This window comes from Paenibacillus sp. Y951, assembly GCF_056786395.1.
In genome coordinates this window covers 57,672-115,342 of record NZ_JBXCIY010000011.1, presented here as the reverse complement: position 1 = coordinate 115,342, position 57,671 = coordinate 57,672, and the positions used below count along the sequence as shown (strand labels likewise).

41 protein-coding genes (1 of these 41 only partly in view) are annotated in these 57,671 nt (G+C 39.0%); 9 read left to right on the top strand and 32 right to left on the bottom strand.

The window, feature by feature from the left end:
* Positions 1 to 71: 71 nt before the first annotated feature.
* A complete protein-coding gene (locus tag AC1TPB_RS16275) occupies positions 72 to 1,172 on the bottom strand; it encodes a sensor histidine kinase (protein ID WP_482077468.1) in 1,101 nt (366 codons plus the stop codon).
* Positions 1,165 to 1,857 (bottom strand): response regulator transcription factor, encoded by a 693-nt coding sequence (locus AC1TPB_RS16270; protein WP_482077467.1) that lies wholly within the window; start codon positions 1,855 to 1,857, stop codon positions 1,165 to 1,167. The genes AC1TPB_RS16275 and AC1TPB_RS16270 overlap by 8 nt, the downstream gene beginning before the upstream one ends.
* Positions 1,858 to 2,105: 248 nt before the next feature.
* On the opposite strand from AC1TPB_RS16270, the gene AC1TPB_RS16265 reads away from it, so the two are divergent.
* The gene (locus AC1TPB_RS16265) at positions 2,106 to 2,231 is read left to right on the top strand and encodes a hypothetical protein (RefSeq protein WP_482077466.1); all 126 of its coding nucleotides are present in this window, start codon (positions 2,106 to 2,108) and stop codon (positions 2,229 to 2,231) included.
* Between the two features lie 43 nt (positions 2,232 to 2,274).
* Here AC1TPB_RS16265 and AC1TPB_RS16260 read toward each other — a convergent pair whose 3' ends face one another.
* Entirely contained in the window at positions 2,275 to 3,267 is a 993-nt protein-coding gene (locus tag AC1TPB_RS16260) for an LLM class flavin-dependent oxidoreductase (RefSeq protein ID WP_482077465.1), read from the bottom strand.
* A 530-nt stretch (positions 3,268 to 3,797) separates the two neighbouring features.
* On the opposite strand from AC1TPB_RS16260, the gene AC1TPB_RS16255 reads away from it, so the two are divergent.
* On the top strand, positions 3,798 to 6,737 hold the full coding sequence (locus AC1TPB_RS16255) for a DEAD/DEAH box helicase (protein ID WP_482077464.1): 2,940 nt from the start codon (positions 3,798 to 3,800) through the stop codon (positions 6,735 to 6,737).
* A 145-nt stretch (positions 6,738 to 6,882) separates the two neighbouring features.
* Here AC1TPB_RS16255 and AC1TPB_RS16250 read toward each other — a convergent pair whose 3' ends face one another.
* The 14 genes from AC1TPB_RS16250 to AC1TPB_RS16185 form a co-directional block, all read right to left on the bottom strand.
* The gene (locus tag AC1TPB_RS16250) at positions 6,883 to 8,766 is read right to left on the bottom strand and encodes a UvrD-helicase domain-containing protein (RefSeq protein ID WP_482077463.1); all 1,884 of its coding nucleotides are present in this window, start codon (positions 8,764 to 8,766) and stop codon (positions 6,883 to 6,885) included.
* Positions 8,766 to 11,078: an AAA family ATPase gene (locus AC1TPB_RS16245; protein WP_482077462.1), complete on the bottom strand. Its 2,313-nt coding sequence runs from the start codon at positions 11,076 to 11,078 to the stop codon at positions 8,766 to 8,768. Before AC1TPB_RS16245 ends, AC1TPB_RS16250 begins: the two co-directional genes overlap by 1 nt.
* 712 nt (positions 11,079 to 11,790) lie before the next feature.
* Positions 11,791 to 12,813 carry an HD domain-containing phosphohydrolase gene (locus tag AC1TPB_RS16240; protein WP_482077461.1) on the bottom strand — a complete coding sequence of 341 codons (1,023 nt, stop codon included), beginning with the start codon at positions 12,811 to 12,813 and terminating at the stop codon, positions 11,791 to 11,793.
* 109 nt (positions 12,814 to 12,922) lie between these two features.
* Positions 12,923 to 13,630, bottom strand: a complete 708-nt coding sequence (locus AC1TPB_RS16235; RefSeq protein ID WP_482077460.1) for an HAD family hydrolase — start codon at positions 13,628 to 13,630, stop codon at positions 12,923 to 12,925.
* A 193-nt stretch (positions 13,631 to 13,823) separates the two neighbouring features.
* Entirely contained in the window at positions 13,824 to 16,385 is a 2,562-nt protein-coding gene (locus tag AC1TPB_RS16230) for a beta-mannosidase (RefSeq protein WP_482077459.1), read from the bottom strand.
* Positions 16,386 to 16,529: 144 nt separating this feature from the next.
* Entirely contained in the window at positions 16,530 to 17,522 is a 993-nt protein-coding gene (locus tag AC1TPB_RS16225) for a carbohydrate ABC transporter permease (RefSeq protein WP_482077458.1), read from the bottom strand.
* A gap of 35 nt (positions 17,523 to 17,557) precedes the next feature.
* Positions 17,558 to 18,457: a carbohydrate ABC transporter permease gene (locus AC1TPB_RS16220; protein ID WP_482077457.1), complete on the bottom strand. Its 900-nt coding sequence runs from the start codon at positions 18,455 to 18,457 to the stop codon at positions 17,558 to 17,560.
* Positions 18,454 to 21,027, bottom strand: coding sequence for a DUF5696 domain-containing protein (locus tag AC1TPB_RS16215; RefSeq protein WP_482077456.1), 2,574 nt, complete (start codon positions 21,025 to 21,027; stop codon positions 18,454 to 18,456). The genes AC1TPB_RS16220 and AC1TPB_RS16215 overlap by 4 nt, the downstream gene beginning before the upstream one ends.
* 13 nt (positions 21,028 to 21,040) lie before the next feature.
* Positions 21,041 to 21,661, bottom strand: coding sequence for a Yip1 family protein (locus AC1TPB_RS16210; RefSeq protein WP_482077455.1), 621 nt, complete (start codon positions 21,659 to 21,661; stop codon positions 21,041 to 21,043).
* Complete coding sequence (locus AC1TPB_RS16205; protein WP_482077454.1) at positions 21,658 to 23,142, bottom strand: gluconolactonase; 1,485 nt, start codon at positions 23,140 to 23,142, stop codon at positions 21,658 to 21,660. The genes AC1TPB_RS16210 and AC1TPB_RS16205 overlap by 4 nt, the downstream gene beginning before the upstream one ends.
* A 10-nt stretch (positions 23,143 to 23,152) precedes the next feature.
* Positions 23,153 to 24,025, bottom strand: coding sequence for a carbohydrate ABC transporter permease (locus AC1TPB_RS16200; protein WP_482077453.1), 873 nt, complete (start codon positions 24,023 to 24,025; stop codon positions 23,153 to 23,155).
* Positions 24,022 to 24,927: a carbohydrate ABC transporter permease gene (locus tag AC1TPB_RS16195; RefSeq protein ID WP_482077452.1), complete on the bottom strand. Its 906-nt coding sequence runs from the start codon at positions 24,925 to 24,927 to the stop codon at positions 24,022 to 24,024. The genes AC1TPB_RS16200 and AC1TPB_RS16195 overlap by 4 nt, the downstream gene beginning before the upstream one ends.
* 15 nt (positions 24,928 to 24,942) lie before the next feature.
* Positions 24,943 to 27,870 carry an extracellular solute-binding protein gene (locus AC1TPB_RS16190; RefSeq protein ID WP_482077451.1) on the bottom strand — a complete coding sequence of 976 codons (2,928 nt, stop codon included), beginning with the start codon at positions 27,868 to 27,870 and terminating at the stop codon, positions 24,943 to 24,945.
* Positions 27,871 to 27,968: 98 nt separating this feature from the next.
* The gene (locus AC1TPB_RS16185; protein WP_482077450.1) at positions 27,969 to 29,324 is read right to left on the bottom strand and encodes an ABC transporter substrate-binding protein; all 1,356 of its coding nucleotides are present in this window, start codon (positions 29,322 to 29,324) and stop codon (positions 27,969 to 27,971) included.
* Positions 29,325 to 29,635: 311 nt separating this feature from the next.
* On the opposite strand from AC1TPB_RS16185, the gene AC1TPB_RS16180 reads away from it, so the two are divergent.
* The gene (locus AC1TPB_RS16180; protein ID WP_482077449.1) at positions 29,636 to 31,348 is read left to right on the top strand and encodes a sensor histidine kinase; all 1,713 of its coding nucleotides are present in this window, start codon (positions 29,636 to 29,638) and stop codon (positions 31,346 to 31,348) included.
* Positions 31,349 to 31,453: 105 nt separating this feature from the next.
* On the opposite strand, the gene AC1TPB_RS16175 is transcribed toward AC1TPB_RS16180, so the two are convergent.
* Positions 31,454 to 33,151, bottom strand: a complete 1,698-nt coding sequence (locus AC1TPB_RS16175) for an extracellular solute-binding protein (protein WP_482077448.1) — start codon at positions 33,149 to 33,151, stop codon at positions 31,454 to 31,456.
* A 20-nt stretch (positions 33,152 to 33,171) separates the two neighbouring features.
* Complete coding sequence (locus tag AC1TPB_RS16170) at positions 33,172 to 34,416, bottom strand: glycoside hydrolase family 5 protein (RefSeq protein WP_482077447.1); 1,245 nt, start codon at positions 34,414 to 34,416, stop codon at positions 33,172 to 33,174.
* Between the two features lie 325 nt (positions 34,417 to 34,741).
* On the opposite strand from AC1TPB_RS16170, the gene AC1TPB_RS16165 reads away from it, so the two are divergent.
* Positions 34,742 to 36,367, top strand: coding sequence for a response regulator (locus tag AC1TPB_RS16165; protein WP_482077446.1), 1,626 nt, complete (start codon positions 34,742 to 34,744; stop codon positions 36,365 to 36,367).
* A gap of 155 nt (positions 36,368 to 36,522) precedes the next feature.
* On the opposite strand, the gene AC1TPB_RS16160 is transcribed toward AC1TPB_RS16165, so the two are convergent.
* Positions 36,523 to 40,878, bottom strand: a complete 4,356-nt coding sequence (locus AC1TPB_RS16160) for a carbohydrate binding domain-containing protein (protein ID WP_482077445.1) — start codon at positions 40,876 to 40,878, stop codon at positions 36,523 to 36,525.
* Between the two features lie 380 nt (positions 40,879 to 41,258).
* On the opposite strand from AC1TPB_RS16160, the gene AC1TPB_RS16155 reads away from it, so the two are divergent.
* Entirely contained in the window at positions 41,259 to 41,714 is a 456-nt protein-coding gene (locus AC1TPB_RS16155) for a substrate-binding domain-containing protein (RefSeq protein WP_482077513.1), read from the top strand.
* A gap of 102 nt (positions 41,715 to 41,816) precedes the next feature.
* On the opposite strand, the gene htpG is transcribed toward AC1TPB_RS16155, so the two are convergent.
* The 12 genes from htpG to AC1TPB_RS16095 all read right to left on the bottom strand — a co-directional run bounded on the left by htpG (position 41,817) and on the right by AC1TPB_RS16095 (position 54,666).
* On the bottom strand, positions 41,817 to 43,697 hold the full coding sequence (htpG, locus tag AC1TPB_RS16150) for a molecular chaperone HtpG (RefSeq protein ID WP_482077444.1): 1,881 nt from the start codon (positions 43,695 to 43,697) through the stop codon (positions 41,817 to 41,819).
* Between the two features lie 121 nt (positions 43,698 to 43,818).
* Positions 43,819 to 45,000: a sn-glycerol-1-phosphate dehydrogenase gene (locus AC1TPB_RS16145; protein ID WP_482077443.1), complete on the bottom strand. Its 1,182-nt coding sequence runs from the start codon at positions 44,998 to 45,000 to the stop codon at positions 43,819 to 43,821.
* A 161-nt stretch (positions 45,001 to 45,161) separates the two neighbouring features.
* The gene (locus tag AC1TPB_RS16140; RefSeq protein WP_482077442.1) at positions 45,162 to 46,076 is read right to left on the bottom strand and encodes a hypothetical protein; all 915 of its coding nucleotides are present in this window, start codon (positions 46,074 to 46,076) and stop codon (positions 45,162 to 45,164) included.
* Positions 46,045 to 47,496, bottom strand: a complete 1,452-nt coding sequence (locus tag AC1TPB_RS16135) for a FecR family protein (protein WP_482077512.1) — start codon at positions 47,494 to 47,496, stop codon at positions 46,045 to 46,047. The genes AC1TPB_RS16140 and AC1TPB_RS16135 overlap by 32 nt, the downstream gene beginning before the upstream one ends.
* Positions 47,497 to 47,690: 194 nt before the next feature.
* Positions 47,691 to 49,274, bottom strand: coding sequence for a stalk domain-containing protein (locus AC1TPB_RS16130; protein ID WP_482077441.1), 1,584 nt, complete (start codon positions 49,272 to 49,274; stop codon positions 47,691 to 47,693).
* A 135-nt stretch (positions 49,275 to 49,409) separates the two neighbouring features.
* Complete coding sequence (locus AC1TPB_RS16125) at positions 49,410 to 51,233, bottom strand: CHASE2 domain-containing protein (RefSeq protein WP_482077440.1); 1,824 nt, start codon at positions 51,231 to 51,233, stop codon at positions 49,410 to 49,412.
* A 188-nt stretch (positions 51,234 to 51,421) separates the two neighbouring features.
* A complete protein-coding gene (locus AC1TPB_RS16120; protein ID WP_482062294.1) occupies positions 51,422 to 51,796 on the bottom strand; it encodes a RidA family protein in 375 nt (124 codons plus the stop codon).
* Positions 51,797 to 51,879: 83 nt separating this feature from the next.
* A complete protein-coding gene (locus AC1TPB_RS16115) occupies positions 51,880 to 52,185 on the bottom strand; it encodes a hypothetical protein (protein WP_482077439.1) in 306 nt (101 codons plus the stop codon).
* Between the two features lie 190 nt (positions 52,186 to 52,375).
* Positions 52,376 to 53,482, bottom strand: coding sequence for an RNA-guided endonuclease TnpB family protein (locus AC1TPB_RS16110; RefSeq protein ID WP_482077438.1), 1,107 nt, complete (start codon positions 53,480 to 53,482; stop codon positions 52,376 to 52,378).
* A gap of 11 nt (positions 53,483 to 53,493) precedes the next feature.
* Positions 53,494 to 53,892: an IS200/IS605 family transposase gene (gene tnpA / locus AC1TPB_RS16105; protein WP_482077437.1), complete on the bottom strand. Its 399-nt coding sequence runs from the start codon at positions 53,890 to 53,892 to the stop codon at positions 53,494 to 53,496.
* Between the two features lie 116 nt (positions 53,893 to 54,008).
* A complete protein-coding gene (locus tag AC1TPB_RS16100) occupies positions 54,009 to 54,182 on the bottom strand; it encodes a hypothetical protein (protein WP_482077436.1) in 174 nt (57 codons plus the stop codon).
* 25 nt (positions 54,183 to 54,207) lie between these two features.
* On the bottom strand, positions 54,208 to 54,666 hold the full coding sequence (locus AC1TPB_RS16095) for a GNAT family N-acetyltransferase (protein WP_482077435.1): 459 nt from the start codon (positions 54,664 to 54,666) through the stop codon (positions 54,208 to 54,210).
* Positions 54,667 to 54,882: 216 nt separating this feature from the next.
* Between AC1TPB_RS16095 and AC1TPB_RS16090 the strand changes: the two genes are divergently transcribed.
* The 4 genes from AC1TPB_RS16090 to AC1TPB_RS16075 form a co-directional block, all read left to right on the top strand.
* Positions 54,883 to 55,353 (top strand): ribonuclease domain-containing protein, encoded by a 471-nt coding sequence (locus AC1TPB_RS16090; RefSeq protein ID WP_482077434.1) that lies wholly within the window; start codon positions 54,883 to 54,885, stop codon positions 55,351 to 55,353.
* A complete protein-coding gene (locus AC1TPB_RS16085; RefSeq protein WP_482062497.1) occupies positions 55,353 to 55,634 on the top strand; it encodes a barstar family protein in 282 nt (93 codons plus the stop codon). Before AC1TPB_RS16090 ends, AC1TPB_RS16085 begins: the two co-directional genes overlap by 1 nt.
* Before the next feature lie 163 nt (positions 55,635 to 55,797).
* Entirely contained in the window at positions 55,798 to 56,850 is a 1,053-nt protein-coding gene (locus AC1TPB_RS16080; RefSeq protein WP_482077433.1) for an LLM class flavin-dependent oxidoreductase, read from the top strand.
* Between the two features lie 152 nt (positions 56,851 to 57,002).
* On the top strand, positions 57,003 to 57,671 hold the 5' portion of the coding sequence (locus AC1TPB_RS16075) for a GNAT family N-acetyltransferase (protein WP_482077432.1). The gene runs 93 nt beyond the window's last position; the window shows 669 of its 762 coding nt (coding positions 1–669); it begins with the start codon at positions 57,003 to 57,005; its stop codon lies off the right edge, out of view.

Genomic DNA, 57,671 nt, shown 5'->3' with positions numbered 1-57,671 from the left:
TCTCATTACATTGTTCATCTATCATAACGAAAGGATATTAATAAAAAAGATGGGGAAATCTTAAGTTTTTCTTAAGTTTCCAATCCTATGGGCAATATTACTGTAAATTGTGTAGCGGTAACCTCACTTTGCACGCTAATCGTACCGCCATGCTGTTCGATAATGTTTTTCGCAATATATAAACCTAGTCCAGTACTACCTTCTTGCTCTGTCCGAGCACGATCCCCGCTATAGAACATGTCAAATAGAAAAGGGAGCTCTTCCTGAGGAATATAACTACCGTAATTTTTCACGATAATTTCAATATGATCATCAAGTATATTCCCTTCAATATCGACGTATTTTCCTTCATGCCCATACCTTGCTGCATTAGTAAACAAATTTTCAAAAACACGCGCGAGTAGTTCCCCATCGCCATTTATTTGAACAACTGATGGTAAGCTTAATCTCGCCTCCAGTTGATGTGATTCGAAGATAGGATATAATTCCTCCGTCAACTGAACAAGCAATTGAATGAGATCAAGCGGCTTTTGCTTTAATGAAAGATGACCATAGTTCATTCTAGTAATTTCAAACAACTGTTCAATAAGTGTTTCTAATCGCTTGGACTTTGTATAAGCGATCATCGTATAATGCGTTGATGTTTCTTTCGCTAACTCTTCATGCTGTAAAATGTACTCCAAATACCCGATAACTGAAGTAAGTGGCGTTCGTAGATCATGAGCCAAATTGAGCACAAGCTGATCTTTACTACTTTCGGCAAAATCACCTCGCGTTACAGCTTCTTGAAGCTTCATTCCTGCACGATTAATGTCTTCAGCAATAATTTGAAATTCATCGCGTGACGCAATAACAACCTGCTCCGAAAATTCACCATTGGCTAGATGATGAATACCACGGGATATAGATCTGAAATAGCCCGAATACGGGATCGTCAGTAGATAGAACATTAAAATAGCTAACGGAATAAAAACAATAAGGAAAAAGTTCACATCGCCAACATTTAGTATCCATTTTCGCCACAATGCTATAGTGTCTTCAGCGTATACATAATTATGGTAGTAATATTGCATCCCCCGGTAAATTCCATATGTAATAATGGCCGACGTTGCAATACTGAGCATGAATAATAAGAGCATTTTAGTTCGAAAGCCTTTAATTGCTCTACCCATTAAACGTATACCCCACTCCCCATATTGTTTTTATCCATTGATCCTTGTCTTTTCCAAGCTTTTTGCGAAGCGTACGAATATGTACCATTACCGTATTGGCACCGTCCTGATACGACTCCCCCCAAACTTGAACGAATATATTTTCTATGCTAAACACCTTTTTGGGATGCTGCGCTAAAAGATACAAAATATCAAACTCTTTGGGAGTCAGCTCGATCACTTGATCATACAACGTAACTATTCTTGTAGAGGGATCGATTTGTAAGCCGCCTTGTATAAGCAACTCGGATTCCTTTTCCGTCAAGCTTTGGTTAAGCTGTGTATATCTTCTAAGCTGCGCATTCACTCTAGCTACTAATTCCATCGGATTAAATGGTTTGGTCATATAATCATCAGCACCCATAATAAGTCCAGTAATTTTGTCCATATCGGATGTTTTAGCACTTAGAAAAATAATCGGCATACTATACTTCTCTCTTATTTTCCGCGTTAGCTCCAGACCATCTAGTAGTGGCATCATTATATCTAATATAATGAGATCAATGGGTCGTGACATAATGATATCTAAAGCTGCCTGTCCATCATATGCGAGTATTGTATTATGTCCCTCATGCTCAATATGCATCGCTACTAATTGAGCAATTTCTTGATCATCCTCGGCAATAAGTATCGTAGACACGCTCATTCCCCTCTTTCAAAGCTTGTTACTAACTGTAAATAACTCACACAGCAGCGCAAGTAAATAATTCATCTTGTGAGTAGCACAACGTATAAGAAATGTACGTAAGCACGATAACAATCAAGGAGTTTCATCTTTGTTGTCAACTAAGGCACGTTAGCACACACTTCGTTATCAAAGTCCATTTTTTGGACTACCTATTCCAATGAAGGTTCAAAAAATGGGCTTTCAGAACCGAGAAGATGGAGCGTTACTTGAGAAAGGCGGAAGCGCAAATGTACGTAATTGGTACATGCGAACCTACAATGTTTCTGCAAGAAACATACATCGGAAGCATATGCCGTACTTTCCAAGTTCGCTTCATCTTCGATGTCGAGTAAGCTACGTTAGCATACACTTCGTTATCAAAGTCCTTTTTTTGAGCTACCTCATCAAGGAGGCTACAATTTCAAACGAACGAAGTCTAGCCTCATGATCGTGAATATATGCGGTCACCATCACTTCATTAACTCCAGTAGCTGCAATTAACTGCTCTAGCTTCTGCTTAACCGTTTCCTTGCTTCCAATAATAGATGAGCCGACTTGCTGGTCTACAAACATTTTCTCTTGTGCACTCCAAATGGCATCCATATTACGAACTGGCGGAGCTAATGGAGCAGACTTACTTCTCACGAAGCCAAGGAACAACTGATACATCGAAGTAGCTAAGTATTGTGCTTCTTCATCCGTTTCCGCAGCAATCACATTGACAGCTACCATACTATATGGCTTCGGATAACGAGTCGAGGGCTCAAATTGTGATTGGTATAATTTTAATGCAGGTACGATATATGTTGGGGAAAAATGTCCAGCAAACGCGAACGGCAAGCTTTGCTGAGCTGCCAGCGTCGCACTAAAATCACTTGATCCTAATAGCCAAATTGGAACATCACTACCTTCCCCAGGAATAGCTCGTATCGCTGGACGGCTGGTACCATATGTTGGATCAATATACTTTCTCAATTCATCTAGCTGATCAGGAAAATTTTGTCCATTGGTTCCACGCTCACCACGAAGTGCCTTTGCCGTTAGCGGATCCGTTCCTGGCGCTCTGCCTAATCCAAGATCTATACGTCCTGGAAATAAAGCTTCCAATGTACCAAATTGCTCAGCAATCGCTAATGATGCATGATTGGGCAGCATGACGCCTCCTGATCCTACTCTAATCGATGTTGTTTGGGATGCAACATGACCAATAACTACTGCTGTAGCTGAACTTGCAATGCTTGGAGAGTTATGATGCTCAGCAAGCCAATAACGAGAATACCCCCATTGCTCCGCATGCTGTGCCAAATCAACCGTACGCTTAAGCGCATCTCCAACAGTACCGCCTTGTATAATAGGTGAAACATCTAATATTGATAATTTATTAATCATTTGAGTAGCTCCTTTATTTTGTAATTAATGTGTACGTACCTATACCTTCTCATAATAATGATTCTCTCGTGACACTGCTCAACGGTTAAAGTAACTTTTTACTTTGTTTGATGCTGAACCCCACTCAGTCGGCGCATTAGAGCAACTTTTTGCTTTGTTTGATGCTGAAACCCACTCAGTCGGCACATTAGAGCAACTTTTTGCTTTGTTTGATCCCCAAGCTCACTCACTCGGCTCATTAAAGTAACTTTTTTCTCTGTTTTTAATAACCTCTCAGCAGTAGCGGAGAGAACTAATCGCTAGTGGTATGCGGTCGTTTTTGTCCTCGGATTTATACCGCTATTCCTATTACAATAAATCCAAGGACAGCGGCGATCAGAACATCAATTTGTTCTCGTAGCGATCCCCGCACAGTGATTAGTTCTCGTAGCGGACACCCTTTAATAGTAACAAGTTATATGATGTTAAGCAAAGCCTCGCATTAGTGGTATACTACACTTACAACTAATCGATTCGTGAGGATATTGTTTATGCGTAATGATAATCATTCTAAAGCGGAGCAGATGCTCCAATTGTTTCAATCTGACCATATAAGAGCCCCTCAGCGACTAACGCTGTTTCCTGTTCAGCTACGCTGTGTCATGATGGAACAAAATGATCAATATATGATGTTCCTTGAAATATTTGCTGGACTCAAAAAAAAATTTCATATTGCACAACCAAAAGCCTTTTTGGAAGCTATTGTTAATCGGCTTTATTTTCCTATTTCCAAAACTACCTATTATGATCCTGATCAGCATTATATTGCTCCAGCAATGAGGCAGCTTACTGTTGTACTACTGCAAATGCTAGAACTCGAACGAGCATCTACCCGTATGAAAAGCATTCCATTACCAGCAGCTTGGTATCATCGGATTGCAGGTCAGCTACTCGCTTACGAGCATGTTAATGTTGAATACTATTTACCTGCAGGCCCACTTGATGAGCAACTACAGCGGTTTGATTCGATCGAAATAGCGGAAGGCAAGCTTCCACTACCAATAACGATTACAGAGGATACGAAGCAATATTGGCTGCGTTGCAGTACCCTCCATCATTTAATAGTAATGCCAGCCTACGAGTTAGCGATTATGTACGGTCAATGGTTCAACATAAGCTATGAGCACGCTAAGCAGCTGCAAGGTATTCAAAAGCTACTTCTAGCTGATGATCATTATGAAATGATGATTGAACCGCATCTGCTATCATCTCTATTAGACGTTGTACTGCCAAAGCTTCATCGTATTGCACATATCGTCATTGCAGATGAAATTACAGCGAAGGTTATCCAGCAACCTCTGAAAGCACAGTTATTTCTCGATAGAGTTCGCGACCGTTTGCTAGTGGGACTGGAATTTCATTATGGCGGCCTCATTATTAATCCGTTATTACCTGAAGCCGCTCAAATGCAATCTGGATTTATTATGCTTAGAGAACGGGAGAAGGAACAAGCTATTCTTGATATTATCGCTCAAATACCAAGCCTGCAAACAGAAGGTGGCTGGATTATTGAAGGTGATGAAGATGAATATAGCTTTCTGCATGATGCACTCCCCAAACTTAAACTCTGTGCAACCATACTAGCGACAACCGCAGTCCGTGTGCGTTATGTTGCTGAAGATGTATATCCCGAGCTTACACTTAGCTGGGATGAAAAAAGTAACTGGCTCCAGTACTCCTTCTCTATGACAGGAATTAGTAATGATGAGCTTCGCGAAGTTATTCAATCTTTGAAGCTGAAACGTCGCTTCTATCGGCTTTCCCAAGGAACGTTATTATCACTTGAACATGAGAATTACGATCAACTTATTAAAGTAATGAACGAGCTTGGACTTGAACATCCTACCCTGTTTGATGATCAGATTCCGATTAGAAGAAGTATTGGCTATATTCAAAGCTTGCCCAGTGATAGTCCGATCAAGCTATCTCGCTCGCTGAAGAAATTCATTGATCATATTCAACACCCAGAGCTATATGAAGTTCCAATACCTCAAGCTCTAACAGCTACTTTACGTGATTATCAAATCGATGGCTATCAATGGATGAGAATGCTTGCTGATTATAATCTTGGGGGATTATTAGCTGATGAGATGGGATTAGGTAAAACCATACAAGTTATCGCATTTCTTACGTCAGTACTAGATGATATTCGTCAATCCGAGCAGAAGGTGCTAATCGTAACACCAGCTTCACTGCTCTATAACTGGCAAGCGGAATTCCAACGTTTCTCGCCAACCGTGCGAACTTGTGTCGTTGAAGCTTCGGATATGAAAACTGGTGCCGTTACGTCTAGTGACCAACAACAAGCGGATGTTTGGATTGTATCGTATCAAGCATTACGACAGCATATTGCTGCATTTATGACATTGCGCTATCATACGCTCGTTTGCGATGAAGCTCAAGCTTTCAAAAATGACTATACACAAACAGCCAAGGCGGTTAAAGCGATTGATGCAAAATATCGTTTTGCTTTGACAGGCACACCGATTGAAAATCGCTTGGACGAATTATGGTCCATTATGAACCTAGTTAATCCGAACACATTTACAGAGAAACAGCATTTTATGGACTGGCCACGAGATGTGCTCTTAGCTCGAATCTCACCATTCTTATTGCGACGAAAGAAAAGTGATGTTATCGAAGAGTTGCCAGATAAGATCGAAACGACACTAGTTGCTCCATTACTACCAGAGCAGAAAAAGATATATCTCGCATTTCTTGCGAAGCTACAAGAGGATACATTGAAGCATCTTGATCCGAAGCAGCGTGGAAAAACAAGAATTAAGTTGCTAGCTGGTATTACGAGATTGCGTCAAATCTGTTGTCACCCTTCATTGTTCATGGAAAATTATAATGGCGGTTCTGCTAAATTAGAGCAGTTACTAGAACTAGTTGCAGATAGCTACCGCGAAGGGAAAAGATTACTCATCTTCTCTCAGTTCACCTCTATGCTGCACATTATTTCCCAGCAACTAGCATTGCGTGGTTATCAATTTTTCTATATTGATGGTCAGACTCCACCGCTTGAACGTGTGCAAAACTGCGATCGATTCAACAATGGCGAGCGAGATATGTTCCTCTTATCGTTGAAAGCTGGTGGAACCGGACTGAACTTAACAGGGGCAGATACGGTTGTCTTATATGACCTATGGTGGAATCCGGCGGTAGAACAACAAGCGGCTGATCGTGTTCATCGGATCGGACAACGTAATGTCGTCAATATTATTAAATTAGTTGCGGAAGGTACATTGGAAGATAAAATGCTGCAATTGCAACAGAGGAAGCAACAGCTTATCGATGACATATTAGAAGCAGATGAGACGAAGGAATCGATGTGGGATCCGGAGCAGGTGCTGGAGTTACTTGCACCTTCGCATGATTTTACTTTGGATGAAGGCTCAGGAGAAGAGGTCATTGGCTCGAACCCCTGACCTCTTCGCTGCCAGTGGAGAGATGGGCTTTTGGAACGCCTGTAACTCGGACGAAAATCCACTGATTATAATGGGTTTTCCTGATTGAGCTCTCGTCGATACCTACGCGGGCGTTCCAGAAATAAAAAAAGTGTGACCACTAAATTCAACTTATAAGTTCAACTTCTGACTCATCAAACCATTCTTCACTTATGACATGCTGCCGCACTGCTTTCGGATCATCGGAATATGCAACGATTGCAAGACTCTTCTCAGCACGACTGCAAGTGACATAAAACAATCTCTTAGTTCGACTAATTGTAGTGTCTTTTCCAGTGACTTCATTATCTAAGTCTGTTTGAGTTTTTTCTTTAGCACCAAACAACTTCTCGTAACTGAATAAAAACCCGCGAGACTCACTATCGTCAATAATTACCACAACACGAGGAAACTCTAACCCTTTTACTCCTTGATGAGTCATATATTTTGATTTTCCACTTACATAAGTTTCATATTTAATGACCTGACTAAATGGAGCCTTTAAACATTCTTCCCAAGCTTCGGCTACACTAAGAGCATTTGCTGGTTCGATGGTTTGATCGCTCACGTCCGTACCCTGGATTTCACTTTTTTTTATATATATGGATAAACTTTGAGGAATATTGAATAATTTTAGCTCTAAAACACTTCGCAGTACATCAATGCATTTAGGATCATTACCATTATTCCAAAGTGATAAGAAGGAATCAACAGCTTTTTCAGTATTCCTAATGTATTCTATTTGTGAACTACCGTCCGAATTGACTTTCAAAAGCGGTGAGTAATCTCTCATAATTCTTGCAATAGCCATTTTGTCACCTCTATTGTGTGCAGCTACTATTGGGATAATAACTTGAGCAAAGAAACTCAAACCAGTGATAGTACCATCTAATAATCCTGTTTTCAATTTATCATTTTCATATAGTGGTTTAAAAAAATCTAAAAACCCTAATCTTTTGGCTGCCATATGATGCTCAAGTATTAATGTAGTATAATCTGCTGAGTCAACATCCCACTTTTGATCTTGCGTTATTTCTTTCATACGCTGTATGATTAATTTTTCTGCCTCATTCTTATCAATTGTTGAGGGTAAAATAAACATACGAACATATCCCTCTTCTTTGTCCATTCTGGCCCTCTGTTTTTGATTATCAACAGTCTCTCGAATTTTGTTAATAAGCTTAACAATTCTTGGCGAACAACGATGATTCATAACTTTTGTTGGTTTCATCCAAGTTAGTGGCAAATCATTGCCAAGATCTACTTTTCCGTCCGAGTAAATACGTTGCATAGTATCACCGAATAAACCTAATGCAAAAGAACCACTATTTTCTTGCTCAATCATTAAAAATGCATCCATTAGATTTTTGTTAGTATCTTGACTCTCATCAATTAAAAGAATGGGATACTTATTAATTAAAATTCTTTGCAACAAGAGCTTCTCATTCAAAAAATGTGTGCCTACGCTGATTACTTCAGCATGACTTAGAGAATCACTGTCTAAGTTTAATCCATTAGGGTTATAAGTGAATTTTTTTATATTCCTCAAATTTTGAAGTCTAGACTTCTTAAATTCTAATTGACTAATTCGTGATGTCATAATCTTTGTTCCACGTCTTCCGGTACTTATCTGTTCTTCTAACTCTTGAATTTGTGTCAATAGGCTATCATTTAACCATCTCTTTATGTCCTTATTAAATCCTTGTACCAGAGACCATATAAAACTATGGATTGTTGAGACTGAAAATAGCGGATCATAGTCAATTCGACGTCCTATTTCTTCACAAGCTGCATTTGTATATGTTATGATTGCAATTCTTTGTCCTTTTAATTGTAAATCTTGAAAATCTCTTTCTTTGATTTTTTTCAATGCCTTTACTAGTGATCCGGTTTTTCCCGATCCCGCTCCAGCAAACAAGAAAAAACTTGATAGTTTATTTATATTTAAACAATTTGTTATGGCTTCATCAACATGATTATCTCTATTATTATCGTCTATTATTTCTTGCATTATGAATCAACCACTTCTTTCTCAGGAATATCAACTAAATCTTCAAAATGAGTCCATTGATTTTGTTGTAACTCTTTTTCCAACCATTCTAGTCCTTCCTTAATATATGAAGGTATTCGAAGATTTTTGAAATCTGCTTTAAATATTAGTTCAAGTGCAAACTCTGCTTTTCTTCCTCCCCTTAGATCGTTAAAGAGTTGCGCTCTTATTTCAGGTATTGTAGTTAAATTATTCATTGCACTGTTGAACTTACTAATTAGCCCTTTACCGTCAAGACTCTTGAAAAATATATAGTTTTCAAAAGCCAGAGCATCTTCAAATGTATATGGCAAAATCTCAACTGAAAAGCTACCAGGTATTTCTGGAGTCAATACAACTTCAGTTGGAATTTGATACGCGACTCTTACTGAAAAATGGCTATCATAACGCTTACATTTATCATTATTATCAATTGCATATAATTCATCTATTACTTCTTTACATGGGACCCATTGCTTTAATGTGTCATTTGCTGTCAGCAGACCTTTTTTTCTATTTGGTAATGTTGCTTTTTTTGTAATTGGATCAATTGAATCTAAATCAGTAACAATTAAACTAGTAAGTCCCAAAGCTTCTATTAGTGGTTTTAAGGTATGTGCATGGCTCCCACCAATCTCTAATAACGAAATGTATCTCTGACTTAATTCTTTAAAATTATTCTTTATAAAATGTGGGAGTAACATACGCTCGGCAGCCCCTTCAATAAGAATGGCTGCATCAGCAAACAATAAATCACAATGAGTAAGCTGAAGATATCTAGTAACAAAACGTTCAGTATCTTTTTCATTTTCCCCAAATACATCTGATAAGTTTACAACAGTAGAGATAGGCACTTCATTTTTTGCTACAACCGGTTTCCGTCTGAAATAGCGCAATTGAGAAAAAGACATTTCGTGAGCAATGTGACCCGAATGGGTACTGACAATTAATTGAGTCGTGAGGCCCTTTTTTTCTCTTAAATTATCATGGTTTCTTAAGACATTATACACTTGACGAATAAACACCTGTTGCGCTTGAATATGAAGATGTGCTTCAGGTTCTTCCAATAATACAATTTGTATTGGCGGGATTAAAAACTCATCATTATTATTCATAGAACTGTTCGCAAGTTTCCCCACTCTCATCCATTCATCCCTAAATTGCATCATTTTAAAAATTATAGAAATCAAGTTTTGATAACCAAGCCCATTATAATTTTCTGGTAGTCTTAACGGTAAATCCTTGTACTGATTACCAACGGACATTAAATCAAACTGAACTGCTGAACTATGCTTAAGCCCATCTACAGGTTGGATTTTTGTTGATATGGTTATCTTTGGATCATAAAAACCAGGATAGCCCATACCTCCCAATTCGCTTAATGCTTGTTCAAAACCCTGACGTAATCTTAAATCAAATTCATTTTGCGCAGATTCAATTGCACGTAAAGCCTTTATATCAGTAGGATTTGGAGATTTGATGGGATTTAAATGAGTATTATAGTATGCCCTTAATTGCTGTGAAAGATTCCCTAGTACTCCACTTGTCTCTTCATCAATATCATTTGATTGACTGGTTGAATCTGAAAAACCTCTTTGTGCGTTAATACTATGTATGAGAAATAAACTTTTAAACGGGTCACCGGATAGTGCTTCACTATCCTTCGGAAGAAGCTGTGGTTTAGCTATCCCATTTTCAGGTGAGACAAGCTTTTTAGGATCAAGCAGGTACGCTCGAAGTCCAAATGTACCTTGAAATTTTCTATTTAGATAATCTCTAACGTTTGTAGGCCATAACATAACTAGCTCATCATTATCAGTTTCTCGTGCAGCAGCGATTGTATTTTTTGCAGCAATAAATGCTGTAGTGAATTCTTTATAGAACCGTTGTATATCAGTTGGCTCTAGTCTTAATCTAACTCCCAGTAATCCGCCCTTCCAATCCAAGGTTGGTATTAGATGATCAACATAATGAATCTCTTGGTCCTTAACATCAAGCCAAATATCCATAGTTGGCATTAGTAAAGCAAGTCTTTCAATATCCAATTCCTCACTTGTTTTCTCCTCAGTACAGCACCACTCAAGCCCAATTTCATTAATCTTAATCCAATTAGATAAAGTAACATCGTTAATATCAAACGTTTTTTTGTATTTCAAAAATTTTTTCAAAGCATCCATAGCTGTTGTTTTTCCGCTATTGTTGGCCCCTACGAAGATAGTTGTATGCTCCGTTAGTTCTATTCTACACGATTTCAGTTTTCTATAATTTTGAATTTCCACATATTTGATTTTCATAGTGCTCCCCCTCTACAAATGGAATTCATCACAAATTTAGACTAGCAAGCAACATGAGTTACAGTAACAATCAAGTGTCTTGGAAGAGGCAAGCTCCAATCCCAGATAATTGATAATTAGAAATAGTCCTTAAGACTTATTCCACAAATGTACAAGAAAACCCTTTTTTCGCTAAAATTCGTATTTTATGATTGGTATAGTGAAGAAGCTTCCAGTTTGAATTATATATTATTTACAAGAATCAAAAGGATTCCGAATAGTCTTGTTTTGGATTCAAAGTATTAAATCGTGTGGCTATCAAAATTACTTAAGGGGATGATCCATTTATTGAACCTTGGCAGAAAAATCGAGGATTCTGACTTTTTTGAAATTGAACAGTACAACTAGGAGTAGAAGCGGGTAGCTTCTGCTCCTAGTTGTACTGTATTCTGATCTGGAAGGTTGTGCTTATATGATCGCTGCAAAAAAACAAACTTACAAACAATTGCTGGCAAGTACGCTAAGATAAAACGCCGACAGTTATTTGATCAACGAACTGATTGATCGTTACCCCACCCCAATAGCTTTAGTTGACGTAACCGAGCAAGTACTTCTGAATATAAAGGGAATTGGTGTATCAAAAACGAAGCAAATTGTCGCCCCTTCACACTGCAAAATTCGGTTTTACTAGTTATTATGGTTGCTATTTTAGTTTTGGACCGGTCTCTATCATTTATCCATCCGCATCTAGCGAGCCATCTTCATATAAAGTTATAAATGATTCCACAATCGCAGGATCAAAATGCTTGCCACTTTGTTCAACGATTAATTCAATGGCAGCTTTTTGTGTCCATTTTTCTTTGTAAGGACGCTTCGTTGTTAATGCATCGTATACATCGACAACACTTACAATTCTTGCTTCAAACGGAATATCTTCACCGATTAAATGAAATGGATATCCTTCACCATTCCATTTCTCGTGATGATGCAATATTACGTTCTTCGCGACTGAAAACTCATTTTCAAATAACTCATCATCTAATTCGCCATAAATCTTCGTTAAAATATCAACACCGATTTGCGGATGCATTTCTATTATGATTCGTTCATACGGTGCCAATGAACCTGGCTTATAAAGAATACCTTCAGGAATAGCAGATTTACCGATATCATGCATAATACTTGCATTAACAATTTGCGATGTGTAGTGATAATCTAGCTGTGAATCGATTCTTTCATTATGTCGCTCTACAAGTAACTCTGTAAGATTTTGAACACGAATTAGATGATTTTCAATACCAGGATCACGAATTTCACAAGATATCGCTAGCACCTTTAAAAGCGAGCCTTGTAGTTGGCGAACTCTCTTCTCATCTAAATAATGTCCACGCTCTAAATCCTCTAATACACGAAATACGCCAGCAAAATAAACTTCATCATCGATTAAATATGGAGTAATAGTAATAGACGAATGCCATAGCTCACCATTAGTTTTCCGATTGGTGAACACACCTGACCACGGCTGATGCTTCTCTAATGATGCTTTCATCTGTACATACGTCTCGACAGGCGTTAGCTTCGTTTTCAATATTCCAGCTTTTTTCCCGATGATGTCTCTTTCCTTAAATCCTGTAATCTGCTCATAAGCATCATTCACAAGGCAAATTCTATGAGTACTGTCTGTCACAATAACTGCATCTGCTAGAGTTAATAGCTGGTTAAAATGGCATATCAAACTCTCGTTCCTACTGTTCATCTATATCACTCTCACTGTTGTAATTTCTATCAATTGTCGTTTCAAACTATTAGATGATATGAACCTAAGAGGTAGTTCAAGGCATTATTTTTTTCAAGTATTACATATTTCAAAGTATTAAATATTTCAAATCATTAAAGCTTTTCACTTCACCTTGTAAAGTAAGATTACTTTCTCGTTCTAGATTGCGATGATTGAACCATATCATGCTCCACCCTGCACTTGTTGCACCAATGACATCATTACGCCAGGAATCACCTACATATGTGCATTGCTCAGGTAATGTTCCTGTCCGTTCATTAATATACTGAAACATTCTAATGTCAGGTTTATCCCATTGATAGCTTCCTGAAACAAAGATACGCTCTACTGGAATAAGTTCATCTATTTTTAATGCTTTAATTTTACGCCATTGATGCGCTTCTGCACCATTCGTTAACACACCAACAATGAAACCTCGTTGTTGCAGCTCGACGATAAGCTCAAGCGCATTAGGGAATAGCTCGATCTCAAATTGACATTCAAAATAGGTCAACTGAATACTTTCAGCCTGACCCGCATCAATGTCTATACCAAATTCTTGTAACGCAAATTGAAATCTATCCCTCTTCATCGCTTCAGTTGCCGAGCCTTCTTCCATTTTTCCCGCTCCACCAAGCCGGGCTGAAATTTTATCGCTATAATATCGCATACGATGATAGGCTTCTTCATAGGGAAAGGACTCTATATGATCCACATATGGCTGTACTGCTTTTTGGAATGGGATAAGATGATCGTATAGTGTGTCGTCTACATCAAAAAATATCGCTTTTGTCATAATAATCTCCTATTAACTAGTTCTCACTTTATTGTAGCAGAATATAACAAATTTAACGAACGTATCAACAGGAGTGCTAATAAGGAGAGTAACTACGAAGAAGGAAATAGAAATAATAGTTAATTACATAAATAAGCCCGTAAGCTCCCACAGTTCAAGGGGCTTACGGGCTGTTAAATCCCATTCAATTTTGCTACACTTGCGCAGTTACAGCAGCATCTTGCACAATAAAATCGATCATTGATTTCACTTCTACTTTACCAGCGTAATGACTAGCTCGATCCAATGTAGTAAAGGTTACTGTATAAGGTTCACCTGGAATAAGATCGAAATAATTATCAGACCAGATGCCATCCATCTCCGATGTCAAGACAACTTGTTTGGCTAGTGACTTCGATTGCAATGTAACAATTGTTGCCCCGCTTTCGACCGTCTCGCTCACTTCAATCTCTGGTTGCTGCAACAGTAGGGTTTGATTTTTCACGAAATAATGAATAGCTTGTGCTGTTTCTCCACTATTAGCTGACCACGACGCACTGACAAATACTTCCGCTTCATTGTATCCTTTCAGTAAATGTGAGATCGTTAGGCGCTTAACCACTTCTGACGTATTTACCGGAAGAGTGACCTCAGCTTGCTCTTCATGTAACACCTCACCTGACATATGGCGCAATTGAACTAGTAATGTTCCACTAACCGATTGGAGCTTATCAGATACAAGGTAGATAGCTAGCTCCGTATCCTCAACTTGTGCAGATAGTAATATACTCGCAAAGCTGCGGCGAGCATAATAGTTAAGTGCCTTCCAGCGACCATAGTAGTCAATTCCCGCCCATGAAGCAACTGGCCAACAATCATTCATTTGCCAATAAAGTGAGCCCATGCAGTATGGCATTTTTCTGCGATGTGCTTCAATGGCCATTTGCATAGCATCTGCTTGAAGTACTTGACTTAGATATAAGAATCCTTTGAAATCAGTAGGTTGTGACATATACATATCCATATATTCTTTAATAAGACGATTTCCATCACCATTTTTCTGATGGGCCATCATTACCTTTGTATCGATTGCCAGATCAGATTCTTCGGCAAAGCTACGAATCGTACGATACTCTGGGAATGATTGAAATCCATATTCACTCATAAAGCGTCCTAGCTTAATTTGATAGTTTTCAAATGGCTCTACATTATGCCATACTCCCCAGTAATGAACATCACCTTCATTGGTCAACGGATGCGCATGCTGTGCTAAATCATTACTTACCGATACAATTGGAGAGGACGGCCAATAATCAATCGTTGCATGTAATTCACTTACAACATCAGGTAATATGTCATGGAAGATTTTCTCGTAATCTGCCCATATTTTTTCGCGAATAGCTGGCTCGTAATCCTTCTTCCAGCCCCAGCCTCCATGCTCATCATAATGTGCCCATGCAGAATCGATCTCATTGTTGCCGCACCATAGTACGAGGGACGGATGATTACGAAGACGCTTCACATTATCTACTGCTTCTGCACGAACATTTTGTAAGAACTCTTCATCACCTGGATACATGCTACATGCAAACATAAAGTCTTGCCATACCATAATGCCATACTCATCACATAAATCATAAAATGCATCGGCTTCATAGATGCCGCCCCCCCACACACGGAGCATGTTCATATTCGCTTCTACAGCAGACATGATCTCAGCACGATAGCGATCCTCCGTAACTTCCGAGATAAAGCTATCATTAGGGATATGATTGGCTCCTTTGGCAAATACAGCAACTCCATTAAGCTCAAAGTGGAATGTTGCACCTGAGCCATCAGCATCTCGATCACGGACTAATTTAACGGTGCGTAGTCCTGTAGTAATCGTAGCTTGTGTCGAATGCGAAATACCTTCGTCCTGTAAAGTAACCACCGCATTAAACTGATAACGATTCGGTTCACCAAGGCCGTTACTCCACCATAACTTTGGCTGATCTATTGCGATTGGTAAAGTTAAAATATGTTCTCCTGCTTCGACTTCTGTTACCAATTCCCAGCTTTTATCATCTGATTGAACTTGTAATTGTAGCGAACCACTTTTCTCTACGGATACTGTTACTTTAGCTGCAAGCTGAGCTGATTGCGCTGTAACTGATAATTGATCAATAAACAGATCTCTGACAATAACTCCCGACCAACTGATCAATTCGACTTCACGCCAAATTCCACTTGTAACAAAGCGTGGACCCCAATCCCAACCATAATGATAAGGTGCTTTACGAGCAAAGATACTAAGTTTCTGCTCACCTAATCCACCTAGTTCAGATTGATCATTCGTTGCTGGCAATGGATAGCCTAAAGCATGCAATTTCGGCAAATCCTCCTGAATAGGAGAGCGGAATAAGATTCGAATATGATTCTCTCCTACATGGAGCAAACCAGTAACATCGATATTCCATGTTCTAAACATATTATCTGCTGATAGCATTAATTTCTCATTGATGAAAACATCAGCATACGTATCTAAACCTTTAAAATTAAGCTCTTGACGTTCTTCTTGTAAAAACCCCGTTGGTGGCGTGAAATACGTCTCGTATTCCCAGTCCAGCTTGTCAATCCACTGTAGATCATGTTCATTCATACCATAGAATGGATTGGGAATGCGGTCATTATGCAATAAATCGGTATGAACACAACCTGGAACCGTTGCAGGCAACCAGTTCGTATCCTTCACTGACTTGAAACGCCATGAATCTATTTTTATTGTTTGGCTCATGATACATCCTCCAGTATTGAGCTATTATTGCATGTTCAACTTCCTCTATTATTGTTTGAAGGGTAAATCTTCTAAAAACTTTTCATGGTTTGTATGAAAAGTTGCATCGTAAGCATAATCTAAAACTTTTCATATGCAGCTCGATTAACCGACAATACCGCTTCTTTCAATACTTTCGACAAAGTAACGTTGAACGACTAGATACAAGGCTAGTAAGGGTAAGATTGCTAGTAATATCCCTGTATCTACAACCATCGCTACGTGATTGGGATCGGCCTTGAATCCAGAACTATGCGAGTAGCCCATAAGCACTGGAATGAATTGATCAGCCTGTGACGGTAATGTCGCTACTTTCAAAGACATTAATTCCATTCCGCTCATAAACAGCGTCGTATAGAATGTATCATTATACTGCCAAACGAAGCAGAACAACACAACTGTGATGATTGGTGGAATAGCATTAGGTAGCATAATCCGGAAGAAGGTTTGAATGCCACCTGCTCCATCGATGAAGGCCGCTTCCTCAATTTCCTTAGGTAAACCCTTGAAAAACTGTCGGAAAATATAGATGAACAAACCAGCCTTCAAACCTATCGCTGTTGCCGATGTAATAATCGATGGCCAATAGGTGTTAATCAGATTCACCCCTGATCCCCCAGTAAATAATCCGATAATTCCAAGAAAATCAAAATTTTTGAAGTGCAAGTAATACGGAAGCATTAAGGTTGTCGTTGGAACGAGTATCGTAATAATAACTACACCAAACAAGATCCTATTACCAGGAAAATTAAATCTAGCAAATCCATACCCCGCTAATGCACAGCTTGCGGCTGTAAATAGTGTCGTTACTACAACGAATACTAGTGTTTTCCCAAGCATCGGAAAGTAATCTAAGATTTGCATCGCCATTGTAAGGTTATCCCAGGTGAAATTTACCGGGATCATATAAATAGTAGGATTGTAGATATCAACTTTATCCTTAAATGCTACCGCTATCTTTTGTATGATGGGATAAATAATGATGAAGGATATCCCAATAATGAGTAGGCTTCGAAAGATGACATAGAATAAATCAAATAGTTTCTGCTGTTCGCGTTTTTTACGATAATAACGTGCCTCTGCAATTTCTTTGCCCATTACGATCACGCTCCCTTCATTGCTTCATAGAAGTATCAGTTGTAGTGAATTCTCTTAGCCAAGACTACACCAATGATAGCCAGGAATCCGGCTACAACGACAGTGTATATCCAAGACATCGCTGCGCTCAGGCCGAAGTTTTGTGCCGTAAACGCAGTGGAGTATATAAGTGTCGTAATCGGACTACCACTGAATGAATCTATTACTGTATAGATAATATTCGTCAAAATTAACGGGCTAATCATGGGAAAAGTGATCTTCCAGAACGATTCATAGGCTGTGGCCCCTTCCATTTTTGCAACCTCGTACATCGTATTTGGTACCGATTGTAGCGCAGCTAGGAAGATTAAGATTTGCACGCCAGAACTTGTAATAATCGAGTAGATCGACAGAATAGCCGTGACAATATAATCTGCAAACGTTAACGGAATACCGATATCTAGCAAAGTATACACGATAGAGGTTACGTTATACGAAGAAGTCGCACCTTGCATTTCTTCTAGATAAGTCGCGCTACCGATTAGATTAATTAATCCACTTTTTTCGGCTGCTTCAATCGCATTGGAGGCCAAGATAACTGGCAAGAAAAAGATGGCACGAGTTAAGGTACGACCACGAAACTTTTGATTCAGTAACGTTGCCGAGAACAAACTGAAAAATAATATCATTGGTACAGATAATATCATTTCCCAGACTGAACTCGTAAGAATACGATTGAAATTCGCGTCTACAAACAATGCGTTTCGAAAGTTTTCCCAACCAACTGATAGCAAGGAATAACCTTCTGGTTGAATTTGCAACTTCGTAAAACTGAATTTTACCGATTGAATGAGTGGCGTTAAATATAAGAATAGAAATCCAATAAGCCACGGTCCAATGAAGAAAAAGCCTAGCATGGAGCGCTTACGATATAGAGATATTCCTTTTAGCTTCATGAGCGCCCACCACCTACACTGTAATTTCTCGCTGCAACCTGTACACCATTCACTGCAACCGCTTGATCCGAATAATTGACAAAGATGCGAATTCCATTATTATAATGAACTTCAACTACACCTGGCTCATGAACGATGCGTTCAATAATCGTAGCATTGCTAACTTCTACTAATACTTGATTAACTTCCTTATACATCGCTACAGCCTCTTCTAACCAGATTTCATATTGTGTAGAGAAATACTGATCATAATTTGTAAATTTCAATTCAGAGGAATCGTCATAACTCCATACGAAATGCGGATATGCCCCTTGCTCGATCGCAACTAATAGCTGTTCCTGTACATCTTGTTCATCAGCCAAGTTAATGGCTTTACTAGCATATGGAATATATCCATGAAGAACCATTTGATAGAAGGGAACCGTCTCATCCGCAATATTGAATTGACTGGATGAAGCTGGCGCATCCACAATATGATCTGCGTATGCCCAAGCATAAGCATGACCACCAGTAATTAACGTTTCCTTCTCATCAGCTATTGTCCGTAAAGAACGCTGAGTAATTTGCTTTGCTGTTTCACGATGTACAACACGAGATACGCGATAATCGCCGCCAACTACATCTCCAAGATCTCGTAATGAAATACCTGTAAGCTGATAGCGATTATAGCTATCAAGAAACTCATCTACGAAATACGGGAGCTTTGAAGCTGACACCAAATAATAGTTTCCTAGATTCGGACTCATCCGATTAAGCGCGAGATTGATCGGATGCAGCTTTACAACCTCTCTTGTTACAAAGCGAGCAGCATCTGAAGATGGTGTAAATTTAATGTCCTCACCGTAAACGTATTGGAAAGCTACGTCTGGGAACAAGTTACCACCGCTATCTTGTAACTGAGCTGCTAACTTCTTAATATCCTTTTTATTCCCTAAACTGTAATCCAACTTAATGTTTGTCGGTGTAGTATGTCGTATCCCTTTATTAAACCAACCGATATAACGCATATTAATATTCTGAATACCCTGCTGATTTAGCTTTTCAGCTATTTCACCAGCTTCATTAAAGGTGGTTAATGACTGAACATCACGATAAGGAACACCAAGTACAGTTTCACGCTTATCATAAGCTCCCAAAACATCCAGATAGAATGGTACATTGGATTGTTCTGCAAGTTGTTGCAAAGTCCCTGCCTCAACCAAATGTTCACGATAGCGCTCTGCCATACCACTATAATTCGCAGCATCTCCACTTAAGAAGCTATAGCGAACCTCAAGGTTACCGTTATAGCGCTCTTCATTCAAAATTTGTATTTCTTGATAAAGGGCGCCCGTATACAGCTCGAGCCAATCTTCACCGCGTAAACTGAATGAAGGATAGACATTATTATACGAATTTTTCATACCACTGATAGAGCCAGTAATGCTACCAATGCCTTCGCCGGCAGTCATCTCCGCAAACCATGCCGCGTTATTCTTTTTCATACCGAATACAGGCATTCTTGCGCTTTCACTGACCATTCCGCGTAACCAACGTGTATTATTCGGGTCCTCTCCGTATACGCGTTGTACATATTGTTCTTCCTTCACCTTACCGTTGTTCAAATAGATCAAACTACCTGAGCCATCTGGTGTTAGAATATAGCCCTCATCTTCTTTGCCCGCAGCACCGAAGAAAGGTAACACATCAATGCTTCGAATGAGATACCCTGTCGCTTCTTGCACAGTTGCGACAGGAACCATAGCGACGAGTTGATCCCCATCAAGTGTATACTCAATGGCTACGGTAAATGTCGGATTTCCCAACCCATTACCTGCTCCTGCACCATTCTCTGCTTCGTCAAATGCCAAATCTTCCTCTGTATACCCTGCTTCCGTAAAAGCTTTGACCATCTTATTAAGTACAAGTTGCTTCCCTATCTGAGCATCCATACGTTCCATCAACTCTGGATTACCCTTCACTTCCATATAACGAACCTTCACATAATTTGCTGTAACTTCTGGCAAATTTGCTATGATCTTTGTTTCTAATCTTTCTTTGCTTATATATTTGGGCAGGGCATCGATTCCTTTAGATATATCTCCTAAAGTGTAGGTAACACGGACTCCATCCGTAATTGCCTCTGCCGTATATTGTCCATTTTCAATACTTTTTTCAAAATTAGTGAACGTGAACAAATTACCGACTAGATCACGAAATTGCACGATAAGCTGTGAAGCTAGCAATGTCTTTTCATATGCTGAAGCAATACTATCTTCCTCTAAATCTTGCGGATTACTATACCATGTCTCCCTAGATGCAAGATTCACTACCGCAATTTCTGTTGATTTTGTATTGTAGAATAATGCTAATTCACCGTTATCTGCAATAAGTTTCATGCCCTCTACCTGTGCAGTGCTTTTGGCTGAAATTGTATCTAGCTCTTGCCCTACCTCTAGTGCTTGGTCATGAGAAAAAGCCGTCAGATCTGTTACTGGGGCCCCTTTATTAATGATAAATACTGTGCCGATGATCAATCCTGCTACGAAGAGAACACCTAGCACCACGTATAATGCTTTTTTATTTTTCATGGTCGCCTCTCCTTTACGTACGGAACAAGATTTCTCGATAAACATTATAGATGAACTCATAAATTTGCTGAATCATACTTAGTACAAGTGCGCCTAAAAAGACGATAATCCCCATAACTACGATAGTTAATCCAATTGTGACAATGGTCTTCAGCACAGTATATTGATGCACGGTCATAATCCCAATAAAGAGCAACCATACAAACCATATTGATGCTATAGAAATAAGGAGATAGTAAAAAGCGGTTTCCTCTTTCACCATAAAACGACTAATGAATGTCATGGGCAAGTAGACAATAATAAGTGGAGTTAACGAGTAACCCGTTGCCATAACAATCTCCGTAAATTTCCCTTCACCGCCCATGAGAGTAGTAATAGACCAATTGGCAATACACCATAATAAAAAAGGGAAAATAATTGTAATAATGTCCATCACACTATTGAGGTATCTCGGATCGGAATAATTTACGAGAAATCCTGCATATTTCTTCTGTAAAACAATCGCCATAATGGTTAAAATGACGAGTAGATAGACGACTTTCATCTTACCTTTGTTGTCATATTTCAAATCCCAGAAGCTATCGAAAGGCTTGAAGATAACTTGTAGTGGGAAGTTTATGAAATCCTGTTTCATAATACTTGATCCCTCCCTACAGAATGACTGTTACTAGACTTTGCACTTTTCCCTCGTAGCTTGCGCCAAATGAGTAAGCATATCGCTGCAATTGCACCAATAGCAATGGTTGTCATAACGACACTAAAATATTCTTTCATCTCTTCACGACGGAAACGCTTGAAGGCTACCGAATATTGTTCGCGCTCCATACCTTGTTTGAAATAGAAGATCGCTTCTTCATTCTGCTTAGCCATAACAAGTGAACGTCCAATTCCAATGTAGGCCACATCATAATTACTATTTAGAGTAAGTATCTCTTTCCAAAGCGGAACTGCCTCTTTACTGTATCCGTTATAATGTAATCGAGAAGCCTCAATTACAAGACTACCGAATTTTGTGGGTTTGAATATCGAAATATTGGCTTTGGCACGATCCAGCACATAGTGATTTTCCCCATCGAATTCAAGCGATACCGGTGTTTTGAATGTCCCTACCTGATTCCCATTTTTTCCGAAGATGTAGAGTAAATTCCCTTCCGCATCATAAGTAAATATTTTCCCTTGGTTACTATCTAGTCCACTATATAAGCCATCACCCAAATATTTAATATCGACAAATCGTGATGGACCTATGGAGCCACGGAAGTATATATCACCCATCACATCAAAGTATCCGTAACGCTTTAGTACATCTACTCCTGATGGATTCAGGCGTTTAATTGGCGTTTTGGTACTCAAATCAATATTTGTTGCATACACAAATCCCTTTTCATCCAGATCTAGGCTAGAAAATTCCGTTGGTATGAATAGCACCGACTTACTAAGTTGCTCTTTTGTGGAAAACATCCGCCACATAATCTCGTAATAGTCGCGCTTTACTTCATTCGTTCCGATATATCCTAAAAATGATCCATCCGAATCGAACTGCATAATTCCCTCAAACACACCACTCGCTACAACATAGATTCGTTTTGCTTCATCTACTGCGATTTTTTGTGGCACGAATTTGAAGCTCGCAGCAATAATATCAGATTGTGGGTGTTCAATTACTAGCGTTACTTGATATTGCTCATCAAACGCAATGACTTGACCAAGCACAGAATCTGCAACATAAAGTAAATTATCATGATCTACGAACAAAGCTGTAGGATTCTGAAAGTTGGTCATTACTCCTGCTGCGGACATATAGCCCTCAATGACTTGTTCAACTTTCCAATCTTGATTCACAACAATAATTCGCTTGTTGCCTGTATCCGCAATGTACTTGCGCCCATCACTACCCAAAGCCAAATCACTCGGTTCATGCAACGGACCTATGTCTAAATCTAACCCAGTGATTACGTAATCAGGTACATAGGCCGCTGGTGAAGCCACTGCTTCTTCCCAGTAATTATAGTTATAAGCTTCATATGGCGTACTTGCCTTCACTGTATCGATCAGACTACTCGAGAAGAGAAGGGACGCCATGACGATAGCTGATATGGATCTCTTAATGAACATCGTTTCCCTCCTACTCTTTCATACCTGAAGATGCCATCGTCTCAATAATTTTACTTTGTGAGAAGACGAATAACGTAATTGGCACACTCATAAGAATTAGCGCTACTGCCGCAGCTGCTCCAGCCCGTGCAATACCACCATAAATAATCTGATTGGCCGCAAAGTGAAGACTTTTCAGCTGTTCACTGTAAATGAAGCCGTTACCGTCACTGCCCCAAAGAATTTGGAACTGTAAAATAATTAGAGTCAGCCACGCTGGCTTTACATTCGGCATAACAATCGTCCAAAAAATACGATATTCACTTGCCCCATCAATTTTTGCTGCTTCTAGTAGGGCATCTGGCATTTGCTCCATAAATTGCTTCATCAGATATAGACCCAGTGAATACGCGAATGCTGGGATAATCACTGCCCAATAGGAATCAATTAATCCTAACCAACTCATTACCATATAGTTAGGAATAGCTGTAACGGCTGGAGTAAACATTAATGACAGAACGACAATTTGGAACATGATTTTTTTACCTGGGAAACGATGTTTTGCTAGCGGAAATGCAGCTGCCGAAGCAAAAACAACATGCCCGACAACACCCATTAACGTAATAAATACAGTATTGAAAATATAACGGCTAAATGGTACCCAAGATTCCCCTAATAGATTAAGTAAATCACTAAAGTTGTTCATCGTCGGGTTACGAACGAACAAGGTCGGTGGAAACAGGAATATTTCATCTAGTGGCTTAAATGCGTTATTGATCGCATACACCAACGGTAAAATCATAAATGCACCAAAGAAGGCTAATACTGTAAATAAACCAAAGCTTCCCCAGAACGAGCGATTTACCCTCTTAGTGCGTATCTTAAAGGAGAAGGGCATGCTCATTCACCTACCTTACGTAATAATTTTTGTACGATGAGGTTCGTACTTAACATGATGATAAATAGTACAGTAGCAATGGACGAAGCATAGCCCATCTCAAATCGTGTTGTACCATAATCTATTAGATGCGTTACGATCGTTTCGGCGGCGTAGTTCACACTTGGGAACCCTGCTAATGCTATCGAAACCTCAGCTACGGCCAGTGATGTCGTTAACTGGATAACCGCACCAAACATTAATTGTGGGCGCATGGACGGTAAAGTAATATACCATAGTTCCTGCCAACGATTTCGAATTCCATCAACTGCTCCTGCTTCATACAGCGTACGATCTACCGTTTGTAGTCCAGCAATAAATGCTAGGAAACCTGTTCCAAGCGATAACCAAAGCTGTACGATAATAATAATTGCTAAAACATATTGTTCCTCTTTGAGCCATTGAATAGGCTCCATCAGAATGCCAAATTTAATAAGTAAACCGTTAGCAATACCGTAGCGATCCCCTGAGAAGATCATTAACCAAATAAAGAATACATTACCTGAAATCGATGGCGCGTAGAATACTAGAGTCATTAATGCTCGCATCTTAGGCGATAACTCATTAATAATCCAAGCGAAAACGAAACAGGCAATATAACTTATCGGCCCTGTGATCACCGCAAATAAGATCGTGTTTTTAATAGCGACTAAGAAAATATCATCCTCTAAAAATAGTCTGGAGTAGTTATGCCAGCCAATAAATTTAGGGAATTCTAGCATATTGAAATACGTAAAGCTTAGAAACATTGAGATCATGACAGGTAGTATCGTAAATACTGCAAATAAGATCATATAAGGCGCAAGCAGTACATAGGATTGTTTATTTTTTTTCATTTCTTGCACTTTATAGCTCCACCAATTTGACATGCTGTTCTCCCCTCCCTATTGTGGCAATCCAAACTCTTCTCGTTTGTTCACAATTTCATCTTGAATGTATTCGGTGTAGTCCATCAATGCTTCTCTCGCTTCTACTTGCCCGATCACAGTCTTATAGAAGGCATTGAATAGATGACGACCTGTGAAATAACCACCTGGAACTTCTGGAATTCCTATCACATACTGGAATTGTTCTTTTAATTGTTTATAATCTTCAACTGGCCAAGGTAGGCTATCTAGCGCATTAATGTTCGCTGTTGGATAACGTGCTGCTGCGCCCATCAATCCTTCCATCTCACGACCGAATTTCGCTTGTGTATCGTCACTTGTCCACCATTTCATAAATTGCCATGCGGCATCTTTATCTTCCGCTTTTTCTAGCATCATGACGGCAGAACCACCGCTTGGGACTTGACGATTCGTTGCCCCATCCTCTTGTAATGTACCTGGCATCGGTGCAAATCCCCATAGTCCGCGAATTTCTGGTGCAAAGACCGTCAGCTGATTATAAATCGTATAATCTGCGATGCCGATCGGCATCTGCCCCGTACGGAAGCGGTTTGCAAAATCATACTCACGCTCTAATTTGTAGTCGGTATAATACTCCGTCCATTGCTTGAACGTCTCGATCGCTGTACGCGAATCCAGATCCGATTCTTTACCATCATTACGATAGAATCCCCCACCGTTTTGGAACAGTAATGCTGCATATAGAGAGTTAGGAGGAATGTTTTGCCCTTGAACAGCTGCCTGCTGGACTTGAGGCATTCCAAATTCCATATGATTTTTACTTAATACAGCTAGTAAATCAGAAACCTCATCCCATGTCGTTGGAACTGCTAGCCCCAGTTCTTCGAGCACATCCTTACGATAAAACAGCATATTAAAGGTCTGTTGCTCAGGCAGAGCATATGCACCATCTGAATATTGATATGGAACAACTGCACTAGAACGGAAACGATTCGCTACCTCATTAAAATCTGCAAATTGAGTCAAGTCCACTGAAGCGTTACGCATAGCGAAGTTTACCGGAATATCATTATCAATTTGCATAGCCACGTCAGGACCTTGCCCTGCTAATGTTGCAGGTAGGAGCGTATGCATCTGTACAAGCTTTAAATTCACGTTTATTCCTGTTTCTGATGTGAATGTTTCGTCGATCATCGCCTTCATCGTGTTAGCTTGATCGCGGCCACTACCAATCCAAACCGTTATCGTTCGTTGATCTTTGGCATCGGATACGTTACCGATACTGTTATAATCAATAAAGAATGAATTCGTGAATGTCTTCACTTCATGGATAGAGTTTGCCAAAAAGCCTAACCCTTTTGCCTTCAAGTTCATATCAGGCGAGGATAGAATAACAGCGTCAATCTCGAGCGGATGTTCTCTAGCTTGTTGCACCCATGTACCTAGACCACCCGTATTCGTTTTATACTCGTTTAACTTACGGTGAGTATTTTCAGGTTTTTTGATCATTTCATCAAGTTGAACCGTCATCGATTTTAAGAGAGCTTCTTGATCACTAGAACCATCTGCAAGTGTTTTCAATTGCGCGGCAACAGCTGAAAGTCGATCTCTCTCGAACGTAAACGTCTCAATTAGATTGGGAATTTTTTCAGTGAGCTGATAGTCTCGATATTCATCTGGTTTTGTACCTGTAATCATAAGAATATTACGATACATCGAGTTAAGCTCATATAAGGAATCCTCAACCTGTGAAATAAGGTCGGCAAATGGTCCCAGTGTTACTTCCATGCGAAGCGTATGTTTACCCGCTGTGAAATGATACAAGTACGCATCTTTATCCTGTGCAAGTGTTTCCAACCGATAGCCACTCTTATAATTGAACCCAACTGCATTCATTTCTTGGAATGGTACTACGCCATCAATAGATAATTTTCTAGTAGAATAAATCCCTCTAACCCAATTTTGTTGGGTAATAAAAGATAAGTTGTACAAACCATCTGTTGGTACATCAATTTCCCATTCCACCCATTGACCTGGCATACGCCAATTAAATCCACCAATCGTATTTATCTTAATTAGAGAAGCGCTATATGGTAATACCGCTGCACTAGTACGTTCACTCACTGGATAGAGCGTAGGCGATGACTTTACAACAGCAGATTCCCCTTCGAAACGAAGCTCCAAGCCCGTTGTCTTAGCAATGCCTTCTTGCTCATACTTTTGTACTAACGTTTCATAGGTCGGCACCGTCTGTTGTTGCTTCAATCTGAGCTCTTTCAAAATCATCGGTTCACGCGAAGCCTGGAAAGAAAGAGTATGAGTGCCTTTACTAAAGTAAAATTGGAACGGCTCTGTTATGTAGCCATTAGAATCTTGGACGATCTTTGTCGTCCATCTTGGAACTTCTATTTGCCTTGGGCGTAATTCATTCCCTTGATTGTCTACTTGAATTTCCGTTAATTCGTTGTTCCATAATCGATCAAATTGAATAAATTGTGCTTCTTCAAACGGAATTACACCATCTACTGCTACAATTCTTTCAATAGCAGAACTTTTGCCTTCTACAGGATAATACATTACTTCTAATTGATATAACCCTTCTTGCTCTACTTGAAACTTCCACTGCACAGTTCCTGTTTCACCAGTAAACAATGATAATCCTTCCATGCCTTCATACCGGTCTAACACTTCAAATTCTGTTCCAGTAACATGATCATATTGTGCGGCATCAATCACGATGATTTTGTCAGACTTTGGTGTCGTCTCATAGTGAGATAAGTAGGTTGCGTAACTGTTAGGACCACCAAGAGACTTACTTAGAATATCTTTGTCGTTCATTAGTTGTTGATCATTTTGCTTTGAGAACACATTTACAATAAGGATGATTGCCACTAGTATTAGCACACATACTCCTAATGTAACGGTTGCTTTAGCCTTATATAGCTTCCGATGCTGACTACTCACCAAGTTTCCTCCTCACTCCAGCTATTGCTATGCACAATTAGTGATATAAGAAAAGGGAAGGCATAAATGACTCCCCTTTTCTTCATTAGCTATTTCAATTAATTATTAAGCATTTTCATTGCAGCTTCTGCCTGTGCTTTGTATGTCTCAGCTGCTACCGCAGGAGACACTTTGTTAACAATAATATCGTTAACAAATGGCCATAAAGGGAAGTCAGGGAATGCTTTATCAAGTATAATTAATCCAGTACCAGCAATATGTTCGCGAAGCATTTCTACATCATCTTCAAAACCATAGATACTTTCTAAGTATTCTTGACCTGAAAATTCTTCGAGCATTGGGATATCTAATGTTTCTTCATAGATTTTGTATACTAGAGCTGCATCTTTTACACCTTTACTGATAAATTTCGCATTTCTTAGATAATCAGCATATGTGTAGTTAGGTAATTGATTAGGACCTTTAGGAATTGGTACAATACCAAAATCGAAACTTAGATCTTTCAGATTCCATTCAGCTGTAGTGAACATTGCTACATCACCATCTTTGAATGTATGGTATTCATTCCAATCCATTGGATCACCAGTGCCAATTTTCACAACTTTGTCAACGTTATATAATTTATTCAAGAACTCGCCTGTTTCGATAGAACCAGCACTCGAAAGTTCTTCGACTAAATTCTCCTCGTCGGCAATACGTACTCCGTTAGAAGCTGCGAATTGTCTGTACGCATCAAGCCCCCATGTTGAGAAGCCATACACATCAGTTTTACCGTCATTATCCGTATCTCTAGTAGCTAGTTTGGCAATTTCTAAAAATTTATCCCATGTCCACTCGCCATTTGCATACAATTCCTTGGGATCTGGAAGACCAAGTTGTTTGAACAAATCACGATTATAGTGGACGCCTGCACCTAAAGAGTTTGGACTTTCAAACGCATAATATTCACCCGCGATCGGTGGATATTTTTCAATCAAATTACCCTCATTGTTAATATTGCTAGTAGAATCCGTAAATTCACTAATAGGAAGAATTAGACCTTGCTTAATAAGTGGTAATGCTGCATCGTACTCAAGCTGTACAATATCGACAAATGGCTCGCCACTAAGAACACTATTTGTTAAGTTAGGTATCACTTCTTCATATGGAACCGTTACAAATTCAATTTCCACATTGTATTTCTTCTCTACCTCTGCGATTTTTTCCAATCTGTTAATTTCTGATTGCGTTTCTCCTTGTGGTGTTAGATCCCACCAAGCTGCAATCTTAATAACACGACCATCAAGATTTGGTACATCCTCTAGTTGTTCGGTTGGATCCGTTATTGCATCTTCAACATTAGCAGGTGTTGGCGTTGGAGTTGTATTCGTTGAACCACCATTTCCACCACCACAAGCTGTAAGTACCATTACTAGACATAGCAATAACAATGAAAACCCTTTCAATTGACGCATTATTTTACCCCCCATTTTTTTGGTGCACTAGCAAAATAGACAAATGATGTTACGTACTTGAAGTGTACTCTCATAACATGTAACTTATTGTTATGCTTTGCAATATCATTAGTGCGTTTTGATATCTCATGTATTAACAATATTAATCGTACACTAACGTATAGCGGTGCTACTATAACAACTATTTAAACTCCATAACAATAAATAAACATTTGCTATTTTAGAGTTGTTTGCTTATTTACATATTGCGAATGAGTATGTAAGCTCAAAACAAGAGATACTCACACTAGATTTTCTGGAGGAGTTTGAAAATGAAAAAGGGAATATCAATTTTTAGGAAGTTGCTATTAGGTGTATTACTCATGTTCTTATTAATAATTGTTGTTTTCTGGATTATCTTTCGACTTAATGTTAATGACATTCAAAATGAACTTAAAAAAAATAAAATGTCTGAAATTAAATTTATGACATTTCAACTTTCAACTCAATTTGAGCAAGTACTAATGAATACTATTACAATGTCTGAGGATCCGTCGGTTAGAAAGTATCCTTATGCATTGCAGTTCGGTGACCAATATTCCAAATATGAAATAAAGTTAGCTATTATTGACAAGCTGACGCTGAACAGAGCATCTACTTTTTGGAATAATATAATTACTTTGTACTACCCTGATTTTTCGGAAACGATTTCATCTGATTCTTCGGATAGCGTTACCCACTATAACCTTCCAGATCAGCCATTTAACAAGTGGATTTTGAACATGAACGAGGATGGTATTGGTTATTATTCGAATTTAACGCAAAGTCATATTGCCCCGCTATTCATCGAAACGAGAGTATCATTAGATAATCTCCGTAAAATGATGCAGCAATATACGTCAGGGACACCGATGCTTTATGATTCTAACAGTAATGTGATCATCCAAGTTGAGACACGTGCACCACTGGATGATAGTATTAGCAGAATCATTCCACTAATAAAAGACGATAATGGTTTTTTGACAGTAAACGAGAACGGTACGGAGTATTTGCTTAGTTATATGAAATCCGACATGCTAGATTTGTATTTTATTGATTATCATCCTAAAAGACAATTTGTTAAAACGATTTCTCAAAATAATACTCTTTTCATTGTTGCGATCATTGTTTTACTAATGATTTCACTTATTTACAGCCTTCTACTAAAAAGGCAAGTTAAAACTCCGATTGTTACATTAAGAAAAGCTATAGGTCGATTTGAACGCGGCGACTTTTCAAGTCGTGTAAGTGATTCCAACCCTGAAGAATTCAGAATGCTAGGTATTTCCTTTAACCGAATGGCGGAAAATACACAAAAGCTTATTGAACAGGTTCTATTTGGTGAATTAGAGGTGAAAGAAGCTCGATTAAAGCAATATCAAGCTCAAATCAACCCTCATTTTCTATACAACAGCTTACATTACATACAAAGCAAGGCTGCCATGGAGGATTATGAATCGATATCTGCCATGACGCTTCATCTCGGAGCTTATTATCGCTATAGCCATAAAATAGATTGTATAGATTCAACGATTAAGGATGAGCTTAATTTCGTTGAACATTACTTATCTGTCATAAAACTTCGAAAGCGTGCTTTGTCCTTTTCGATAGAAATTCCAAGCGATATAAGCAATTATCCGCTTCCTAAGATGATTATTCAGCCGCTTGTTGAAAATTGTATTCAACATGGTATTGAGACATCCATCAATCCCGGACATATCGAGATAAAAGTCGAAAAAGTTGAGCAGGCTCTACACATTTTAATTATTGATAATGGGGTAGGTATGGATGATGAAAAGCTATCTTTAGTTAAGCAACGTATGGCCGAATCCGTAATCTCAGAAAATATTTCTGGAGTAGGGATTCGTAATGTTCATCAACGTCTTAAGCTCTATTTTGACATGCAGGCCGGACTCTCCATTACATCTGGATTATTAGAAGGAACATGTTATACGATTACAATTCAATTGCATGAGGAGCAATATGCTACAGATCTCATTAGTTGATAATCAATCATATGTGGTCGTTGACTTAGAGGATACTAACTAACTCTCTTAAATTCGCAAATACTAGCAAAAAAGAGCGGCCTGATTGGCCGCTCTTCAAGTAGATTAGTCATATAATTTAATAGAGTCATACCATTCGTTTACTTCCTTCGTAATCTGCTCTCCTCCAAAAGCATTGTATTTTTCAACAAAAGAATCAAATTCATCGATAGAGGCCTCACCGTAAATAATTTTATTTAATATGTCTTCCTCAAACTTTTTCAGTATATCACCTTTTAAAATCTGAGTCGGAGTAGGTGAACCTGAAAACATATTCATGATGACTGAATCCTTTTGATCGATGACAATCTTCGCAGCCTGCATTTGTTCAGGTAATGTATAAACTAATGTCTGCTCATACGGAGTTGATGGCTGTTCCCCATTAGCTAGTTTCGCAAGTCCATTAATACGCAAGGAAGGAATAATGGCTCCATCAAAGGTTAGTGTATAGCGGATTGCATCGACCCATCCTCCGGGGATCAAATCCCTTTCTTGTTCACTGAGTACTTCTCCATTAGGACCAATAGTGTAATCATATCCTTCTGCAAAACCAATAGAGAATGGCCCTTCTCCATCTGGATTTGCCCAATGATCATAAAAATAATTTTGATAAACAAAAAATGCATCTTTATTTTTCATATTTTTATTGATTAAAACAGCTCCAGCACCGATTGCTGTACCATGACGACCAATCTTACCTTCAGGACCAGCTGGTAATGGATATGGCTTATACTCGGAATTAGAATCATTAGCCTTAAGCTGCGTGATTGGCCAGCCTGTCATCCAATAGGGGCCAACTATAATTCCTGCAGTTCCTTCTGTGAATAACTCTGTAGCTCTTACTTCATCGTACAAACCAGCTTCTGCGGAAATATACCCCTTCGCCATCCATTCTTGCAGTTTCCGAAGAGCAGGCTTCATCTCTGGTTGAATAGAACCATATTGTAAACTACCATCTATCCCTACATTCCATTGGTTAGGCATTGTACCGAACATTCCAAACAACCAGCCTGTATCTGACATCCATGTATTTAAATTGTTTTTGAAGCCTATCGAGAGCCCTATCGTATCATTCATATTGTTCCCATCAGGATCGCCATTAGTAAAAGCCTCTAATACAATTTCAAGCTCCTCAAGAGTTTCCGGCGCCTTTAAACTCAATTTATTGAGCCAATCCTCCCGTATATACATAACAGGATCACTATTATAGGCATTCTCCAAAATAGGAATCCCCATTTTTACGCCATTACGAATATATGGGTTCCAAACCGTTGAATCTTCTGCCATCGCCGCCTTGTAAGTATCCGATGCATATTTATCGAACAACTCTCCAACATCGCTAAACTGACCGCTATCGATTAAATCATTGATAAGCTTATTATCTCCCCGAAAAACAATCATATCTGGAAAATCCTGCCCAGAGGATAACATCAGACGAATTTTTGTTGCATATGCATCATTCTGCTCACCTACTGTCCACAAATATTTAATATCAATTCCTAGCGTTTCTTTTGCCCATTTCGTGTGAACATTATTTTCAAGATTTTCACCATTTTTGAATTTCATATTCGTTGCGATTGGAAAAACCGTCGTAATCGTAACAGGCTCAACATATTTACCATCCTCAAACTTAGCTGAATAAAAGGAAGCATCAGTGCTACTCAACTCATTTTTATTCCTTCCACCTCCACAGGCTACAAGAGATGTAATAAACAATGCAGCTGTCAAAACAATAGCTAAAGGTTTCTTTAATATCATAATCATCTGTTCTTCCCCCTCTGCGTTTATTGAGATGAGAAAAGTGCCTCTATTAATTCCTCATTCCACTTAGCTGCTGAGCGATCATACACTCCGTAACCAGCACCAAACTCCCAATAAGCCCAAGAAATCCCAAGTCGTTCAGCTTCCAAACGTACCGTTTTTGTCCAGGCCACTCGGGAAGCAAGATCCGCTGTTCGATAAGCACCAAATTCCCCCATAAACAATGGACGATCATATGTTTTTCCCCACTCTGCTGCACGCTCTAAATCTCGAATTAGTGCTTCCTTGCTCGCTGGATTATCGCCTGCAGTTTTTGTATTATAATCATTGAAGAAATTGTTAACCCAATCGATCTGCTTAGCAGCTTCATTAGGTTCAACCGGAGTTTCCGGAGGTCCCGGCCATACTAGCCCAGTAGTACCATATTCAGCCGTCATCCATTCAGCTCCTTGATGAGTGAAAAACATCGGACCATAATAATGGAATGTAGCAATAATATTTCGATCTTCTTCTGGAAGCTTAAGTTTATAAAGCCCATCAATACCATTCCACTCCACGCCACCGATAATTAAAGTACGTTGAGGATCATGCTCACGAATTACCTCTACCGCCTCCAACAAGTATTCATTCCATAAATTCGCGGTTATCAATCCATTCGGTTCATTAAGGATCTCATAAAAAACATTTTCTGGTTGACTACTATATCTGCTAGAAATCTGCTTCCAAATTGAAAGAAAACGATCCTTATTAGCAAATGGGTCAGCTAACATTTCGTCAAAGTGATGTAAATCTACGATGACATTTACCCCCTGCATTAAGCTTTGTTCTATAACCCAGTCAACACGCTTCATGAAGGTCTCGTCCACTGTGTAGGGAGATTCCTGTGTCGTTTTATTTGAAAATCGTATAGGAACTCGAACAGAATCGAAACCTTTCTCCTTGATCAGCTCAAAATATTCTTCCTTAATCACCATATCCCATGCACCTTCATAAGGTGCCTCAAGTGCATTACCGAGGTTGACTGCTTTTCCAATCATTTTTGCCTTTTCATAAACATCCACGTTCATATTTGTATTAACCTCCACTTCCATCGTCTCATTCTCCTTATTAGCATTAGAATCCGCGTTCAAATTTTCGGAATCTACCTGATTAGCGCCTTTATTTCTTACAGTATTATTTTCTTCAGAACTAGTACTGCAAGCCATTAATGCAAATCCGAATATCATAATCATTAGTATTGCAGCTTGAAACAACTTCTGCTTCTTCATATATTCAGCCCCCTATAAATAACTCCTTCTTCTACAATTGAAAAAGGGTCGCTAGTTGAATTATAGCCTCTAAAAATTTGCACATAAATAACAAATGTATTTACCCTATAACAATTTAACAACTTTCCAAATGACTATTCAAATTAAGATTTGACAAATAAGGGCACCACCTATAATGTTCAGTGTAAGCTCTTTCATTATTCTACTTATTATATAAAATCAATTTATTATTATTTAGTGACTCTATCGAATATATCTTACCATCTAAACATCCGATCTAGGTAACATATTGATGACGCTCCAAATAGAGAGAAAGAGGTAAAGGATGCTACAAATATTGCTCGTAGATGATGAACCCTATGTTGTGGATGACCTATCCATTACAATACCTTGGCAAGAACTCGGATTTGACCAAGTACATATCGCATATTCAGGAATGGCGGCACTCGAAATTCTTCAAAAACATCCAATCGATATTGTCATTACGGACATTAACATGCCGCAAATGTCCGGCATACAATTAATCGAGCAGATTCGCAGTAGTTGGAAAAATATTAAGTGCCTTTTACTGACAGGCTATGCCGATTTTGATTATGCAAAGCAGGCAATTGAACGTCAGGCAAGTGGCTATCTGCTAAAACCAATCACTACTGAACAACTTATTCATTCATTACTCGAGCTACAACAGGAAATACATCAGGAATGGGAGAGTTTGGCTTCATATCAACGATCTATGCAAACGCTACATGAGCAACTACCGCTACTACGGGATAAGTTTTTGAATGATTTACTGCGAGGCAGAAAAATTTCAGATTCCCAGTTTGCGGAAAACACCGACAAATTTGATCTTCCTTTTTCTATTGGCGATACGACCTCGTTGCTTGTCGTTCGGCTTGAAGATTTCTTTCAAAGACAGGATTTGAATAGTCTTTTGTTGTTTGAATACGCTATCGTAAATATTGCAAATGAATTACTTCAGGAACACTTCCATTTTTGGTCTTGCAAGGATAGTCATGATTATCTTGTATTTCTAATTTCACCTAAACCTTCTATAAATGCTGGTAACGAGGATAATCTTCTGAAAAATGCTGCTTATCAGCTTCAAAAAAACGTAAGTAGCATTATTGGTGGAGATATTTCAGTCGTTACGACTGGCTGGGGACCAATTCCGTTAAAAACTCGTACACTTTATCAGTCGGCTGTCACCACGGTCCATCAACGCATCGGTCCAGAGACAGGTGTTTATTTGTCCAGCGTAGCGGAAGAAGTAAACCTGCCCGACACACCAACATTACAATCTTTATACGAACCCCCTACGCTGTTTCATTTATTTGAAACGAATAACTGGGATGCTCTTGAAGAAAAAATAGTAGCCATTTCCTTAGAATTAGGAAGCCGTGAAGAACTTTCACACGAGCATGTTCAAGAATCTAAATATTTACTAGAGGCTGCTTTCTTTTATTTCGCTCACCGGAACAACAAGCTGCTTGGAGAGATAATAGGACTACCTCATCTTGAGAACCGTACTATACATACACCAGAGCAACTTAAAGACTGGGCTTTAGGGGTCTTAGCGCAGCTAAAAAAACATTTTGACTCCGACCGTAAAGATCGGCGCTCATCGATCATAGCCGGGGTAAAAGGGTTTGTAGACGATAACCTCCACTATGTATCACTTCATTCTATAGCAGATCATGTAAATCTACACCCTGTCTATTTATCGAAAATCTTCAAATCTGAGACAGGTAAACGTATCAGTGATTATATATTTTCAGCGAAAATGGAAAGGGCTACCTATCTTCTCACTCATACATCGTTCAAAATCTATGAAATATCTGAGCAGTTGGGTTATTCTAACGCGCACTACTTTATTAAGCTATTCAAAGAATATAGTGGACTTACCCCTCAGGAATTTAAAGACGTTAGGAAAACTCGAGGAAGTTTGTCATAAGCCTAAAAAATTCAATTATTATATGCTCTCCACCTAGTACAACACTAACCAATAAAACGTGTGAATTCCATCTTTCCAAGCGCCTGCATGAAAACAAGGCGATCTTTCCTCGAAATAACACGAGAATCGATCGCCTATTGGAAAATAACACTAGTTTAACTACCCGGTATAGGTCCCTCATTAACTAAGTTAATGTTATCGATATATACCGATGCAGCCCCGTCAAGTTCATCGATTTTTCCTAACTCAAAAGTAATTCTTCCGATACTCGTACCATCTGGCTCTACATCGAAGTAGAAAGTGTAAGTCTCATACTCGGTACCCAAATCAATAATCTCACTGCCATACCCATTCCAAGTATAATTATTCACTTCATCCAACCAACCTACACTAATATTCATTTTGCGGTCAATCGTGGACTTGGATGTAAACGTCAATTTGTATCTATCCCCCTTGTTATAGGGCAAACCCTCATAGTAAATTTGACGATCCCAACTATTCGAACCTGCCATGGCTACGTCAATTCGTAGTACGCCATCCTCATGCTGAATAGATAATTCATCATTTTCCGTCGAATAGCTATTCCAGCCTTTTATTCCAGTCGTAAAATCACCATTGGGAATTAGATTACCATCATCTACTATACCTACGCTTACCGGATTAACTTGAATCAGAGAAATATTATCCAGAGTAACGGTATGTTCACCCTCAATGCTGCCCAGCTTCCCCATACTGAATTGTAGTACGGCGGCAGACTCGTCGGAAGGCATAACAAAATAGTATTCAAATTCCGTCATATCGGAAGTCAACTCTATTTGGTTTTCCAGATACGTCGCCCAATTTCCATCATGTGTACCATCATGCTGCACTAGGGCAACAATATCTCGTGATACATCAGATGCTGCTTCAAAATACAGTCTGTATACCTTTCCTGACTGCATCGGAATACCAGGTTGCTTCAACTGTACATGCCATGGTTCAGTTCCTGGGCCGCCTAGTTTAACCTTTAATTGCCCGTCTTCTACTTGCATAACTGTGCTTTTAACAGGATCTGTCTGTTCCCAATCCATCTTAAACAATTCCCAGTCATTAGAATTTTCTTGGAAACTACCGTTAACAGTCAAGTCCTCTGACAGCTCAAGCCATGCAAGGTCAAAGTCAGTTCCTTCTACTTTAAAAATATGAACGCCTTCAAGCAATTCAAGCTTTGGAAATATTATTGTCTTATATACTCCATCTAGATTATTGTCATCAATATTTGCGTTAACAACAGCTATTTGCTCTTCGTCTTCATTCCAAATACTTAAAGTGATTTTTGATCCAACATCATTACCTTTCACTCGAACCATCGGAATATAAGTACCACTGTTTACTTTTTGTTTGTATTTCACATAATCATCTGCATCGAAATCGGTTACATTCATACCTCCTTCACTACCAGCTATAAGTGTTACTCCATCCATAGCCCAATATGAATGGGCAGCCGTATGCAAATAGCTTTTGCCTTCATTCTCGGAAGGAGAATATCGTAGAATTAATCTAACATTATCGATGGCTACAGTACCTGCATGTTCTCCTAGCAGAAACTCAAGATTGGATGAAGATGCATTAGCTCCCTCCAAAATTTTCATATCGATCGTATAGGATTGCATTTCCGTTGTTAACTTGATCTCTGATCCGCTTATATACTCTACGCCCTCAGTCGTACCAGCATCTAATGCAATGTGGATCGGTCGATTGGTATCTGCCTTAGCGTCAAAAGTAAGCATATAAGACGCGCCTTCCTTAAGTGGAAGATCCTTATGAACGAGCTTCACGTCATTAAGTGATGATCCACCATTTGCAATATTCACCTTCAATATCCGTTGCATATATGGTAATGCCAAATCATTTGTCACAGATGCTAGCGCTTCCGCTTCATTCAATGTTGAAAACTCCCAAAATGCTAATCGTTCTTGTCCTAAATCAAAGTTACCATTATAGATCAAGTTACCGTCTTTAAGAGGTTTACGCGGTTCTTTAACCCCATCTGTTTCTGTCACCTTTACATTCGTAAAGTAAGACGCAATCGTGTTTAATCCTAGATTGAACTCAAATCGAGCGTTATTGTCAGTCATGTCCTCCATTTTAAATGTGTATTCATAACTCTGCCATTGATTAGTTAACTCGAATGTATGTTCCTCCGAATAAGCTTTCCATTCGCCACCGAACTCAGTTAGCTTAGTCATAATGGAACGATCTGCATCCGCCTTAGCATCGAATGTTACCTTATAGGTCTTACCTTTTTTTAAGAAGATCGGTTGCTGCGTCAATTGTATCGAATAGAGTTGATCTCCTGCGGACGTTACTTCAACTTTTGCAGCCTTACCTTTGACTTGATCATCAACAATTGAAACACTTCCGTCACCGTTTTCATTTACTATAAACTCCCAGTCGTTAGGCACATTATTATTATTCGCGCCCTCATTGAAAATTCCATTATAAATCTGATTGCCATCAGCAAGTGGCTCGCGCTGTGCTGTAATACCATTTGATGGATCTGGTCTATTCCCTGTCACATCAGGCCATAGATCAAGGTTTTTATACTCATAGACACGAACATAATCGATAAACATCTGATCACTCTCAAAGTCATCCCTTGGATCTCCTGGCCAATCTCCCCCTACAGCAAGATTCATAATCATGTAAAACGGACGATCGAACGGCGCTGGATATGTGTAGTACTCCGGCTGCCCTTCCCTTTTCGTTCCCCAGTCACTGCTCTCAAAAAATAAGTGTCCATCTACATAATATCGAATCAGCCCTGGTAGCCATTCCATTGTGAATTCATGATAATCGTCATTGAATGTCTGTCCCTCAGGTAGTACATATTCTTTTGTTTGCATAGTATGAGGGCTATCATAATGAATAGAGCCATGAACAGTACGAGGGTACTTATCTGCATGATCTGCATCACTCGCAACCGGTCCCGTTAACTCCATAATATCCATCTCACCGCTTCCAGGCCAAGGTCCGTACTGCTCAAACTCGTCTGTCGGCATCATCCAAATTGCTGGCCACATACCTTGTTGCACTGGTAGTTTTGCTTTAACTACAAATTTCCCGTATGTCCAATCACCTTTCAGCTTTGAAGTGACTTTACCAGAAGTGTAGTTACGCCCACCATACTCCTGTTTAAGTGCTGTTAGCTGTAATACGCCTTTATCTCCATCCTTTGCTAGCCTTACATTGTCTGAATGATAATATTCAAGTTCATTGTTGTAGACAGTTCCAGTATGCTCCACATTCCATTTTGTTGTATCTATTGCATTTCCATTAAACTCGTCATTCCATACTAGATTCCAATCGTCCACTTCATTACCAGGACTGGGAGCTGGAGTAGGAATAGTACCAGGAACGGAAGGTTTAGTACTTGGAGCAGAAGATGTATCTATAGAATTATTGTCGTTCACCTCGTTCGGTTGAAAATCTGCCCCTTTCACCAGCACTTTACCATTCAAAGTTACACCATCAGCATTGACACGAAGCCGACCAATAAATCCAGTGTTACTGATTACCGAACCATAGCCTTCATCAGCAATCTGCACATCGTCAACTTTTGAGCCTACTAATACATCGATTAGAGCTTTTCTTTCCATCAATATCCATTTCACAGAGGAGCCCGTATCTAACACCAAACGAACTCCCTTCCCTTTTTTGTTCAACACGACACCCTCTAGATGCGATTCACTGAAATGAATGGAATTAATGCCGCCTCCCTCAATGATTGTAGCTCCTTTAACTGTAACCCGATCGAAGAAGACATCTCCTTCTCCAACACCTTCAGTGATATAAAGATTACCATGGATAACTGTATTACTAAGTCCAATATCCGCACTCTGAATAACTGCATTACCTTGAATCTCTGCTACATTGTAATTGTCTGCTTTGTATCCAAACCAACGAAATGCTCGATCCAAGAGGACAACAGCCTCGCCCCTTGTTAACGCGGCTATAGGATTAAGCATGCTGTTGACATCTCCATGCAAATATCCTTCAGATACTGCTTTCTTAACAGCAAATTGCGCATAATCTCCTATCGTATTGGCGTCCAAGAAGCCTCCAAGATCTGCATTACTGGAATAATCGTCCAGATGCATGGCACGTACAATCATAATTGCCGCATCCTGTCTTATGATGTTATCCTTAGGTCGAAAGCTCCCATCCAAATATCCGGTAATAATGCCAGCTTCGTGTACTTTAGCTACTTCATCAGCATACCAATCTGAAGTGTTAACATCCGTAAATGGCTCGACGCCTTCTTCAACATAACCAAATATGCGGTAAAGCATCACCGCGAATTCAGCTCGACTTATCGGTTGATCTGGATGAAACTCTCCATTAGGTAAGCCTTTAATTATACCTACCTTTCCGAGATTACTTGCAGCTTCAGAAGCCCAGTGACCCGACATGTCTGAATAGCTAACTTGTGCTACGCCCATATTCTCTTCGCTATGAAGTAACTTTGACACATTCACCTCGCTATTCGCATATGTTCCCGCTGAAAATAAAGAGACTCCCATGCACACCAACAAAATAACAGATATTATACGATACAAGCTGATCACCCCCATTTAGTGCGACGACTAATGCCAACGCTTATCTATTAGTATAAATTGGCTTAATATTACTCTATATACCAATTCATTAGTATTGATACCAAATTTCAAACTCAGACCTATAAAGAGATGTTTCTATGTAACCGGTGGGTTGATTCCATAAAAAAAGGCTACTGCAGACAGAATTCCCCCATAGTTATTGATGAGAACGGAAAGAGTTAATTTTACAAATAAGCGACTAATAGCCCGAAGCTCCTGTATATCAGAGCTTTCGGGCTGTTAATTTTCATTCGATTTCATTACATTTAAACAATTACAGCTTCAATGAACGCTGGTTAGCTTATCGTACTGCTTTAGAAGATCACAATATCGAGCTGAATCAGAATCCAATACTAATCTCGCCCACTTTAGAACATATACAAGACGCAATTCTAGAAGCTGTTCAACAGGATGGGATTCCTGAAGTGTTTATATGCGCAAACGATACTACCGCAATGTTCGCTATCGAGGCACTAAATAGTATCGGCATACAAGTACCACTAGATTGTATCCTTACAGGCTTTGACTATACCTATCCTGAATTACCTTTATATGCAACAGCTAATGTGAATAAAGAGATCATAGGTAGTCGTGCCGTAGATCAATTATTCTGGCGTATTCTCAACCCGAATCAACCCTATGAACGCAAACTACTAAGTGCCGAACTAATCTTGAATAGACAATATAGTAAAACTTCAACAAAAAAATAATCAACAAAAAGAGGAAGTAGAGACCAGCCCAACGGGGCCATCCCTGCTTCCTCTTTCTATATATTGAACGTCAGCATAATCATCGTGATCACAAGCGAACCCCTAGACCATTACGCGACAGATATTATTGCTCAGCTCAACAGGATCCTCAATCGATAATCCTTCAATCAGTAGAGCTTGGCTATACAACAACTGTGTATATAGAGCAAATTTCTCTTGATCACTACCGTACGCTTGTTGTAGCGCGCGGAACACATCATGATTAATATTGATTTCCAATACTTTATCCGCTTGAACACCATTAGCATCAGGCATTGCTTTCAAGATTTTCTCCATTTCGATGGACAACTCGCCTTCGGAAGAAAGACATACGGGATGACTTTTCAAACGTTTCGAAGCTTTAACCGTTTTGATTTTGCCATCAAGTAAAGATTGCATACTAGCAAATAATTCTTTTGTTTCCTCAGAATCTGCTTGCTCCTGATCTTCGCTGCTATTCACATCGAAGCCCAGATCTCCACTAGAGATCGAACGGAATTCTTTCTCCTTGTAGCTTTGGATTACCTTAAGAGCAAATTCATCAATATCATCCGTTAAATACAATACTTCGTAGCCTTGATCTACTACAACTTCAAGCTGTGGCGATTTTTCGATTCTCGCTACAGATTCACCTGTTGCATAGTAAATATATTTTTGATCTTCTGGCATACGTTCAATATATTCCGCAAGACTAACAAGCTGGTTTTCTTTGGAAGATGTGAACAATAGTAGATCCTGCAAGTCGTCTTTATGCATACCATAATCATTGTATACGCCAAATTTCAATTGACGACCGAATGATGCATAGAATTTCTCATATGACTCACGTTCGTCTTTCAATAAGCTTTGTAGCATAGATTTGATTTTGTTTTTAATGTTCTTCGCAATTAGTTTCAATTGACGATCATGTTGTAATAACTCACGAGAAATATTAAGCGATAAATCCTCTGAATCAACCATACCTTTCACAAATCCGAAATAGTCTGGAAGTAGATCAGCGCATTTCTCCATAATTAGTACGCCATTAGAATATAACTCTAACCCTTTTTCATATTCCTTCGTGTAGAAATCATATGGTGGGCTTTCAGGTAAAAATAGAATGGCATTATATACAACAGCCCCATCTGCGCTAATATGAATATGCTTCAACGGCTTATCGAAGCCATAACGCTTGTCCATATAGAAGAGATTATAATCATCATCTGTCAGTTCATTTTTGTTGCGACGCCATAGAGGTACCATACTGTTAAGTACTTCTTCTTCCACAACCTCTTCAAATTCACCTTCAGCATCCGCTTTTGGTTGTTGTGAAGCAATATCCATCTTAATCGGATAACGAATAAAATCAGAGTACTTTTTAACAATAGCTTTCAAGCGATATTGTTCCAGATACTCATCATATTGTTCATCTTCCGTGTTTTCCTTAATATGCATAACAATTTCAGTACCAATTGTAGCTTTCTCAGCTGCCTCGATCACATAACCGTCTGCACCATCAGAAACCCAGCGATATGCTTCATCACTGCCTAGTGCACGCGATGTTACAACTAGCTGATCAGCAACCATGAATGAAGAATAGAAACCAACACCGAATTGACCGATAATGTTATGTCCATCTTGAGCTTCATTTTCTGATTTGAATGCAAGCGAGCCACTCTTAGCAATAACGCCTAGATTATTATCTAGCTCTTCCTTCGTCATCCCGATACCCGTATCAGTAATCGTTACCGTACGAGCACTTTTATCGATTGAAATTTTGATGAAATAGTCCTCTTTATTGAATACTAATTGATCATCAGTTAACGCCTTATAATAAATTTTATCCATAGCATCACTTGCATTAGAAAGTAATTCTCTAAGGAAAATTTCCTTTTGTGTGTAAATGGAGTTAATCATCATCTCCAATAGTCGTTTGGATTCTGCTTTAAATTGCTGTTTAGCCATCGTGATTCCAATCTCCCTTCAACTACAATCATTAATTTGTATTAGCACTCTGTCTACTTGAGTGCTAATACTAGTTATATACCATATATCAATTTCCAATGTCAATATTTAAGTTATTAATTTACTTCTTAGTATTGTGAGCATGTAGTAGCGTATAACGCTCAATCCGAATATGGTGCGCTTGCTCTAAACTTAATTTACAAAGCTCTGGTGAGATCCCAAGCTCAGCAATCGTTGTAGGTCCACCAACTTTTTTAAGTAAATCAGTTAATACTTGCGCACTTGGAAGCTCATTCAATAATCGCTTAATTTCTCCCCAATGTTGCGTGACAGCTGGATTAACATCTGACTGTAGACCGAAATCCTGCTCAGCCAATTGATGGTATAGCGAAGCGATGACAATACAGCTTACGCCAACCTTCGCCCCATGCAATAACTGCTTGTAACCTTGCTTAATAAATTCCATCTCCCAATAGTGTGAAAGATGATGTTCTGCTCCAGAAGCTGGATGCGACTTCCCGAATATTAACATTGCAATGCCTGATTCGATAAGCGCACTCATCAGATGTGCAACACCCGCTTCTTCTCCCGCAGCAATACTATCCGCTGCTCGTACACATTTATGAAGTGCGTTAACCGTAATTTCATCTGAAATAGGCAGATACGACTCATCATTCGTAAGGTTGCCGAATTTCCAATCGAATAACGATGTATATTTGCCTAGAATATCACCAAAGCCTGCAGCGATAAGTGACTTAGGTGCTTTAACTAATATAGCTAGATCCGCAAATACAGCATCCGGACCAATCGCTACGATTGTTTTTTTGAATCCTCTAATAATGATTGGTGCACCTTTGGAGTTGAAGCCATCAACAGACGGTGCTGTTGGTACTGATATGAACGGTAATGATACCGTATGCGCTGCATAACGCACGACATCATGAATCGTACCGCTTCCTACAGCGATAACTACTTCTGGACCATGCTGTTGGATCGCTAATATAAGTTCTACGATAGTCTGCTCGTCTGCAATGACATCGCCAACTTTATTTGCAGTAAGTATTGTAGTTGTAGCCTCGATAGTACCATCTTCATTAAAGTATCGCTCTAATTGCTTTGCTGCTACTTCATAGGTTTTACTATCCGCAACAAGCATAACCCGCTTCATCCCGCGTTGTTTCACATAGGGAACAAGCTTCGACAATGCACCTGTTTCAATCATAATAGTATCCATGCCAATACTTTCACGCATCTTGGCATCTAGCTGCTCCATAATAGAGTTAATGTCTTGTACATAGTTCATCCTGATCTCTCCTAGCACATATGTAATGTATAAAAGGAGACGTCCCCTTACTCGAGTGTCGAGCAGGGAGTTGTCTCCTTCATTATAACGATTACTTATTCATTCGTCACACCTAACTATCCATCTAAACAACGTTTAAAAGGAGCTTCAAAAAGTGGACTTTAAGGTTGGATAGTTTGCCATTGAATATTTTCAATAATAATTAAATAGGTCACTGTCATGCCATCTTTTGTGACCCTTAAGCGATATTGATGCGAATCACTCGCTGAATATGGGTAATCCTGATAATTCGTTTCATCATTACTCTCAAGTCCTTCCCATTCATCTCCTCCACGATTCACGTCTATCATCACGAATTCTTCATCGTTTACCTTTTCGAATCTTATATAAGGAGCTGATCCATCACTAAAGTCAAGACTATCTATCGTAATAATATAATCAAATTCCTGATCGCCTTCAATAATTGTATAGTCTACTAGACTATCTTCAGAAATTCCCTCTATGCCTCGAAAAATATTAATTGGCCTTTCGTAATTAGCAGTAGATACATTCAATTTGAACACTTGTGTGCCAGCGATTTGACTGTGCTTAACGGTTACTGAAAAAGTCATTTCCGTTGCATAAGAATCCAAATACATACCGAATATGCCTTCGTTTTCATCCAGTTCACGAGAGCTACCATCTAGTGTTACCCCTACGATTTGCAACGAGTTGTCGTCCGTTGGTGTTGGTCCAAACTGAAGATACATCTCGCCAGTTTCTAGTTCAATTGGTTCATCAACAGATAGATCCGTAAAGAGATTACCACTAGTGTAATTCAATTCTGAAGGACCGCCATTATGATTAAGACGAAGTTCGAACGGTTTCTCTATTTCTGACCATGTAATTGGTACAGTAATTGGTGCAGTCGTCGAGATATTCAATTTGAACACTTGTGTGCCAGCGATTTGACTGTGCTTAACGGTTACTGAAAAAGTCATTTCCGTTGCATAAGAATCCAAATACATACCGAATATGCCTTCGTTTTCATCCAGTTCACGAGAGCTACCATCTAGTGTTACCCCTACGATTTGCAACGAGTTGTCGTCCGTTNGCGATTTGACTGTGCTTAACGGTTACTGAAAAAGTCATTTCCGTTGCATAAGAATCCAAATACATACCGAATATGCCTTCGTTTTCATCCAGTTCACGAGAGCTACCATCTAGTGTTACCCCTACGATTTGCAACGAGTTGTCGTCCGTTGGTGTTGGTCCAAACTGAAGATACATCTCGCCAGTTTCTAGTTCAATTGGCTCATCAACAGATAGATCCGTAAAGAGATTACCACGAGTGTAATTCAATTCTGAAGGACCACCATTATGATTAAGACGAAGATCGAACGGTTTCTCTATTTCTGACCATGTAATTGTTGGCGTCGGCGTCGGCGTCGGTGTCGGTGTCGGTGTCGGTGTTGGTGTTGGTGTTGGTGTTGGTGTTGGTGTTGAAGTAGATGCTCCTCCCTTGCTCAACTCTTCTAATCTATCTTGCTTCTCTTGTTCATATTTATCTCTTTCAGCTTGGCTAAGCTTCTCAAGCCATAGTTTTTCTAATGCATCAAGTCGATCCTGCTTCAATTTATCCTCTTTAGCTTTTTGTTGGCTAGCTAAAAAGTCTTTTTTTAATGCATCTTGTTTTGCTTTCTCAGCCTTTAATTTTTCTAAACGCTGTTGCTCACTTAATTTCTTCGCTTCAAATTCCCAGTCAACATCGTCTTGATTTTTATGCAATTCATTATTAGCCAATTGCTGCTCTTTGATTTTTTGTTGTAATTCTAATAGATGATTTCTATCTATTATATTCTGCTTAGATGCCTCTTCTGCTAATGCAAGCAATAAATTATATACATTATCAGTATATTGATTTTCTGATAGCGGCAATTGCTGAACTTCCGTTGGAAAAGCTGTCGTTGTAAATGATCCCATTAGCTCTTGGTTTTCATTTATAATTTTTTGTGCGCTTTCCAAGATCATTTGCATCACTTGAGAACTCGTTGATGCTAACATTTGCTCTAATACTTGATTATCGATCGGAATAATTCCTAATCCAGCTTGATTATCTACAGTCAATGCTGACGCTGGATAGACATTAAACTGATCCGTATTATTATCGCTTCCTGTAACATTAACATTTCCCGACAATACCGCAAGCGATGGTAATCCTGTATTAGGATCTACACCTACAAAGAAGTTTGTGCCTCGCACACCCATAATGGCAGTCGGAGTTTCCAATACAAATTCATCATCTTTATTTTTAATCGATTTTACATCGACCCATGCTTTTCCTTGGAGCATACTTACTTTCGTTGTTGTACCACTTTTATTAGACAACTTACTAAAAGTTACCTTTGTACTACTCTCTAATATGAATGTATCGTCTTCTGATGTTCCATTAGAAAATTTCAATACAACTGAACTTTTCTTACCAGTAGTTACGATATCACCTTGATTCAAGCTCATTCCTTTGAATCCTTTAAGTGTCTTTTTACCACCAGATTTTTGAACCTCAACTGTGCCTTCCATTTTTGATATGATTGCAACTCTTGAAGTGGCCGCTTCAGCTGTTCCAATATGGCTAAATATCGATACTGTCAAAAATATAGCCATAAGCGTTACTATACTCCATCTTTTCAAAGTAATTCCTCCTTCGCACATTATGGGTTGAATATTTTATGTCTTATAACAACGTTACTATTCGCTTGATCCCACTGCACATCATATCCAAGCTGCTCTGCAAAGAATCTCACTGGTATTAATAATCGACCTTCTGTTAACATAACGGAATTGTCCATAAGTAATTCACTGCTCACACCATTTTCAAGCTTTATCACTCGATTACTTGATGAAGAGAATGTATAGGTCAAATTCTCATCAACGATAACTTCATATTGCTTTGACTCTGCCAAATAGTTGATATTCAAACCGAGCTTCGTAACGATTGCTCTCAATGGTACATACGTGCGATTTTTTTCGATCATTGGAGCAACATCGGTTTCTAGCAGTTCGTTATTTACAATAATATGAATGAGGCCAGCTTGATCTACTATTTCTGGAATAATATAAGATTGAACGACTCTTATTCTATTGTTAGATGAATCAGCAATCGCGATATCTCCATTGGCTAATTCGATGACATCGGTAGGCTCATTCAATGCTGCCGAAGAAAGTATGCCATCAGCGAAGCCATATTCCTCACCAATACCAGCCACCGTAGTTACATTTCCATTATGAATCGCACGAACGACATGATTAAGTGTATCTGCAACAAGCACTACACCTGATTGTGTTACCGTAATACCCGCTGGAGAGGATAGACGCGCAACGGATACTGCTCCGTCAACATAAGCTCCTTCCATGTACAGCTCGTTGCTATCATATATGCCATTGCCCGCTACTGTCGATACCGTATTCGTAGCAAAATCGATATAACGTATACGTTGATTTCCCCTATCACTAACATATAGATTATCTTGATCATCTATAGCTAGACCAGTAGGCTCATTGAACATAGCTTCAGCCAAAGAACCATCTGCAAAATTCCCACCATACTCTAGTACACCAGGGAAATATTCAACTACTCTGTCCGATACCTTATTCAAAGTTGTAACATTGCCCTTCGTATCTATTTTACGAATAAGATGATTAAGCGTATCTGCAACATAGACGTTACCTTGACTATCGATAGCAACATCCGATGGATAATAGAAACCTGCTGCTGAACCTTGCCCATCTTGATCACCAGGCTCCCATGAACCAGCAATGGTTGTTACCGTACCCTCCTTAGTTATAAGGCGAATACTATGATTATTTGTATCAGCAACATAGATTTGACCTTGGACGTCCATCGCAAGTCCACCAGGTGATTGATACATTGCTATATCAATAGCGCCGTCCCCATAGCTACCTATCGGCATCGAGGATTCATCAAAATCTACAATATGACCACTTAAAGTTGTCAACTGATCGTTAGCTAGTAATCTAATTTTATGATTTTTGCTATCACTAATTAGTAAACTACCATCTGGCTGCTGCAGTATTGAAGTCGGATAGAATAGTGATGCGTCTGCAGTGGAACCATCGTTAAAATCTTCTTTTGATTGTCCTACGATTGTGCGTAATTCTAGTAATCCTTGCTTACGATCGAGCACACCCTCACCTTGCACAACAGATGGTGTAGCCACAGCCATCAGGCATACAGATGCGATCACGATATATTTCTTCAAAATCTGATGTTTCATCTCATTCACCAACCTTATATTTTTTCAATTTTATTACTCTTCCTAATGAAATTTTTCATGGCATAAGTTTACTCTACTAGTAACTATACAGATTCACATACTGCATTTCAGTAATCTAGCTCTCATTTCTCAATCTTATTTCAGCTTCAATAATTCATAAATGGCGATTGGCTGTGATTTTCCTTTGAACATTTTCTCAACTCCATCGCCATATTCGAAGCTATTACTGGTCGCCTTATAAACCTCCTCTGATACCATAATTTGGCCTGCAACAGTACCAGACTCAATCCGAGAAGCAATATTAACGCTATCACCAATGGCTGTATAATCCATTCGTAAATAAGAGCCGATGTTTCCAATAACGACATTACCAGTATGAATCCCAATACCAATATTAACTTCAACGCCGTATTTTTCTAGTAATTGCTCACGTATCGGATTCATATTTTGTTGGATTTGATATGCCGTTAACACAGCCATTTTTTCATGATCAGCGACATCAAGTGGCGCATTGAACAGAATCATGGCGGCATCACCGATAAATTTATCAATCGTACCGTTGTTCTCTAATGCAGTTTTTGTAATCATCGTAAATTTCGTATTCAATACATCAACAACTTCAGCAGGAGTTAATTGCTCAGAAAGTGAAGTAAAGCCGCGAATATCAAGGAATAAAATTGTAATTCGCTTTGATATCCCGCCAATTTGAATATCCATTCCTTGTTTCACAATATCCTTTACTAGATCAGGCGAGATGTATCTTCCAAACTGCCTTGTAACAAAGTTTTTCTGAGATTGTTCCATATATGACTTCAAGGATACATTAAAAACATAAGCAATCAGCATAGCTTCCAACAAATATACGATACTAATGTGATAGTTCAATTGTTGATAGCTATATTGCTGAGCAAAATAAATGATAACTATACTCAGTATGACCATACTAAATGTGTATAGGTTCTTGAAGCGCCAAGGCAATAACATGAACAATATGTAGGCAATCGCGATTAAAATTAGTTCCACTACGTTAGGAGCATATTGAATATAACTGCCTTGCAGCAATTGATTAGCAATATTCGCATGAACATAGACTAGCTTTGTATCACGCTCAAGTGGTGTTGGTCCGGAATCTTGTCCGCTATCACCTGAAACACCCGTTGCCGTGGCACCCACAAATACAATTGCATTTTGGAATGTTTCCGGAGGTATGTCTCCATAAAGAACATTAACAAATGGCACGGTTAAATAATCATCCGTAACCAAATCATAAGCAATCGTCATCGTATTTTTCGCAATAGGATCACTTGTTTTCTTACGATCTGTATATTCATCGTAGAAAGAGAGATCCGCACCTGTCATTTCTACCGCCTTGTAGGCTAATGAAGGAATTATCGTTCCATCAGGGGCTTGAATCTTCAACCATGCTTGTCTTATGACCCCGTCATGGCTAACGACACGATTAATGTGAGCATGATGTGTGTATTGTGCTAACAGATCAAATGGATAAAATACATGAGTCGTTTGTAAATATTGATCTTTATGAACTACCGATGTTTGAAATACATCACCTGTCGTAACACCGACCATCGGCAAGATGACATTATCATATGAAGCGAGAGCTTCTGCAAATATGGTATCGCTTTCTTCATTACTTGCATCACTAAATGTAATATCAAATGCGATAGCTGCTGGTTCAAAGCCATCTTGATTCACCATTTCGAGAAACGAAGCATATACAGCGCGATCCCAAGGAAATTGTCCCAACGCTTCAATAGATTCATTATCAACGGCAACAACGACAATATGAGGATCAGGATCATGACTTGCGGATTGCTTCATATTAATATCTAACATAATCGTTTCTACTTTTTGAAATCCGTGAAGTTGATAACTGAAAAAAACGATAAATAGCAGTATAATATTGACAATAATGAATGTTCTTCTAATTGTTGATTTCAAACCATCCCCACTTCCTATAAATAGGTTATATAACTATATTAAACTAACGATAGTTAACGTCAATAGTAATGATAGATTTATATGCATTTAATGCAAAAAAAATCCTTATAATCCAATGTCATCATCTACAGATAACACATTGATCTATAAGGATTTCTAGAGCTTCGGGTAGTGCATAGGCCTATCTATTATAATTGAACGATTACTTCAATTTCTACAAGTGCATCTTTCGGTAATCTTGCAACTTCAACAGCACTGCGTGCCGGATAAGGTTGTTCGAAAAAGCTCGCGTAAACTTCATTGACAGAAGCAAAGTCGTTCATATCTTTCAAGAATACTGTAGTCTTAACAATTCCACTCATTGTAGCTCCAGCAGCTTCAACGATCGCTTGCACATTTTCAAGAGATTGCTTTGCTTGCTGGGCAGCAGTAGCTGGGAAAATATTGTTAACAGGGTCCATTCCTAATTGACCAGACGTGAACAGTAGATTACCTACCTGTACCGCCTGTGAGTATGGTCCAATCGCTTGTGGCGCTTGCTCCGTATGTATTGCTTTTTTCATCTTCATTCTCCCTTTCGCTTTTGCACATATCTCGATACATATTCATTCATTATATTTTATCTATTTTTATCATATATAGCAAATTAGTGCTGTTTATGAGGCCTATGAAATGCTAATGGAGCTACGACTGTTCCGAGTACAAGCAGTACCATTCCGAGCATGAGAAATAAGCCATACTGTTGAATCCAAAGCGGAAAAACCTTCAACTCTTTGAAAACGGTTCCACCAATTGTTGGTCCAAGAAAACCAGCTAAGCCAGTAATTGCGGAGAAAACTGCAATATAAATAGGGCGTTCAGCTTTCGGCGAGGAACCAATCATAAAAATAAAAATTTGTTGGTTATAGCTGCCTAGCTCAAATCCAAGACAAATAAAAATAATTATTAGCACAAGACCAATTTGTTGAGAGTTTGCCCCAAGATATAGTAAATACGCTGGTGAACTACTCCCACCACTTACCCCTGTACAGGTCTTGAAGTGGGGGCTTCTCGGTTAATCGTTACTTTTAGTAGCTAACGAATTAGTCTTCGACCGCCGAGCTAACACCCTTGTTCCAAAGGTTCTTTCATTCTATTTAAGTTCACGCGAATAAGCGCATGCCTTCATGTTTGATATTGATGGCAGCGTTATAATCTCTATCCAGATTTGCACCACATGGACAGGTATATACGCGTTCAGACAATGACATCTCTTTGATATGGCCACAATGACTGCATGTCTTTGTGGATGGATACCATTTGTCTATTTTGATCAGTTGTTTTCCTTGTGCTTGTAATTTGTAGGTTAAGAAAGTGGTGAACATACCCCAACCATTGTCCGCCACACTTTTACCAAAGTGAAGGGCCTGTGACATTCCTTTCATGTTCAAGTCTTCGATCGCTACTAAATCAAACGCTGTAGCTAATTCTTTTGACTTGTGATGTAAGAAATTCTTGCGTTGGTTTGCTACCTTTTCATGTAACTTCGCTACGGTTTTACGTTGGTTATTCCAACGTACAGAGCCTTTTGTTCTTCTGGATAGAACGCGTTGTGATTTTGCTAATTGTTCTAACATTTGACGATAGAAACGAGGGTAATTGGCTTTCTCACCTTCACTACTAACGTACAATTCAGACATAGAAAAATCTAAACCTACAACGGATTCTACCTCTTTTGGCACGATTTCCTGCTCATACTCCGTCAGGATCGATATATAATACTTGCCCGTAGCGGTCATGGAGATCGTGCAAGACTTCATGGTATGGTGACTCGGTATTTCTCTATGTTGTTTGATCCGTACCATCTTTAGCTTTGGTAATTTGATATGACGGGCAAATAGCATAATGTTTCCGTTTACAAGATTGGTTGTATACGACTTTCTATCCTTTTTGTTCTTGAACGTAGGAAAGGCATTCTGACCACGAAAGAAATTCTGATATGAAGTTTGCAAATGGAGTTGAGCATTGGCTAAGGCGAGGGAATCTACTTCTTTCAACCACTCAAATTCTACTTTATATTTCGCAGGAGTTGGAAGCTTTTGTTTCTTTCGTTGATCCTTATCGTCTTTATATTTCTCGTAGATTTCTTTACGTTCTGCTAACATTTTGTTGTATACGAATCTGACACAACCGAAGGTTTTACGCATAAGAAGCGCTTGTTCTTCTGTTGGATACAAACGGAACTTGTATGCTTTATGGTGCTTCGCCATATCATTTCACCTCACTTTTCACCTTGACTTTCGATATATTTTTTCACTACGTCTATGGTTGAACCGCCCGTCGTAACTAAACAAAAACTTCTTGACCAAAACATCTCTTTCCAAAGCTGTCTTTTCACTTGTGGAAAGTCTTTTTTAATCAATCGAGAACTGGCACTCTTGTACGCATTGATAAATTTTGTCATTTCTGTATTCGGATGTGCTTTGAATGAAATATGAACAAGGTCAACATCATGTTTCCATTCTACTAATGTGATGTTATAGTTTTCAGATATTCGTACAAACATGTCTTTCGCATAGTCCGATATGTTATCATCAAATACATTTTTCCTATATTTCACAACTAAAACAAGATGGTAATATAATAAGAACACTGAATGATTATTACTCTCTAACTTCATTGATATAACATCCTTTACTCTTTATAAGACTGATTATATCTGAGCCGAAAATGTAATGCAAAATCTTTTTGTCTATCTCCAAACCGAAATTCATCTCCCACCTAAAATTGGACTTATCAGCCCTTCATTAATTTTTGAGGATGGAGAATTCTTTCGGGTAGCGTTAAAAACGGGCCTGAAAGCATTGTAAGCAATAGCATTGCCCATATTCCTTCAATTACTGCCATTTCCATCCCTTGGCGGTATGGAGACTTAAATTTAGCTGCTTGCGGTTTCAATGAAAAGCGCATGTGCAAACCCTCCTGAGTAGGTCAATTATGATTGGTCATTAAGCTCCAAACGCATTTGTATATGATAGATTCCATCTTCTATATACGGCTGTGACTCTACCGCAAAGCCAACTCGCTCATAAAAGCGTGTTAATTGTTGCTGGGCTGAAATCGTAATGACGTCTCCGTGCCAATGAGACGTCACAAATGCGATGGCTCGCTGTAGCATTTGTTCTCCAAAACCCGATCCTCTTAGTGCTGAAGTAATAATGACGCGACCAATCGAATAAGTTGGGTAGCTTACACCTTGATTCAGTATTCTCAAATATCCCACCAGCCGTCCCGCTGCATCTCTTAGCTGCAAATGATAGGCCTCAAGATCCTTATTATCACAATCCGAATATATGCTTTGTTGTTCAACAACGAATACATCCGTACGCAATTTTATTATTTCATATACTTCCACATTTGATAATTGTGAAAATTGCTTTATACTCCACTCCATAATCATTAGCTCCTTTAGCCGCTAAACCTTGTTGTATGATTGAACTTATACTGTAATTGGATCCTTTTTCTCTGCGTGCTATTGATAACATCATACTATGGAACTCGCAAAAAAAATATGGCTTTATCGGTATAATTTATATCCTTTTTTGCCTTGCTTAAAACGATCGCTTATACTTAACTTGACCATACAATACTGATCGGAGCGATAACTTTTATGTTGACAAAATTATTACAATCAATAGGCAATAAACTACTATTTTCACTCTCATTGCTCTTCTTCACATCATGTCTATTACTAGCTGGCTGCAGTGAATTATTAGTTAATGAAGATTCAACTACATCGCCCTTAACTAGCTTCGAAGATGTTGCTGCTTATATACGAGATAATGGAGAACTACCTTCTAACTTTATCAAGAAAAAAGATGCGGAAGCACTAGGTTGGGTTGCTTCTAAAGGTAATCTGCAAGATGTTGCTCCTCATATGAGCATTGGTGGCGACAAGTTTGGAAATCGAGAAAGGTTATTACCAAAAGCGGATGGACGAATATGGATTGAAGCAGATATCAACTATGCAGGCGGTCGTCGTAATGCCGATCGCATTGTATTCTCTAATGATGGACTCATCTACATGACAACCGATCATTATGCTAGCTTTACCAATATTACTGAGGAGGACAAACAGTGATGCGCGGCGTTATTGAATTGCGAACGAGTGATGCTAAGCGCTATGATGACGTTCATGTCTGGTTAGCAGAGAAGTTAGATTTACCCACTACATATGGACGTAATCTTGATGCGCTCTGGGACTGCTTAACAGGCTATATTGAGCTTCCATTAACGATTATTTGGATCAATGATGATGAAAGTACTATAGATTATTGTGCATTTACCGATTTATTGGAAGAAGCGTCTCTTGAATGCGAAGAATTAAGCTTCAATTATGGACTAGATGCTCTCAGCGAATGAGTAATAGCTCAAGAAATATTACTTGCACTTTAGCTACTTACCACTAATACAAAGACGCTGTTTTCGGCAGCGTCTTTGTGGCGTTACTTGAGTGCAAGTTGCTTCTTCTTACCAATTATGTTTTTATTAATAAGAGAAATGTAAGCGAAGACGGAGGTTCTTAATGACACATCAACCATTTCAATTTGGCATATATACTTTAGCTGACCTAGGTCAAGATCCACATACCGGTGAGATGATTAGTGCTAGAGCAAGAGTTGCTGAAATAATAAAATTAGCACAATTAGCGGACCAGCTAGAATTGGATGTCTTTGGGCTTGGCGAACATCATCGACTGGATTACGCTATATCATCAACTGCCGTTACACTTGGAGCGATTGCCCAGGCAACGAAGCAAATTCGTCTTACAAGCGCCACGACGGTTATTAGTACGATTGACCCTGTTCGTCTATATGAGGATTATGCTACTCTCGATTTGATTTCTAATGGACGAGCAGAAATTATTGCAGGTCGTGGCGCATTTTTCGAATCGTTTCCACTGTTCGGCTACAATCCAGACGATTATGATGAACTATTTGCAGAGAATACAGAACTGTTTCTTCTACTCAATAAGAATGAACGTATAGATTGGGAGGGGCATTTCCGTCCTTCCCTACATAATGCTGAAATTGCTCCACGTCCTCTGCAGGCAGAAATACCTTTATGGATTGGTGTTGGAGGTAGTATCTCAAGTGCACAGCGTGCTGCAAAATATGGTTATGGTATGACGCTCGCCATCCTTGGCGGTGAAGTCACTTCTTTCCAACCACTTGTAGATACCTATCGAGACACTGCTTTACAATTAGGAAAATCGAACGATGAGATGCGAATTGCTGTAACAGGGCATACATTCATTGCAGCAAATGGTGAAGAGGCGAAAGAACAATATTTCCCCTACTACGCGAATTACAAAAACTATGTTAATGCACAGCTAGGTAAAAGCGATTCGTATACACGCCAGCAATATGAGGATATGACCTCGGCACAAGCGCCACTCTTTGTTGGCAGTCCAGAACAAATTGCTAATAAAATATTATATCAGCACAAACTGTTTGGTCATACTAGATTTATGGCTCAGCTTGATATTGGTGGCTTACCATACGATCTTGCTGCGACAAGTCTTGAATTATTAGCAACTAAAGTAATCCCTCTCGTTCGCGCACAATTAGAGTATTAACACTTTACTTAGCCAGGAACATTTGCAGAGTTGGAGAAAACTATAATAAATGTGCATCCTTTCATGATGATTGGATGCATATTTATTATGCCTATTGAATACTTATACATAATATTGTATGATTATACATGGATAGAAGGAGCGTGACCTATATGGTTTTACAATTGGAACATATTGAATCGTTGAGCCTTAATCATTGGCCTGCACTGCATACGAAAGAAATCGATGGTTGGAAACTTCGTACAGCTAATGGATTTACCAAGCGAGCTAACTGTGTAAGTACATTGCCTGGCGGTAATGAAAATATATCTGAGAAAATCGCTCAGTGTGAACAGTATTATGATGCGATCCAGCAGCCGACAATATTTAAGCTAACTCCATTTTCTGAGCCTAATCTTGATGATGCATTGGAGCAACTTAACTATATCAAGCAAGATGCTTCATTAGTGATGGCGATGTCATTAGATGATTTTCAACCGCTTGATATGTCCTCTCTGCAAACATCTGATAATGTACATTTCTCTTTGCTCCAACATATCTCTATTAAATGGATCGAGCAATATTGTCAGCTCAGCGGCACATCGGAGCACTTAATTCCAACTATTATTGATATGATGGCAGCCATACAAGGTGATATTATATGTAGTAGCTGCATCTTGAACGATGAGGTCGTAGCTGTTGGATTAGCAGTTGTTGATAATCAATATATAAGCTTGTATAACGTCGTTACAGCCGAGCATCATCGCAATAAAGGAATTGCTGGAGCACTTATTACAAAGCTATTGAACACTGGTATGCACACTGGTGCACTTACAAGCTAT

Bases quoted from the DNA above. Each gene is read 5' to 3' on its own strand.
- AC1TPB_RS16130 (WP_482077441.1), bottom strand. From the start codon at position 49,274: ATGAAACATCAGATTTTGAAGAAATATATCGTGATCGCATCTGTATGC.
- AC1TPB_RS16180 (WP_482077449.1), top strand. From the start codon at position 29,636: ATGAAAAAGGGAATATCAATTTTTAGGAAGTTGCTATTAGGTGTATTA.
- AC1TPB_RS16245 (WP_482077462.1), bottom strand. From the start codon at position 11,078: ATGAAAATCAAATATGTGGAAATTCAAAATTATAGAAAACTGAAATCG.
- AC1TPB_RS16080 (WP_482077433.1), top strand. From the start codon at position 55,798: ATGACACATCAACCATTTCAATTTGGCATATATACTTTAGCTGACCTA.
- AC1TPB_RS16120 (WP_482062294.1), bottom strand. From the start codon at position 51,796: ATGAAAAAAGCAATACATACGGAGCAAGCGCCACAAGCGATTGGACCA.
- AC1TPB_RS16255 (WP_482077464.1), top strand. From the start codon at position 3,798: ATGCGTAATGATAATCATTCTAAAGCGGAGCAGATGCTCCAATTGTTT.
- AC1TPB_RS16225 (WP_482077458.1), bottom strand. From the start codon at position 17,522: ATGGGCAAAGAAATTGCAGAGGCACGTTATTATCGTAAAAAACGCGAA.
- AC1TPB_RS16230 (WP_482077459.1), bottom strand. From the start codon at position 16,385: ATGAGCCAAACAATAAAAATAGATTCATGGCGTTTCAAGTCAGTGAAG.
- AC1TPB_RS16110 (WP_482077438.1), bottom strand. From the start codon at position 53,482: ATGGCGAAGCACCATAAAGCATACAAGTTCCGTTTGTATCCAACAGAA.
- AC1TPB_RS16100 (WP_482077436.1), bottom strand. From the start codon at position 54,182: ATGCGCTTTTCATTGAAACCGCAAGCAGCTAAATTTAAGTCTCCATAC.
- AC1TPB_RS16275 (WP_482077468.1), bottom strand. From the start codon at position 1,172: ATGGGTAGAGCAATTAAAGGCTTTCGAACTAAAATGCTCTTATTATTC.
- AC1TPB_RS16175 (WP_482077448.1), bottom strand. From the start codon at position 33,151: ATGATTATGATATTAAAGAAACCTTTAGCTATTGTTTTGACAGCTGCA.
- AC1TPB_RS16270 (WP_482077467.1), bottom strand. From the start codon at position 1,857: ATGAGCGTGTCTACGATACTTATTGCCGAGGATGATCAAGAAATTGCT.
- AC1TPB_RS16095 (WP_482077435.1), bottom strand. From the start codon at position 54,666: ATGGAGTGGAGTATAAAGCAATTTTCACAATTATCAAATGTGGAAGTA.
- AC1TPB_RS16090 (WP_482077434.1), top strand. From the start codon at position 54,883: ATGTTGACAAAATTATTACAATCAATAGGCAATAAACTACTATTTTCA.
- htpG (WP_482077444.1), bottom strand. From the start codon at position 43,697: ATGGCTAAACAGCAATTTAAAGCAGAATCCAAACGACTATTGGAGATG.
- AC1TPB_RS16215 (WP_482077456.1), bottom strand. From the start codon at position 21,027: ATGAAAAATAAAAAAGCATTATACGTGGTGCTAGGTGTTCTCTTCGTA.
- AC1TPB_RS16235 (WP_482077460.1), bottom strand. From the start codon at position 13,630: ATGACAAAAGCGATATTTTTTGATGTAGACGACACACTATACGATCAT.
- AC1TPB_RS16165 (WP_482077446.1), top strand. From the start codon at position 34,742: ATGCTACAAATATTGCTCGTAGATGATGAACCCTATGTTGTGGATGAC.
- AC1TPB_RS16085 (WP_482062497.1), top strand. From the start codon at position 55,353: ATGCGCGGCGTTATTGAATTGCGAACGAGTGATGCTAAGCGCTATGAT.
- AC1TPB_RS16240 (WP_482077461.1), bottom strand. From the start codon at position 12,813: ATGAACAGTAGGAACGAGAGTTTGATATGCCATTTTAACCAGCTATTA.
- AC1TPB_RS16195 (WP_482077452.1), bottom strand. From the start codon at position 24,927: ATGTCAAATTGGTGGAGCTATAAAGTGCAAGAAATGAAAAAAAATAAA.
- AC1TPB_RS16210 (WP_482077455.1), bottom strand. From the start codon at position 21,661: ATGAAACAGGATTTCATAAACTTCCCACTACAAGTTATCTTCAAGCCT.
- AC1TPB_RS16185 (WP_482077450.1), bottom strand. From the start codon at position 29,324: ATGCGTCAATTGAAAGGGTTTTCATTGTTATTGCTATGTCTAGTAATG.
- AC1TPB_RS16205 (WP_482077454.1), bottom strand. From the start codon at position 23,142: ATGTTCATTAAGAGATCCATATCAGCTATCGTCATGGCGTCCCTTCTC.
- AC1TPB_RS16200 (WP_482077453.1), bottom strand. From the start codon at position 24,025: ATGAGCATGCCCTTCTCCTTTAAGATACGCACTAAGAGGGTAAATCGC.
- tnpA (WP_482077437.1), bottom strand. From the start codon at position 53,892: ATGAAGTTAGAGAGTAATAATCATTCAGTGTTCTTATTATATTACCAT.
- AC1TPB_RS16145 (WP_482077443.1), bottom strand. From the start codon at position 45,000: ATGAACTATGTACAAGACATTAACTCTATTATGGAGCAGCTAGATGCC.
- AC1TPB_RS16250 (WP_482077463.1), bottom strand. From the start codon at position 8,766: ATGCAAGAAATAATAGACGATAATAATAGAGATAATCATGTTGATGAA.
- AC1TPB_RS16220 (WP_482077457.1), bottom strand. From the start codon at position 18,457: ATGAAGCTAAAAGGAATATCTCTATATCGTAAGCGCTCCATGCTAGGC.
- AC1TPB_RS16170 (WP_482077447.1), bottom strand. From the start codon at position 34,416: ATGAAGAAGCAGAAGTTGTTTCAAGCTGCAATACTAATGATTATGATA.
- AC1TPB_RS16260 (WP_482077465.1), bottom strand. From the start codon at position 3,267: ATGATTAATAAATTATCAATATTAGATGTTTCACCTATTATACAAGGC.